39 protein-coding genes and 2 pseudogenes (1 of these 41 running past the window's edge) are annotated in these 57,671 nt (G+C 58.6%); 23 read left to right on the forward strand and 18 right to left on the reverse strand.

Annotated features, from left to right (window positions below; all coding sequences use genetic code 11):
• Nucleotides 1-345 precede the first annotated feature (345 nt).
• Genes recC through recD form a run of 3 tightly spaced genes read left to right on the forward strand, consistent with a single transcriptional unit; the run spans nt 346 to nt 9,616 of the window.
• Complete coding sequence (gene recC / locus AUC61_RS15210) at nt 346-3,822, forward strand: exodeoxyribonuclease V subunit gamma (protein WP_243247082.1); 3,477 nt, start codon at nt 346-348, stop codon at nt 3,820-3,822.
• A complete protein-coding gene (gene recB / locus AUC61_RS15215) occupies nt 3,819-7,523 on the forward strand; it encodes an exodeoxyribonuclease V subunit beta (RefSeq protein ID WP_243247083.1) in 3,705 nt (1,234 codons plus the stop codon). Before recC ends, recB begins: the two co-directional genes overlap by 4 nt.
• Complete coding sequence (recD, locus tag AUC61_RS15220; RefSeq protein WP_243247084.1) at nt 7,520-9,616, forward strand: exodeoxyribonuclease V subunit alpha; 2,097 nt, start codon at nt 7,520-7,522, stop codon at nt 9,614-9,616. Before recB ends, recD begins: the two co-directional genes overlap by 4 nt.
• A gap of 120 nt (nt 9,617-9,736) precedes the next feature.
• On the opposite strand, the gene AUC61_RS15225 is transcribed toward recD, so the two are convergent.
• From AUC61_RS15225 to AUC61_RS15240, 4 genes are all read right to left on the reverse strand, one after another.
• On the reverse strand, nt 9,737-11,248 hold the full coding sequence (locus AUC61_RS15225) for an amino acid ABC transporter permease/ATP-binding protein (protein WP_243247085.1): 1,512 nt from the start codon (nt 11,246-11,248) through the stop codon (nt 9,737-9,739).
• A 133-nt stretch (nt 11,249-11,381) separates the two neighbouring features.
• Complete coding sequence (locus tag AUC61_RS15230) at nt 11,382-12,185, reverse strand: ABC transporter substrate-binding protein (protein ID WP_243247086.1); 804 nt, start codon at nt 12,183-12,185, stop codon at nt 11,382-11,384.
• 66 nt (nt 12,186-12,251) lie between these two features.
• On the reverse strand, nt 12,252-13,307 hold the full coding sequence (locus AUC61_RS15235; RefSeq protein ID WP_243247087.1) for an isopenicillin N synthase family dioxygenase: 1,056 nt from the start codon (nt 13,305-13,307) through the stop codon (nt 12,252-12,254).
• A gap of 14 nt (nt 13,308-13,321) precedes the next feature.
• A complete protein-coding gene (locus AUC61_RS15240) occupies nt 13,322-14,173 on the reverse strand; it encodes a sugar phosphate isomerase/epimerase family protein (RefSeq protein ID WP_243247088.1) in 852 nt (283 codons plus the stop codon).
• A gap of 577 nt (nt 14,174-14,750) precedes the next feature.
• Between AUC61_RS15240 and AUC61_RS15245 the strand changes: the two genes are divergently transcribed.
• Genes AUC61_RS15245 through AUC61_RS15255 form a run of 3 tightly spaced genes read left to right on the forward strand, consistent with a single transcriptional unit; the run spans nt 14,751 to nt 18,633 of the window.
• Nucleotides 14,751-15,203 carry a (2Fe-2S)-binding protein gene (locus tag AUC61_RS15245; RefSeq protein WP_243247089.1) on the forward strand — a complete coding sequence of 151 codons (453 nt, stop codon included), beginning with the start codon at nt 14,751-14,753 and terminating at the stop codon, nt 15,201-15,203.
• A gap of 11 nt (nt 15,204-15,214) precedes the next feature.
• Complete coding sequence (locus AUC61_RS15250; RefSeq protein WP_243247090.1) at nt 15,215-17,407, forward strand: xanthine dehydrogenase family protein molybdopterin-binding subunit; 2,193 nt, start codon at nt 15,215-15,217, stop codon at nt 17,405-17,407.
• 11 nt (nt 17,408-17,418) lie between these two features.
• Nucleotides 17,419-18,633, forward strand: coding sequence for a cytochrome c (locus AUC61_RS15255; protein ID WP_243247091.1), 1,215 nt, complete (start codon nt 17,419-17,421; stop codon nt 18,631-18,633).
• 170 nt (nt 18,634-18,803) lie between these two features.
• Here AUC61_RS15255 and AUC61_RS15260 read toward each other — a convergent pair whose 3' ends face one another.
• Together AUC61_RS15260 and gmd are read right to left on the reverse strand one after the other, a co-directional pair.
• The gene (locus tag AUC61_RS15260; RefSeq protein WP_243247092.1) at nt 18,804-19,697 is read right to left on the reverse strand and encodes a GDP-mannose 4,6-dehydratase; all 894 of its coding nucleotides are present in this window, start codon (nt 19,695-19,697) and stop codon (nt 18,804-18,806) included.
• Complete coding sequence (gene gmd / locus AUC61_RS15265; protein ID WP_243247093.1) at nt 19,697-20,728, reverse strand: GDP-mannose 4,6-dehydratase; 1,032 nt, start codon at nt 20,726-20,728, stop codon at nt 19,697-19,699. Before gmd ends, AUC61_RS15260 begins: the two co-directional genes overlap by 1 nt.
• A 479-nt stretch (nt 20,729-21,207) precedes the next feature.
• Here gmd and AUC61_RS26625 point away from each other — a divergent pair.
• The 13 genes and pseudogenes from AUC61_RS26625 to AUC61_RS15325 all read left to right on the forward strand — a co-directional run.
• Nucleotides 21,208-21,888 (forward strand): annotated as a pseudogene (locus tag AUC61_RS26625) (PAS domain-containing protein); the annotation flags it as partial.
• A 108-nt stretch (nt 21,889-21,996) separates the two neighbouring features.
• Nucleotides 21,997-22,431: pseudogene (locus tag AUC61_RS26630) on the forward strand (methyl-accepting chemotaxis protein); the annotation flags it as partial.
• 196 nt (nt 22,432-22,627) lie between these two features.
• On the forward strand, nt 22,628-23,800 hold the full coding sequence (gene mltA / locus AUC61_RS15275) for a murein transglycosylase A (protein ID WP_243247095.1): 1,173 nt from the start codon (nt 22,628-22,630) through the stop codon (nt 23,798-23,800).
• A 399-nt stretch (nt 23,801-24,199) separates the two neighbouring features.
• On the forward strand, nt 24,200-25,345 hold the full coding sequence (gene bcsQ, locus AUC61_RS15280; protein WP_243247096.1) for a cellulose biosynthesis protein BcsQ: 1,146 nt from the start codon (nt 24,200-24,202) through the stop codon (nt 25,343-25,345).
• Complete coding sequence (gene bcsA, locus AUC61_RS15285; protein ID WP_243247097.1) at nt 25,342-27,576, forward strand: UDP-forming cellulose synthase catalytic subunit; 2,235 nt, start codon at nt 25,342-25,344, stop codon at nt 27,574-27,576. The genes bcsQ and bcsA overlap by 4 nt, the downstream gene beginning before the upstream one ends.
• Nucleotides 27,573-29,849: a cellulose biosynthesis cyclic di-GMP-binding regulatory protein BcsB gene (gene bcsB / locus AUC61_RS15290; RefSeq protein ID WP_243247098.1), complete on the forward strand. Its 2,277-nt coding sequence runs from the start codon at nt 27,573-27,575 to the stop codon at nt 29,847-29,849. Before bcsA ends, bcsB begins: the two co-directional genes overlap by 4 nt.
• Nucleotides 29,850-30,019: 170 nt before the next feature.
• Complete coding sequence (gene bcsZ / locus AUC61_RS15295; RefSeq protein WP_243247099.1) at nt 30,020-31,165, forward strand: cellulose synthase complex periplasmic endoglucanase BcsZ; 1,146 nt, start codon at nt 30,020-30,022, stop codon at nt 31,163-31,165.
• Nucleotides 31,141-35,175, forward strand: a complete 4,035-nt coding sequence (locus AUC61_RS15300) for a cellulose biosynthesis protein BcsC (RefSeq protein ID WP_243247100.1) — start codon at nt 31,141-31,143, stop codon at nt 35,173-35,175. The genes bcsZ and AUC61_RS15300 overlap by 25 nt, the downstream gene beginning before the upstream one ends.
• Nucleotides 35,176-35,228: 53 nt before the next feature.
• Nucleotides 35,229-35,852 carry an SGNH/GDSL hydrolase family protein gene (locus tag AUC61_RS15305; RefSeq protein ID WP_243247253.1) on the forward strand — a complete coding sequence of 208 codons (624 nt, stop codon included), beginning with the start codon at nt 35,229-35,231 and terminating at the stop codon, nt 35,850-35,852.
• Entirely contained in the window at nt 35,849-36,520 is a 672-nt protein-coding gene (locus AUC61_RS15310) for an alginate O-acetyltransferase AlgF (protein WP_243247101.1), read from the forward strand. Before AUC61_RS15305 ends, AUC61_RS15310 begins: the two co-directional genes overlap by 4 nt.
• Before the next feature lie 18 nt (nt 36,521-36,538).
• On the forward strand, nt 36,539-37,954 hold the full coding sequence (locus AUC61_RS15315; protein WP_243247102.1) for an MBOAT family O-acyltransferase: 1,416 nt from the start codon (nt 36,539-36,541) through the stop codon (nt 37,952-37,954).
• Nucleotides 37,954-39,114 carry an alginate O-acetyltransferase AlgX-related protein gene (locus AUC61_RS15320; protein ID WP_243247103.1) on the forward strand — a complete coding sequence of 387 codons (1,161 nt, stop codon included), beginning with the start codon at nt 37,954-37,956 and terminating at the stop codon, nt 39,112-39,114. Before AUC61_RS15315 ends, AUC61_RS15320 begins: the two co-directional genes overlap by 1 nt.
• A 345-nt stretch (nt 39,115-39,459) precedes the next feature.
• Nucleotides 39,460-39,831: a response regulator transcription factor gene (locus tag AUC61_RS15325; RefSeq protein ID WP_243247104.1), complete on the forward strand. Its 372-nt coding sequence runs from the start codon at nt 39,460-39,462 to the stop codon at nt 39,829-39,831.
• Between the two features lie 166 nt (nt 39,832-39,997).
• Here the strand turns inward: AUC61_RS15325 and AUC61_RS15330 are convergent, their stop codons facing one another.
• The 4 genes from AUC61_RS15330 to AUC61_RS15345 form a co-directional block, all read right to left on the reverse strand.
• Nucleotides 39,998-40,729, reverse strand: a complete 732-nt coding sequence (locus AUC61_RS15330; RefSeq protein WP_243247105.1) for a LysR substrate-binding domain-containing protein — start codon at nt 40,727-40,729, stop codon at nt 39,998-40,000.
• Nucleotides 40,730-40,929: 200 nt separating this feature from the next.
• On the reverse strand, nt 40,930-41,307 hold the full coding sequence (locus tag AUC61_RS15335; RefSeq protein ID WP_243247106.1) for a response regulator transcription factor: 378 nt from the start codon (nt 41,305-41,307) through the stop codon (nt 40,930-40,932).
• 406 nt (nt 41,308-41,713) lie between these two features.
• The gene (locus AUC61_RS15340; protein WP_243247107.1) at nt 41,714-42,367 is read right to left on the reverse strand and encodes a response regulator transcription factor; all 654 of its coding nucleotides are present in this window, start codon (nt 42,365-42,367) and stop codon (nt 41,714-41,716) included.
• Nucleotides 42,360-43,883, reverse strand: coding sequence for a sensor histidine kinase (locus AUC61_RS15345; protein WP_243247108.1), 1,524 nt, complete (start codon nt 43,881-43,883; stop codon nt 42,360-42,362). Before AUC61_RS15345 ends, AUC61_RS15340 begins: the two co-directional genes overlap by 8 nt.
• Before the next feature lie 473 nt (nt 43,884-44,356).
• On the opposite strand from AUC61_RS15345, the gene AUC61_RS15350 reads away from it, so the two are divergent.
• The 4 genes from AUC61_RS15350 (at nt 44,357) to AUC61_RS15365 (ending at nt 48,858) form a co-directional block, all read left to right on the forward strand.
• Complete coding sequence (locus tag AUC61_RS15350; protein ID WP_243247109.1) at nt 44,357-45,355, forward strand: response regulator; 999 nt, start codon at nt 44,357-44,359, stop codon at nt 45,353-45,355.
• Nucleotides 45,356-45,358: 3 nt separating this feature from the next.
• The gene (locus AUC61_RS15355) at nt 45,359-46,312 is read left to right on the forward strand and encodes a sensor domain-containing diguanylate cyclase (RefSeq protein ID WP_243247110.1); all 954 of its coding nucleotides are present in this window, start codon (nt 45,359-45,361) and stop codon (nt 46,310-46,312) included.
• 52 nt (nt 46,313-46,364) lie between these two features.
• On the forward strand, nt 46,365-47,627 hold the full coding sequence (gene aroA, locus AUC61_RS15360; RefSeq protein ID WP_243247111.1) for a 3-phosphoshikimate 1-carboxyvinyltransferase: 1,263 nt from the start codon (nt 46,365-46,367) through the stop codon (nt 47,625-47,627).
• Between the two features lie 304 nt (nt 47,628-47,931).
• Nucleotides 47,932-48,858 (forward strand): 2-hydroxyacid dehydrogenase, encoded by a 927-nt coding sequence (locus AUC61_RS15365; RefSeq protein WP_243247112.1) that lies wholly within the window; start codon nt 47,932-47,934, stop codon nt 48,856-48,858.
• 121 nt (nt 48,859-48,979) lie between these two features.
• On the opposite strand, the gene argE is transcribed toward AUC61_RS15365, so the two are convergent.
• The 8 genes in view from argE to AUC61_RS15405 are tightly spaced (at most 34 nt apart) and all read right to left on the reverse strand, a layout consistent with a single transcriptional unit that may run on beyond the window.
• A complete protein-coding gene (argE, locus tag AUC61_RS15370) occupies nt 48,980-50,137 on the reverse strand; it encodes an acetylornithine deacetylase (RefSeq protein ID WP_243247113.1) in 1,158 nt (385 codons plus the stop codon).
• Complete coding sequence (locus AUC61_RS15375) at nt 50,134-51,288, reverse strand: NAD(P)/FAD-dependent oxidoreductase (RefSeq protein WP_243247114.1); 1,155 nt, start codon at nt 51,286-51,288, stop codon at nt 50,134-50,136. The genes argE and AUC61_RS15375 overlap by 4 nt, the downstream gene beginning before the upstream one ends.
• On the reverse strand, nt 51,285-52,661 hold the full coding sequence (locus AUC61_RS15380) for an FAD/NAD(P)-dependent oxidoreductase (protein ID WP_243247115.1): 1,377 nt from the start codon (nt 52,659-52,661) through the stop codon (nt 51,285-51,287). Before AUC61_RS15380 ends, AUC61_RS15375 begins: the two co-directional genes overlap by 4 nt.
• Nucleotides 52,643-52,951: a (2Fe-2S)-binding protein gene (locus tag AUC61_RS15385; protein WP_122666842.1), complete on the reverse strand. Its 309-nt coding sequence runs from the start codon at nt 52,949-52,951 to the stop codon at nt 52,643-52,645. Before AUC61_RS15385 ends, AUC61_RS15380 begins: the two co-directional genes overlap by 19 nt.
• Entirely contained in the window at nt 52,948-54,792 is a 1,845-nt protein-coding gene (locus AUC61_RS15390) for an ABC transporter ATP-binding protein (RefSeq protein ID WP_243247116.1), read from the reverse strand. Before AUC61_RS15390 ends, AUC61_RS15385 begins: the two co-directional genes overlap by 4 nt.
• A gap of 1 nt (nt 54,793) precedes the next feature.
• Nucleotides 54,794-55,669, reverse strand: a complete 876-nt coding sequence (locus tag AUC61_RS15395) for an ABC transporter permease (protein WP_122666840.1) — start codon at nt 55,667-55,669, stop codon at nt 54,794-54,796.
• Nucleotides 55,666-56,622, reverse strand: coding sequence for an ABC transporter permease (locus AUC61_RS15400; RefSeq protein WP_122666839.1), 957 nt, complete (start codon nt 56,620-56,622; stop codon nt 55,666-55,668). Before AUC61_RS15400 ends, AUC61_RS15395 begins: the two co-directional genes overlap by 4 nt.
• A gap of 34 nt (nt 56,623-56,656) precedes the next feature.
• On the reverse strand, nt 56,657-57,671 hold the 3' portion of the coding sequence (locus AUC61_RS15405; protein ID WP_243247117.1) for an ABC transporter substrate-binding protein. It continues 623 nt past the right edge of the window; only the last 1,015 of its 1,638 coding nucleotides appear in the window; its start codon lies off the right edge, out of view — the gene reads right to left on this strand; it ends in the stop codon at nt 56,657-56,659.

Raw genomic sequence — 57,671 nt, forward strand, 5'->3', positions numbered from 1 at the left:
TTTATGCACGAAGAAAAAAGGCTCAGCTGTAGGAGCGCGCTTGCCCGCGATGGACGTTCACGCTTTTAGCCTGACACACCGCCTCGCAGCCTTCGGCAGCTCCTACCGGTTCACCGCTATCGGGTAGGACCGAATTCATTCGGGAGGAGGCCGGTACAGACGCTACATACCTATCGCCTGCAGGATGATCCGGCCCACCGGGTTCTTTGGCTGCTGCGATACTGTATGGCAGCAGTAATACCGCGTTTTTGTACAACCAAATTCCCTCCTACACCTCCTCCGTTTTGCTTTAAGGTTCGGCTACAGTTTTTCCCACACCGCATTACCCCAGCCAAGGAAGCAGCCATGCCCGTAACAACCTCTCTCAGTGCCGGTTTCATGGTGGTTCACGGCAACCGCCTTGATGATCTGCGCAGTCTGGTTGTGTCCTGGATGCGCCGTTATCCGCTCGCGCCTTTAGAAAATGAAATCGCTCTGGTACAGAGCAACGGCATTGCTCAATGGCTGAAGCTGGCCTTGGCTGAGGATGCAGAAGATGAGGACTTGGGTGGCTGTGGCATTGCCGCAGCAATCGATGTCCAGCTCCCAGGCAGCTTCATGTGGCAGCTGTATCGATCGGTATTGGGCAAAGATGAAATCCCGGCCGCGTCACTTTTGGACAAGGCTCCGTTGACCTGGCGCCTGATGCGTTTGCTACCCGCTTTGATTGATCAACCGCATTTCGAACCCCTGCGCCGGTTCCTCACCGCCGATACGGACCTACGCAAGCGCTACCAGTTGTCTGAGCGCCTGGCTGACCTGTTCGACCAATACCAGGTCTACCGCGCTGACTGGTTGGAGGACTGGGCAGCAGGTCGCCATCAATTGCGTAACGTCAGAGGCGAAGCCAAACCTCTGACCCCGGCAAATTGCTGGCAGGCTGAGTTGTGGCGTGCGTTGCTATTGGATGTTGGCACCGAAGGAATGGCCCAAAGCCGGGCAGGAGTGCATCAGCGCTTTATCGAACGTATCACGCAGATGAATGAAGCCCCGGCGGGTCTACCGGCTCGGGTCATCGTCTTCGGTATTTCGTCACTGCCCGCTCAGGCTCTGGAAGCATTGGCCGGGTTGGCACGATTCAGCCAGGTGCTGCTTTGTGTACACAACCCATGTCGTCACCACTGGGCGGACATCGTCGCCGACAAAGACTTGCTGCGGCACCAATACAAGCGACAGGCCCGCAAGGCGGGAATGCCAGTAGTGCTTGATCCACAAGCGTTGCATCAACATGCTCACCCTCTATTGGCTGCATGGGGAAAGCAGGGCCGCGATTACATCAATCTGCTGGACAGTCACGATGATCCTGGCAGCTACCGCTCTGCCTTCAAGGACGGGCGTATCGATCTGTTCAGCGAGTCTGATCCGCATACCATTCTCAACCAGTTGCAGGACGATATCCTGGAGTTGCGGCCTCTCGACGAAACCCGGAATCTATGGCCCGCTGTTGACCCGTTGCAAGACCGCTCGATTCGTTTCCATGTCGCGCACAGCGCTCAGCGTGAAGTCGAGATTTTGCACGACCAGCTACTCGCACGATTCAGTAAAGATCCTGACCTGCGACCGCGCGATATGATCGTCATGGTTCCGGATATCGACAGTTATGCGCCCCACATCCGCGCCGTGTTTGGTCAGATCGAGCGTGATGACCGTCGTTTCATCCCGTTCACCCTTGCGGACCAAGGGCAGCGCGGCCGCGAGCCTCTGCTGATTGCGGTCGAGCACTTGCTGAAGATTCCGGACAGCCGTTTCCCGGTCAGCGAGATCCTCGACCTACTGGACGTTCCCGCGTTACGTGCGCGTTTCAAGATCAAGGAACGTGACCTACCGACACTTCATCGCTGGATTGAAGGTGCAGGCGTACGTTGGGGCCTGAACGCCGAGCAGCGTGAAGGGCTCGGTTTGCCTGCTGCTCTGGAACAGAACAGCTGGCATTTCGGATTACGGCGCATGTTGCTCGGTTATGCCGTCGGTGCCGGTGCTGCCTGTGATGGTATCGAACCCTATGACGAAATTGGCGGCCTGGATGCAGCCTTGATCGGCCCGCTAGTGGCGTTGATCGACGCGCTTCAGGTTGCCCACAGCGAGCTTTCCTCGCCAGCGGTAGCGACGGAGTGGGGCTTACGCCTGCAAGCACTGATACAGCTGTTCTTCCAGGCTGACAGCGAGCACGACGATTACCTGCTCGCGCAACTGGAGCAATTGCGCGAGACCTGGCTGGAGACGTGTGAATCGGTTGGCTTGCAAGACGAACTGCCACTGACCGTCGTACGTGAGGCATGGCTGACAGGGCTTGATCAGGGCCGTCTGTCGCAGCGCTTTCTCGCAGGCTCGGTCAACTTCTGCACACTGATGCCGATGCGTGCGATTCCGTTCAAGCTGGTGTGTCTGCTCGGCATGAACGACGGTGACTACCCCCGCGCGCAGCCACCACTGGACTTCGACTTGATGGGCAGCGATTACCGTCCCGGTGACCGCTCACGTCGTGAAGACGATCGTTACTTATTACTCGAAGCACTGCTCTCAGCACGGGATCAGCTGTACATCAGTTGGGTGGGTCGCAGCATTCGTGACAACAGTGAGCGGCCGCCATCCGTGTTGATCGGCCAGTTGCGTGATCATCTGGCGGCTGGCTGGAGACTCCTGAACGCCCAGGAGCCGATGGAGGCTAAAAAGCGCGATCCCGGTCAGCAGCTTCTGCACGCGCTGACCCTCGAACACCCGCTGCAGCCTTTCAGTGCGCAGTACTTTCATGAGAACACAGGCTTCTTCAGCTTCGCCCGTGAATGGCAGGTCTTGCATGAGTCCAATGTCACCGTGCCGACAACCAAGCCACTCCCTGCCCACGAACAAGACGAGCCACTGAACCTCGCTCAACTGCAGGACTTCCTCAGAAACCCGGTCAAACATTTCTTCAGCCAGCGCCTGAAGATCTACTTCGAAGTCGCCGAAGCTCCGCTGGCTGATGAAGAACCGTTTGTGCTCGATGCTCTAGAGCGTTACAGCCTCAGCGACAGCCTGCTGAACGCCGCGCTGACCAGCTCGCAGGATAGCGATGAGGTATTGCAGGCTCAGGCGTTAAAACTTCAGGGCAGTGGCTTATTACCCATGGCAGGTTTCGGCAGCAGCTTGCGAGAAGAGTTGATCGAGCCTTTGCCTGACTTGCTGCAGCGTTATCAGAGCATCCTTCATAGATGGCCTGAACCGCTCAGCAGCGCGCTGCCGGTCAGTTATGCCCATCAAAACGTACGTCTGGAAGGCTGGTTGGGTGGCTTGCATGGCAATGCTCAGGGTGAGTACTTGTTGGTCACCGCGATCCCCAACTCCATCGGTTCGAAGAAAAACCGTAAATGGCATCGCCTGATTCGCCCCTGGGTTCTGCATCTGGTGGGTTGCGCGTGCGGGCTGCCGTTGAGCACTGCGCTGGTAGCCAGCGATGAAACGTTGCTGCTGGACCCGCTGGATAAATCTCTCGCCACAGCTGCGCTGAATGACTTGCTCACCGCCTGGCTGAGTGGCATGCAGCGACCTTTACCGGTCGCAGTCAAAACAGCGTTCGCCTGGCTTGGGCAGAATGACGAAAGCAAAGCTGAAGCGGCGGCACGCAAAGCCTATGAAGGCGACGGGCAAACCACCGACGGCGAGCGACGCGAAAGTACTGCGCTGGCCCGGCAGTTCCCGGACTTCGACGCGTTGATCGACAGCGAAGAATTCGCCGGTTGGTGCGATGCGCTCTACAAGCCGATTTTCGACGCGCCTTGGCAAAGTGAAGGAGCCAGCGCATGACCGACATTCAACACACCGCATCCTTGGCTCTGCGTTTCCCGCTGCGTGGCAGCCAACTGATCGAAGCCAGCGCCGGTACCGGCAAGACTTTCACCATTTCGGCGCTTTATGTGCGACTGGTTCTCGGCCATGGCGGTGACGCGTCCGGTTTTGGTCGCGAGCTGTTACCGCCGCAAATCCTCGTCGTGACCTTTACTGATGCTGCGACCAAAGAGCTGCGCGACCGGATTCGTATTCGCCTGGCTGAAGCTGCACGCTTTTTTCGTGAAGAAATCAGCGCGCCTGATGAGTTGATCAATGAACTGCGCGAGCAGTTCAGCCCCGAGCAATGGCCAGCCTGCGCCAGTCGTTTGGATATCGCTGCACAATGGATGGACGAAGCTGCGGTATCGACGATCCACAGTTGGTGCCAGCGCATGCTGCGCGAACATGCTTTCGACAGCGGCAGCCTGTTCACCCAGACCCTGGAAACCGATCACAGCGATTTGCTTGGCGAAGTGCTGCGCGATTACTGGCGATTGTTCTGCTACCCCATGAGCGGCGATGCGCTGAACTGGGTACGCGACAACTGGAGTGGCCCTGCCGCCTTGTTACCTCGGGTACGCAGCCTGTTTGGCAGCGACCGGGCGGTCCCGACGCAAGAACCTGCCGAGTTGATCGCTGCCTCTCTGCAACAACGTCGCGAAGCGCTCAAAGCACTTAAATCTCCATGGACTAACTGGGCGGCGGAGTTACACGCCATCTGCATCGACGGCGTGGCCTGCAAAGTGGTTGATGGGCGCAAGATGCAGGAGCGCTACTTTCGACCATGGTTTGAAAAGCTCACTGCCTGGGCGGCTGATGACGAGCTGGAAGAGCTTGATCTGGGCACCGGCTTTACCCGACTGACGCCCGATGGCATCGCCGAAGCGTGGAAGAGCAACCCGCCTTCCCATCCAGCCTTCGAGGCAATGGTCGAACTCAAAGTCGCGCTCGATACCTTACCGACACCCGATGCCGCAGTGCTCGAACACGCTGCCCACTGGGTCGGTATGCGCTTCGAAGCAGAAAAACGTCGTCGTGCGGAAATGGGCTTTGACGACATGCTGCTCAGGCTCGACGCTGCGCTGCAAAGCTCAGGCGGCGAGCGGTTGGCAACGCTGATTCGCGAGCAATTTCCGGTGGCCCTGATCGACGAATTTCAGGACACCGACCCCGTGCAATATCGGATCTTCGAGAGCATCTATCGCCTCGAAGAAAACGACACCGAAACCGGGCTGTTCCTGATCGGCGACCCCAAACAAGCGATCTACGCCTTCCGTGGTGCCGACATTTACACCTACCTGCGCGCACGGCAGGCCACGACCGGAAGATGGCACACGCTGGACACCAACTACCGCTCCAGCCACTCCATGGTCGAAGCGGTCAATCATGTGTTCCAGCGTGCCGAGCAGCGTCAGGAAGGGCGCGGTGCATTTCTGTTTCGCGAAGGCGACAAGAACGATGTGCCATTTTCGGATGCGCTTTCTCAAGGCCGCAAAGACGCTCTGCAAATAGACGGCACGCCGCTGGCTGCGCTGAATGTCTGGCAACTGGCAAGCGATCAGCCGGTCTCAGGCGTCAGCTATCGCCAGCAACTGGCTGCCAGTTGCGCCAGTGAAATCGTCCGGCTGCTTAACGCCGGGCAACAAGGCCGCGCCGGTTTCGCCACTGTGGATAAAGACCTTAAAGGCCTGCTGCCTGCCGACATCGCGATTCTGGTGCGTGACGGCAAAGAGGCTCAGGCGGTGCGCGGCGAATTGTCGGCCCGTGGCGTGCGCAGCGTTTACCTGTCCGACAAGGACTCAGTGTTCGCTGCCCAAGAGGCTCATGACGTACTGGCTTGGCTCAAGGCCTGCGCCGAGCCGGATTCCGAACGCACCCTGCGCGCCGCATTGGCATGCATCACCCTGGCGTTGCCGCTGGCAGAGCTGGAGCGCTTGAATCAGGACGAATTAGCGTGGGAAGCGCGTGTCATGCAGTTCCGCGGTTATCACCTGATCTGGCGTAACCAGGGCGTGCTGCCAATGCTGCGCCGCTTGCTGCACGACTTCCATTTGCCGCAGACCCTGATCACTCGTAGTGATGGCGAGCGTGTCCTGACCAACCTGTTGCACCTGTCCGAGTTACTGCAGCAAGCCGCTGCCGAACTGGATGGCGAGCAAGCCTTGATCCGCCATTTAGGCGAGCATCTGGCACTGTCCGGTCAGGCCGGAGAAGAACAGATTCTGCGTCTGGAAAGCGACGAGCAACTGGTCAAGGTCGTGACCATCCACAAGTCCAAAGGCTTGCAGTATCCGCTGGTGTTCCTGCCGTTCATATGTTCCAGCAAACCGGTGGATGGCACGCGTCTGCCGCTGCATTTCCACGATGAAAACGGCAAAGCACAGGTCAGCCTCAAACCTACTGCAGCACTGATCGAACAGTCCGACAACGAGCGTCTGGCCGAAGACCTGCGCTTGCTTTATGTCGCCCTGACTCGCGCCGAATACGCCTGCTGGCTGGGCGTGGCTGACCTCAAGCGCGGTAATTCCAGCAGCTCCATGTTGCACCGCTCGGCATTGGGTTACCTGCTGGGCGGCGGCATGCCGTTGGTCGAGTCAGCAGGCCTGGCGTCATGGCTGCGCGATCTTGGCGAAGGCTGTGACGGGATCAGCGTCGACGGCGTGCCAGCCGCGACCGCAGAAACCTTCAGTCCGCCACGCAACGAAGCAACCCTGCTCAAACCGCGCATGCCTAAACGCCGTGCTGCAGAAAACTGGTGGATCGCGTCCTATAGCGCGTTACGCATTGGCGACACGATCACCGCAGGCAGCGATGAGTCGCCCGACAGTCCACAAGCGCAAAAGCTGTTCGACGACGAACGCCTCGACCCCGAGGCACCGCGTGAAGTGCTGGTCAGCGGTGGTGATATCCATCGTTTTCCACGCGGACCGAATCCCGGCACGTTCCTCCACGGTTTGCTCGAATGGGCAGGTAACGAAGGTTTTGCCAAAGCGGTCAGCGAGCCTCAGGGGCTCAAGGATGCTGTTGCCCGCCGCTGTAACCGCCGTGGTTGGGAAGGCTGGATCGACACCCTGACTGGCTGGCTGACTCAGGTTTTGAATCTGCAATTGTCGCTGGCCAGCGACAGTGTGCCGATCTCTCTGGGGGCCATGGATCAGCCCAATCAGTACCGTATCGAAATGGAGTTCTGGTTCGCCTGCCGCAAAGTCGACGTCGCACAAATGGACGCTCTGGTACGTCGCTACACCCACGATAATGCGCCGCGAGCCGCAACAGAAACGGTTTCCCTGAACGGCATGTTCAAGGGCTTTATCGACCTTACCTTTGAGCATGAAGGCCGTTACTACGTGGCGGATTACAAATCCAACTGGCTCGGGCCTGATGATGAAAGCTACACCCAGGACGCCATGACCAGCGCGATTCTGGAAAACCGTTACGACCTGCAATACGTGCTGTACCTGTTGGCGTTGCATCGCCAGCTCAAGGCGCGTCTCGCCGATTACGATTACGACCAACACATGGGCGGCGCATTTTATGTGTTCCTGCGTGGCGCTTATTCAACCAGCCAGGGCGCTTGGTTTACCCGGCCACCACGGGAGCTGATCGAAGCCCTGGATCTCATGTTCCAGGGCAAGTCAGTGACTGAAGAGTTCGTCCTCACCGGAGAACCCGCATGAGCCGCTCATTCGCTGAACTGCTGCCTACGCCTCTTGATGCACAGAGCCTGGCTGACCTGGCGCCGCTGACCAACGTCCGTGATCTGCTGTTGTTGCTTGAGCGCTGGGTCGAGCGTGGCTGGTTGCGGGCGCTGGATAAAGCTTTCGTGGCGTTCCTCAGTGAGCTGGATCCTGCAGCGGACTCGCTGGTACTGCTCGCCGCTGCGTTGACCAGCCACCAACTCGGTCACGGCCATGTATGCCTTGACCTGTACGAGACCCTCAAAGAGCCGGACTTCGCCCTGTCTCTGCCCCCCGAAGGCGATGTGCAAAGCGGCCCTATGCTGCTGCCGTCGCAATTGCTGGTGGCGCTGGATGGCGGCGCATGGTGCCAGGCGTTGCTGGGCAGCACGCTGGTTGCTCGAGGTGATGACGCAAGCGAAGGCGCTGCCAGCAAACCTTTGGTGTTGTCCGACCGGCGTTTGTATTTACGCCGTTACTGGACGTATGAGCGGCGCATCGGCGCGATACTGCGTCAGCGGCTGGCACAACAGGAGGCCGTCACTGATGACCTCGGCCAGCGTTTGAATGTGCTGTTCCCGCCGGACACCACGCCGGATGCGCTGATCGACTGGCAGAAGCTGGCCTGTGCACTGGCAACTCGCGGCGCATTCAGCATCATTACCGGCGGCCCCGGCACCGGTAAAACCACCACCGTTGTTCGCTTGCTGGCATTGCTGCAAACCCCTGCCGTGCAGGCGGGTCAGCCGCTGCGTATTCGTCTGGCTGCACCCACCGGCAAGGCCGCGGCGCGTTTGACCGAGTCCATCAGCCAGCAAGTGCAAAGCCTGACGGTCAGCGAAGACGTGCGACAGAAAATTCCTGCCGAAGTGACCACCGTGCACCGACTACTGGGCAGTCGTCCGGGCACACGGCACTTCCGTCATCACGCCGGTAATCTGCTGCCACTGGACGTTCTGGTCGTCGATGAAGCCTCGATGATCGACCTGGAAATGATGGCTAATCTGCTGGAAGCCCTGCCGCCTCACGCACGGCTTGTGCTGCTGGGTGACAAGGACCAGTTGGCTTCCGTTGAAGCGGGCGCGGTGCTGGGCGATTTGTGCCGTGATGCCGAAGCCGGGCTGTACAGTCCGCAAACCCAGCGCTGGCTGGAAGTAATCAGCGGCGAAGACTTGAATCGCGCCGGTTTGCAGAAAGGCGATGAGCAGCAGCATCCATTGGCTCAGCAGGTTGCGATGCTGCGTTACTCGCGACGCTTTGGCGAAGGCAGTGGTATCGGCAAACTGGCGCGGCTGGTCAATCAGCAGCAGCCTGAACAGGCTCGTGATCTGCTGGCTGCACGAAACCATAAGGACCTGCACGCACTCGCGCTCAAGAGCGAACAGGACCGCTCACTGGAGCGGCTGCTACTCGACGGTCTCGACCAAGGCCCGGAAGGCCCGCAGGGCTATCGGCATTATCTGGGCGTGATGGCCGCGCAGCGGCCGCCACAGGATGCCATGCTGGAAGATGAGCGCTGGGGCCAATGGGCGCGAGCGGTACTGAACGCATTTGATGCGTTTCAGTTGCTGTGCGCTGTGCGTAAAGGGCCGTGGGGCGTTGAAGGTTTGAATCGGCGCATCACGACTGCGCTGTTCGAAGCCCGGCTGATTGAAAGTGATCAACACTGGTACGAAGGTCGCCCGGTATTGATGACCCGCAATGACTACGGGCTTGGTTTGATGAACGGCGACATCGGCATTGCCTTGCGCCTGCCCGAGCGCGATGGGCCGGAAGCGGGCAAGCAGGTGCTGCGTGTGGCGTTCCCGCGTAATGACGGCAGTGGCGGCGTGCGTTTTGTTTTGCCGAGCCGGCTTAACGATGTGGAGACGGTTTACGCCATGACGGTGCATAAATCCCAGGGCTCGGAGTTCGCCCATACCGCATTGATATTGCCTGAGGCGCTGAATCCGGTGCTCACCAAAGAGCTGATCTACACCGGCATCACCCGCGCCAAGCATTGGTTCAGCCTCATCGAACCTCGCAAAGGGGTGTTCGAAGAAGCGCTGCGCCGCAAGGTGAAGCGCTTGAGTGGGTTGATGCTGGAGCTGTAAAAACAACAACAACCTCTATCTGTAGGAGCGCACGAGCACCGCGAGGCCGCGATGGCGGTCTGCCTGATACACCGCCATCGCGGCCTCGCGGTGCTCGTGCGCTCCTACAGGGAGAGTGTGTCAGCGATCCAGCCCCATAAACTGCATCACCCTTTCGCCCGCCTGACCCGCACGAATGGTCTGCGGTCCGGCGTCGGCCTGCACCACGCCGTTTTCCATGAAAATCACTCGGTCTGAAATGGACATCGCGAAGTCCATTTCGTGGGTGACGATCAACATGGTCATGCCTTCCTTCGCCAGGTCGCTGATGACCTTCAGCACATCGCCAACCAGCTCCGGGTCCAGCGCCGAGGTTGGCTCGTCGAATAGCATGATCTGCGGATCCATCGCCAAGGCGCGGGCGATCGCCACACGTTGCTGCTGGCCACCTGACAGCTGATGCGGATACTTGTGGGCATGCGCGAGCAGGCCAACCTTGTCCAGCAGTGCATAACCGCGTTGCTCGCTGATCAGCCGGTCGCGTCCGTGATAGCGTGGGGCGAGGGTGACGTTGTCGAGGATCGTCCGGTGCGGGAACAGGTTGAAGTTCTGGAACACCATGCCGATGCGCTGCACCCCGCGCCGGATCTGCGCGTTGTTGGGCTTGTCGCCGGCATGAATAAAGCTCTCACCAAACAGAATGATCTCGCCGTCATCAATACTTTCCAGACCATTGACGGTACGGATCAGCGACGTTTTACCCGAGCCAGACGGACCGATGATGGAGATTACCTGACCGGCATTCACGTCCAGATTGATGCCCTTGAGCACCTCATGATTGCCGTAGCTTTTATGAATGGTGTGCAACTGCAGCGCTGGAGCAACGCCGTTTTCGACGGGAGCTGCGGCTTTCGAAACCGCTGCCGGAAGACTGCTGCGCAGCTGCAGCACGCTGGCGTCATCCAGTGTTTGCGGCTTGCGATTGTTCAGTTCCAGATGTTGCTCAAGCCAATGGAACAGCCAGCCAAACACCGTGACGATCATCACGTAATACACCGCCACGGCCGACAGGGTTTCCATGACCAGAAAGTTTTGCGCGTAGAGGCGTTGGCCCACTGTCAGCAATTCGGTCAGGGAAATCACCGAGATGATCGAGGTGAGTTTCACCACGGTGATGTATTCGTTGATCAACGTTGGCAGCGAGATACGAAACGCCTGCGGGATCACGATCAGCCGCTGCATACCCAGCACGCCAATACCTAGCGCACGTCCGGCTTCTTTCTGCCCCTTGGCGACTGAAATCAAACCGCCCCGGTGGATTTCCGCCATGTAGGCGGCTTCTGTCACCACCAGCGCAAACAGACCTGAATAGAACGGGTCGGAGAACACTTCACGGGTGAACGGCAGCATTTGCGGCAGGTTGTAGACGAAGATCACCAGCACCAGCAGCGGAATGCTGCGGAAGAACCAGATATAAAGCGACGCCGGAACACTCACCCAGCGCGAGGTTGACAGTTTGGCCGAGGCCAGCAGGAAGCCCAGCAGCATGCCGATGAACCAACCCAGCGCGCTGAGTTGAATCACCGTGATGCAGGACTTCCAGAAGTCCACCATCGAGAACAGAGAAAAAAAGTAGGACCATTCGAATTGCATGTACACCGCATCCTGATTAGCGCAGATCTCTGTGGGAGCGAGGCTTGCCCGCGATAAGGTTTAGGTGATTGACCTGAATACCGTATCGCCCTTATCGCGGGCAAGCCTCGCTCCCACAGGGTTATGCTGTGAATTAGTTACTCGGCGCTTCCAGGTTGTATTTCTTCAGCAGCGCATCGTATTCACCAGACTTCTTGGTCTCGTCGAAGGCCTTGAGCAGCGCTTGATACAGCTCCTCGTTGCCTTTCTTGACGTAGATGCCCAGCGTCTGCTGATAGATTGAGTGCTCGGTGCTGACCACTACGCGACCTTTGGTGCGTTCGGCGATCATGCCTGCGGCGCCGTCGATTTCCACTTGAGCCTGAACGTTGCCGGACAGCAGCGCTTGAGTCACTTCAGGTGCCGATGGGAATTCGCTGACCGAGATTGCGCCTTTGTTGTTCGGTACGCAGTAATCCACCGACAGCTTGTTGAACTGGGCAACCCAGGTGGTGCCTTTTTCCAGACCGATCTTCAGGCCGCAGAGGTCTTCCGGCACCTTGGGTTTAACCTTGCTGTCTTTGAGCACCATGATCGCTGCGCCGGTTTTGGCGTAAGGGATGGTCTGCGCCTGGGTCTGACGCTCCGGGGTGATGTACATGCCAGAGATGATCGCGTCGTAGTGACCCGAGTTCAGGCTGAGGATCAGGCTGGAGAATTTTGTGTCGACGAAGTCCGCTTTGAGGTTCATGTGTTTGGCGAGCATGTGTGCAAGCTCGGGGTCGGAGCCAACGACATTTTTCTTCTCGTCGTAGGATTCAAACGGTGGATAAGTGATCTCCATACCCACTTTGAACACGCCCGGTGTAACAGTAGGGGCGGCGTGCACCAGCGTCGCGCCGAACACGGCGGCGGCAAGCACGGTCAAGCGGACAGCAATGTTCTTTTTATTGCGCATCGTCGAGGACTCCAAAGTAGAGAAAAGTAAGGCACGTCAGGGTTGGAAAAAGGGTATTCAGACAAATCAGAGCGGTTCTGACGCCTGGTTTTTCAAGTGGCCAAAGCTCGAAGGCTTGCGGGCTTTTTCATAAAGCTTCAATTCGCCGTTCTCCACTTTTCTGCGCAGGTACTGATAGGTCTGCAGTGCCTGGCCGAACATGTGTTCGCCGATGGTGATCTCCTCGTAATCCTGTGCGCCTGCCTTGGCGAACTGCGGCAACGGTTTGATTTGCGTGTGGAAATCGCAGGCGTAGAACAGTGGAAACGAATAGCGTTCTTCGCTGACGGTTCTGACCCGATGGGCTGTTGCAACGAACGTACCAGCGGTCATCACTTCGAGCATGTCACCAATATTGACCACAAACGCGCCCTCCACAGGCGGTGCGTCGATCCATTGACCCAGATCGTTCATCACTTCCAGGCCCGGCTTGTCAGCCAGCAAGATCGTGAAGCACTCGTAATCGGTGTGCGCACCAATACCGGGCGCGTCCTGGGCGGCGTCATCGAATGGGTAATGAATCAAACGCAACTTGGAAGGTGGCCGCGTCACCATGGCATCGAAGTAACCCTCTTCCAGACCGAGTGCCAACGCGAAGCCATCAAACAGCCGCCGACCCAAGGCGAACACCGCCGCGTAATAGGCTTGCACCGCTGGCTTGAAGCCTGGCAGGTCCGGCCATTCGTTGGCGCCGATCAGCGGAGTTTTAGCGATCACCAGTGGGTCTTCATCACCCACTTCAAAGCCGATGTCGAAGGCTTCCTTGTGGTCCGGTTTGCCTTTGGCATACACCTCTTCGCCTTCCGGTACGAAGCCTTTATGGCTTCGGGACGTGCCGATGTAGTGCTGCATCTTGTAATCCAGCGACTGAGCGAAGAGGTCCTTGGCCGCCTGGCGCAGACCATCGATCAACTGCGTATCGATGCCGTGATTCTTGATGTACAGAAAGCCAACTTCCCGCGCCGCTTTGCCGAGTTCTTCGGCAACGGCCTGACGCTTGGTTATGTCGGTGCTGAACAGAGCGGCGATGTCCACCACCGGAATGCTGTTGAAGTTGGCGATGGCTTGAGAATGATCCGGCATGACAACAGGCTCCATTAGCGGTGGGTGGATTGAGTGAAGCGCTGGAAGTGTTCGCGTTCGGTCTTGCCCATCCAGGTGTTCAGCGACCATAGATCGGCCACCGGGACATTGGTGAAGGGCAGGTGGTGCAAGTAGCCATCGGCACCGAACTCTGGCGTCAGCGTGGTGACTTGATAGCCGCGCTCCTGTTGCGAGCGCCAGATCGCTTCCCAGTGTTGCTGATGGAAGGCCAGCTCTTTTGCGTATTCCGGTGCAGCAGGGTGGGGCACCTGTGGGCCCTGGTCGTAACCGACACGTGCCTGAATGTGATGAACGCGTTCGACGAAGGCGCTCAGGTCGTCTTCGGGGTCGTTGAGCAGACGCTCGCAGGTCACGATCCAGTGGCTGATGTCGCTGGTGAAACGCAGGTCCGGCAATTGCCGAATCAACTCAAGCGTGACCCATGGGTTGAACAGGGACCGTGAGCGGTGGGTTTCGAAGGTGCATAACTGACCGTGTTTGCGTGCCAGTTCCAGGGCCTGACCGAAGAACTCCACTTGTTGTGGTAATTGCCAACGATCATTGCCCGCCAGTACGTTGACGAAACGCGGCGACAGTTCGCTGGCCCAGCCCAGTTTCTTGTCCAGATCAGTGAGGTGTTCGGCGACCGTGGCTGATTGTTCTGGCAGCACGTCGTAAGCCGTGAATACGGTGCTGATATACCCCACCCGATTGGCTCGCAAGAATGCCGCAAACTCGGCCCGCTCGGCGGCAGCCAGCGGGAGGCGAGCTTCCATACCGTCGAACCCCGCTTCAAGCAGTTCTTCCAGGGCCTGAGTTTTACTCGCGGTATAACCCCAGAGGGTGCGGAATATTTCCAGCTTCATCGATCGACCTCAAAGATTGCACGGGCGTGTGGCGCGGCTTGATCTTAGGTGGGCGTGATGATCGGGAAGAATAGGAAAGCTCAAATCGATAGTTCAGAGATTTGTGAAGTATCAGCGGCTAGCGCATATCCACTGTGGGAGTGGTGCTTGCTCGCGAAGAACGATGACACCGTATCCGGGAAAACCCGAGGTGCCTGATTCGCCGGAATGCCGCCCAGACCAAGCCTCGCTCCAACGGTTGCTAACCGGTGCTTAAGGCACGAACCCCGGAGTTATAGGCATTTCGTCTCACGTCAGCACAAGCGTACTATTCGCGCACGACCGTTTTGCTGACGATCCTCGTCAAGGTATTGCGCAAGTCACGCCGTAGAGCGTCTGCCATGCCAACTGTCTTTCTTTTTTGCTTCTGCCGACCGGATTAATCCCTCCGGGGTTGTCATAGGCACGCTACTTTTAAATCACCCGGCAACGATCCGGGTGATCACAGAAAAACCGTACAGAACCGACACCGCTGTGGACCAGCGTCGCCAACCCGACGTATCAGCGGCTAACCGTGATGAATACCAGAGGTTTTACGATGCAAACACTACTGATCAATGGTCAGGAGCATGAGCTGGATGTCGCTGAAGACATGCCACTGCTCTGGGTCCTGCGCGACGTGCTGGGCCTGACGGGCACCAAATATGGCTGCGGTATTGCCCAGTGCGGCGTCTGCACGGTGCATCTCGATGGCCAGGCCGTGCGCTCTTGCGTGTTGCCGGTCAGTGCCGTGGCCGGACGCAAGGTCACCACCATTGAAGCGGTCGGCGAATTGCCGGTCGGTCAGGAAGTGCAAAAAGCCTGGCTCGCGCACGAAGTCGTGCAATGCGGTTACTGCCAGCCGGGGCAGATCATGTCTGCTGTGGCGTTGTTGCAGGCGCATCCTGACGCCAACGATGAACAGATCACCGAGGCCATGGCCGGGAATCTGTGCCGTTGCGCGACCTACACGCGGATTCGTGCCGCTATCAAAAGCGTCAGTCAGGCCTGAAGGAACACACCATGTCAGAAGTAAAAGGATCTGCAGCGACGGTGTCGCGCCGCGGGCTGCTCAAGGGTGGCGCGCTTTCTCTCGGCGGGCTGGTGATCAGCACCTGGCTCCCGCCAATGGCAACACGCAGCATGGCGGCAGAGGCGGTCAGCACTGCTCGTCTGGGTGACAAGGCCTCACCGGGTTTCGGTGCCTTTGTACGCGTAGCCCTCGACGGCCAGGTCACGGTGATCTCGCCGAAAATCGAAATGGGTCAGGGCGTGCAGACCGGCATCGCGATGATGGTCGCCGAAGAGCTGGAAGTGCCGCTCAGCTCGGTGAGGATTGAAGAGTCGCCGCCCGACGCTGCGCTGTATACCGACAACATTCTGCAGTTCCAGGCCACCGGCGGTTCTTCATCGACCCGCTACACGTGGGAGCCATTGCGCAAAGCCGGAGCAACCGCACGTGTTCTGCTAATCGAAGCCGCCGCCGTTCGCTGGAACGTCGCGCCAAGCCTGTGCCGTGCCGAAAACGGCAAGGTGCTGGGTCCGAATGGTAAGTCACTCGCCTATGGCGAACTGGTAGAAGCTGCCGCCGCGCTCCCGGTTCCCAAGGATGTGCCGCTCAAGGCTATCGCCGACTTCAAATTGCTGGGCACTTCCGCCCAACGTCTGGATACGCCGCACAAGGTCAACGGCTCGGCGCAGTTCACCATCGACGTGAAAATCCCCGACATGCTGATTGCTTCGTCGCTGACCTGTCCGGTCCACGGCGGCAAGCTGCGCAGCGTGAAAGACGAGGCGGCCCGTAAAGTCCCCGGCGTGCGCGATGTGGTCCGCCTGGAGAATGCTGTCGCCGTTACCGCGACCAATTTCTGGTCCTGCCAGCAAGCGCTCAAGGCGCTGGAAATCGAATGGGACCTCGGTCCGCACGCGTCGATTGATTCCGCACAGCTGGATAAAGAACTGCTGGATGCCAGTTCCAAAGATGGCGTGTTTGCCAAGCAGACCGGTGATATCGGCGCGGCGCTAAAGAACTCTTCAAGTCAGTTCGAAGCCGTGTACCAGCAGCCGTTCCTTTCTCATTCGCCGCTGGAACCGATGACCTGTGTTGCTCATGTTCGCCCTGACATGTGCGAGCTATGGGTCGGTTGCCAAGCGCCGGGCTTTGCGCAAATGGGCGCGGCGAAGGTGGCCGGTTTGCCTGTGGATAAAGTAGTTATCCACAACCAGCTCATCGGTGGCGGCTTCGGTCGTCGTCTGGAGTCGGACTTCATCTTTCAGGCAGTGGACATCGCCCGCCAGCTCAGCTATCCGATCAAACTGATCTGGAGCCGAGAAGAGGACATGACCCACGACAAGTACCGCCCGCATTACGTGGATCGCATGAATGCGGCGCTGGGCAAAGACGGTAAACCGGTCGGTTGGGAGCATCGCATCGCTGGCGCTTCAGTCATGGCCGCTTACGTGGGCAAGCTGCCGGAAAGCGGCGTGGATGCTGACGCTGTGGAGGTTGCGATTGATCCGGTCTACAAACTGGACAGCCTGCAAGTGCGCTACATCCGCCAGGACCCGGACGTCATTCCGGTTTCATGGTGGCGTGGCGTGGGTCCGTTGCGCAGCACCTACGCCGTCGAAAGCTTCATCGACGAGCTGGCGCACAACGCCAAGGTTGATCCGGTTGAATACCGCTTGAGCCTGATGCAGGAACAGCCGCGCGCTCAGGCTGTATTAAAGAAAGCCGCAGAACTTGCGGACTGGAAAACCCCTTTGCCAGCAGGCCACGGTCGTGGCGTAGCAGTCAGCGCGGTATTTGGCAGCTTTGTGGCGACTATCGTCGAGCTGGAAGTGCAGGCTAATAAAGGGCTGCGCATCAAGCGCCTGATTACCGTAGTGGATTGCGGCTTTGCCACCAACCCGAGGTCTGTCGAGTCGCAGATGGAGGGCGGCACGTTGTTCGGCCTGTCGGCTGCGCTGTTCAACGAAATCCTCATCGAGAAAGGCCAGGTCGTGCAGACCAACTTCCACGCCTATCGGCAAATCCGCATGAGTGATGCACCGCCGGTTGAGGTGCATGTGATCAAGAGTGAAGAAAGCCCCGGTGGTGTTGGTGAGACCGGTGCAGTGCCTGCCGCTGCCGCGTTGGTCAATGCCGTGTTCGCCGCGTCGAAAGTACGCGAGCGTCGTTTGCCACTGAGCCGTTTCGGCTATTTCACTCTTTAAGGAGCGCGATCATGAAAACGTTGAATTATGCGCTCGCCGTGCTGGGTGCAAGCTTTGCGCTCACGGCTCAGGCTGCGGATCAAAGCCTCATCAGCAAAGGTGAGTATCTAACCCGCGCGGCTGATTGCGTGGCCTGTCACGTGGTACCCGGCGGCAAGCCCTATGCCGGTGGGCTGGAATTCAAGCTGCCGTTTGGCACGCTGTATTCGCCCAACATCACCCCCGATAAAGAAACCGGTATTGGTAACTGGACCGACGACGAGTTCGTCAGCGCCCTGCAAAAAGGTGTCGGCAAAGACGGCAAGCATTACTACCCGGCTTTCCCTTACACCTCTTACACGCTGATGCCGCGCGAAGACATTCTGGCGATCAAGGCCTATCTGTTCAGCCTTGAGCCGATCAGCCAGAAGCCGAAGGAAAACGACCTGGCGTTCCCGTTCAACCAGCGCTGGGGCATGTTCTTCTGGAACGCAATTTTTGCCGGTAACGAGCGGTTCGTGCCCGACAGCAAGCAGTCGGCCGAATGGAATCGTGGCGCCTATCTGGTTCAAGGCCCAGGCCACTGCGGCGAATGCCATACCCCGCGCAATATCTTCCAGGCCATGAGCAGCGGCAAATCCCTGGCCGGTGGCGAAATTGGCAACTGGCGCGCTTACAACATCAGCTCTGACCCGAAACACGGGATTGGTGCCTGGCCGCAAGAGGCGCTGGTGAGCTATCTCTCCAAAGGTTACGCGCCGGGTTATGGCGGTGCGGGTGGGCCGATGGCGGATGCTGTCGAACACAGCCTGCGCTACCTGACGCCGGAAGATGTGAACGCGATCGCCGTGTACCTAAAGTCCACACCTGCACGTAGCGAAGGTGTGCCGCGGCCGACGGCTGCCGTTAACGACAAGTCGGAAAAAGGCCTTGGCAACAAAGTCTTCACCGACTCCTGCGTGGGCTGTCACCGCCTCGACGGTACGGGTAATCAGTCGGCTATTGCGACCTTGATCGGTCTGAAAACAGTCAACGATCCGGCAGGCACCAACCTGATGGCAACGTTGCTGGAAGGCCACACCCAAGGCATGCTCCGCGCCGATCAACGCATGCCCGACTTCGCCCGCGCTTACAACGATACCGAGCTGGCAGCGGTCAGCACATTCGTCCTGCGCCGGTTTGGGCAGAGCAATGGTGAAGTGAAGGCTGAAGACGTAGCGAAATCGAGAGAGGCTTCGTTGCACTGATTGGCGGTGCTTATCATTTAAATTGAAATGCTCTCCTCTGTGGGAGCCGGGCTTGCCCGCGATAAGGCTGGACGCGATCTAAAGAGAATCGCGCCAGCCTTATCGCGGGCAAGCCCAGCTCCCACAGAGGATTCCCATTCCAATTCAAGATGTGGGTCATTAGCCGTGCATCAGCCTTCCAACATCCACCGCAACGTCTCTTTCAGCGGCGGTGTCTGCCAGTTCGGCACCAGCTCGCGCAGGCGCGAGTTATCCCCGCACAACGTCTTCACTTCATTCTCCCGGACAAACGCCGGATTCACTTCAGTGATGATTTCATGGCCGGTGATTTCGCTGCACATGTCGATCACTTCGCGTAGCGAATGAGTGATCCCCGAGCTGACGTTGATGGTCTGGCCAATAGGCTGAACCTCCAGCAACCCCCGATAAGCACTGACCACCGCGCGCACGTCACTGAAGTCTCGCCACACATCAAGGTTGCCCAGCTCGATCTGCCCGGCTTTGCGCAAAAAGTGGGAAACGATCTTGGGCAGCAGGAAATTCTCGTCCTGGCCCACACCGGTGTAGTTGAACGGGCGGGTGATGACGATAGGCAGGCGGCTATGCCAAAGGTTGGCCATGTACTCCATGGCTATTTTGCTGACGGCATAATCATTGGCAGGCGAAGGCGCGGTGGCTTCATTCAGCAACCCTTCTGACGTGTTGCCGTAGACATTCGCGCTGCTCGCGATCAGCACGCACTCCGGGGTTTTACCGCAAGCGTCAATGGCCTCCAGCAGATTGCGGGTCCCTATCAGGTTGACTTGATAAAAAGCGTCGGCCACGCCGTGTCCAACAAAAGCTACCGCAGCAAGGTGCACCACGATGTCCGGCTGGAGTTCGGCCAACAATTTGTGCAGCGTTGGCGCATCGGCCAGGTCGGCCTGAAAGTAACCCGCCTGCTGCGAAGGCTGGCGACCTATGCCGATGACTTCGCAGCCCTGAGCCGCCAGCTCGGCGGCCATAAAGCGTCCAGTGAAACCCTGAATGCCGGTAATCAATGCGCGCTTGCCAGCAATACTCATCAGAAGCTGATGCCTCTTTCGTTACGCAGCAGGTCTGCTTCAACCATCATTCGGCAAAGCTCCTCAAGCGTGGTTTTAGACTCCCAGCTGAGGATTTTCTTTGCCTTGGCCGGATCACCGATGAGCAGTTCGACTTCATTCGGACGATAAAATTTCGGATTGACCGTCACCAGAACCTTGCCTGTTTCGCTATCCAGCGCGTGCTCGTCTTCTCCTCTGCCTTTCCACTCGATGTCCATGCCGACGGATTTGAACGTCATGGTGACGAAATCCCGCACGGTTTCCACGCGGTTGGTGGCAAGGATGAAGGTGTCCGGCTCGTCAGCCTGAAGCATGCGCCACATGCCTTCCACGTACTCTTTGGAGTAGCCCCAGTCGCGTTGGGCGTCCATGTTGCCCAGTGAAAACGACTCCAGTTGGCCCAGTTTGATCTTGGCCACCGAGTCCGTGATCTTGCGGGTCACGAACTCCAGCCCGCGCAGAGGCGATTCGTGGTTGAACAGAATCCCGCTGGTGCCAAAAATGCCATAGGACTCGCGGTAGTTGATCGTCATCCAGTGCGCATAAAGCTTGGCTACCCCGTAAGGACTGCGCGGGTAAAAAGGCGTGCTTTCAATTTGCGGGATGGCTTGCACCTTGCCGAACATCTCGGAGGTGGATGCCTGATAGAAGCGAATCTTCGGGTTAACAATGCGAATGGCTTCCAGCAGGTTAACGACGCCGACGCCGGTAATTTCTGCCGTCGTGAACGGCTGCTCAAACGAAACGCCGACGAAGCTCTGGGCGGCCAGGTTATAGATTTCCGTGGCTTCGGTTTTCTGCAGCAAACGGATGCTGGCTGACAAATCCGTCAGGTCGTACTCAACCAGATGCAGGTTGGGGTGGTTCTGAATGCCTAGCTCATTGATGCGCCAGAAATTGACTGAGCTGGTACGGCGGTAAGTGCCATAGACGGTGTAGCCTTTTTCGAGCAACAACTCGCTCAAGTAGGCTCCATCCTGTCCTGTAATACCGGTAACGATTGCTTTCATACGATGGCTTTCAACTCCATTCAAGAGGATAGAGCGGTCACCGGTTCATGGGTCTTCATGACCTGAACGGCATCGGGCGACCATCCTTGAGACTGCGGGGCAGACGTTACGCGAAACCCTAGCCATGCTAGACGACGTACCCACCAAGTAAAGCTGGTTGGCAACATCTCGCAAAAAAAACGCAACGTTGCGGAAAGTCTGCTTTATTCATTCATACGGGGGTAAGTGGTGAGCCCGATGTGGTCCAGCCTCAGGCATACGGCGGTGTGTAGCGCTTTTGCAGGTCGCGCTTGAAATCTGACCAAGGGTCATTCAGCCGTTCTCATCACTTGCCGATAACCGAAACACACTTACACACTTACACACTTAATAGATTGATCGGTGGCCTAATGTTTAACACTCGCTTGAAAAGGGAATTACAGGCGCAACAAGCCGAGTTGGATGTTTATAGGCAGATGGAAGCCGGCATGAACGCGCAGATGCTCTCCATCACCCTCGATCCCAGCTATCGCGTTACTGATATCAATGCCAACTTCCTCACATCCCTGGGGTACAGCGCCGAGCACGTGCGTGGGCGCTCCATGGATGAACTGGTGCCTTCCTACGTTAAACAGCTCGATTGCTATCGCAACCTGAGGGCTGCGGTGGATGCTGGCACATCGGTCATCGATAACTACCGCTTCCTCAAAGTGGATGGCAGCCTGGCCTGGGTGCGGGCTATCTGGTATCCGATCATGGGCGCAGACGGCAAGTTGTCGCAGATCCGTTGCTTCGGTTCAGACATCACCGAGGCGATTGAACTGGCGACGGAAAACGCCGGGTTCATCCAGGCGCTGCTGCGCTCTACTGCGGTCATCGAGTTTGATCTTGGCGGGCATGTCATTACCGCCAACGATCAGTTTCTGCGCGGTATGGGTTACAGCCTTTCGCAGATCAAGGGCAAGCATCACAGTATGTTTTGCGAGCCTGAAGAAACCTCTTCATCGAAGTACAAAGAATTCTGGGCGACGTTGAACCGTGGTGAGTTCGTCGCCAGCCGATTCAAGCGTATCGACGCTCACGGCCGCGTGGTCTGGCTGGAGGCGACGTATAACCCGGTGCACGACGCTCAGGGCAAGCTCTATAAGGTCGTGAAGTTCGCCACCGTAGTGACGGATCAGGTCGAGCGCGAGGTGGAGGTCAGCGAGGCGGCGGGCATTGCTTTCGAAATATCCCAGCGTACAGATTTGAGCGCTCAGCGTGGCGCGACGGTGGTGCAGGATACCGTGGATACCATGCGCAAGATTTCTGACGAGATGCAGTCGGCCTCCGAGGGCATTGAGGCGCTGGGCAAGCAATCGTTGCTGATCAGCTCTATCGTGCAGACCATCGGTGGGATTGCCCAGCAAACCAACCTGCTGGCACTCAACGCGGCCATCGAAGCGGCTCGCGCCGGTGAGCAGGGACGAGGCTTCGCGGTGGTCGCCGATGAGGTCAGGCAACTGGCCGGGCGTACCAGCACCGCCACCGAGGAAATTGTCAGCGTGGTGCAGCAAAACCAGAATCTGGTCGATGCTGCTGTACGCGGCATGGCCAACAGTCGAGGTCAGGCTGAACAGGGATTGGGGCTGGCAAACGACGCGGGTTCGGTGATTGTCGAAATTCAGGAAGGCGCCCGACAGGTGGTGGGGGCCGTGAGCCGGTTTGCCAATCAGCTGAAGTGAATCCTTACTGCAATACGTCCCTGTAGGAGCTGCCGGAGGCTGCGATTGCTGTGTGTCATGCAGAGCGCAATCGGCGCCGTCGTAACCTCCGACAACTCCTACAGGTTCGTTGTTAACTGCACGATGCCGGGTTTCGCCCGGCGTAAGCATTGAGTACCCTTGCCAGCCAAACCGCTCCAGGGGAGCCTCGGTGCTCATGAACCTCTCTTTCAAGCAATGGCGCAAGGGTTTTGCCTTGGCCATGCCTTTTGCCATCCTGCTCGCTGGCTGTGATAGCGGTGATAAACAGCCCGCGCCGCCGCCAGAACCACCGGCACCGCCGCACACCACTTATACCCAGGCGAACTGGGATGCTTTGCCTGCTGTCTCGGATTCGGATCTGCAAGCCGGTTTCGCCTCATGGCGTAGCGCCTGTCTGCGCCTCAAGGCCGATGCGGTCTGGGGCGCGACCTGTGCTGCCGCTGCTGCAGTGCCCCTGGATGCAGGTGCTGCGCAGATTCGCAGCTTTCTGCAGGAAAACCTTCAGGTCTACGGCATGCGCTCAGCAACCGGCAGCGCCGATGGTTTGATCACTGGCTATTACGAGCCGGTCTATCCCGGCAGCCTGACCAAAACGGCCAAGGCCTCGGTACCGATCTACGGCGTACCTGACGATTTGATTATTGTGAACCTGGAAAGCATCTACCCGGAACTCAAGGGTAAACGTCTGCGCGGGCGTCTCGAAGGCCGTGTACTCAAGCCTTACGATGATGCCGCCACCATCAATGCCCAAGGCCTGAATGCGCCCGTAGTTGCCTGGTTGACTGACCCGATGGATCTGCAGTTTCTGCAAATTCAGGGTTCTGGCAGGGTACGCCTGGATAACGGCAAGCAGATTCGCATCGCTTACGCGGACCAGAACGGCAGGCCTTACCGGGCCATTGGTCGCTGGCTGGTAGAGCAGGGCGCGATTCCCAAGGAAGACGTCACCATGGGCAGCATCGCCGCATGGGCCAAAGCCAACCCGTTACGCATCCCCGAGCTATTGGGCAGCAACCCCAGCTATGTGTTTTTCACCCGCAACCCTGACAGCAACGAAGGGCCTCGCGGCTCATTGAATGTGCCGTTGACGGCGGGTTATAGCGTTGCGATCGACCGTAAAGTGATCCCGCTGGGCAGCCTGCTCTGGCTATCAACGACCCGACCAGACGGTACCGCTCTGGTTCGCCCGGTTGCTGCTCAAGATACAGGCGGTGCGATTGCCGGAGAGGTTCGTGCCGATTTGTTCTGGGGCACGGGTGATGAGGCAGGCCACTTGGCCGGTGATATGAAACAGAAGGGCAATATCTGGTTGCTGTGGCCCAAGGGTATGCCTGTGCCTCAGGGATAGTGGCCAACATACTACCTTGGTCATCGAATAATACTTTAGTGAGCACCGGACGGTGTCCAAGCACCGTGTCGGGGCTTCTTTTTGAGCAAAATCTGATTGTGCCCAACAACGTTGCGCTTTCGGCCATAGCGTATTAGTGATGCATCAAACAAGTGCAAAAGTGGTTAGCTGACGAGCTGCAGGCCTTGCTCTCTATGGTTTTGAGGGTATCAATCGCTTTGCATGACGTCTTTCCGTCGCCAAAGATATGACGTTTTTCTGTCGCTGACACCGCTCATCTGGAAAGTTCATTCAGGCTGTTACAAAATATTGACACCATCATATTGATATCACACAGTTGGTACTAATATTTTCGTATGAGCTGATGCTCAGCTAGCTGGTAGTCAGAGGTCGGCTTCAATGAAACGCGCAGATGACGTTGGAAATTTATTCCGAAGTTTCGGGGCAAGTACGGACAGCTACCTGGAAATTGAAGGCGACTTCGACTACAAGGAAAAGCCTTCTGCAGTGCGGCCGTCAGATATACGAGCGGTGTCGCCTGATCTAACGCCAGGCGAACCCCAGTCCTCGACTCTCCCGTCTTTGCAGGCACAGAGTCTCGCAAGTGAGCCCGATCACGCTGAGACAATCCAGCCGCGTCCTGCTTCGACCCCGCTGCAGAATCTATTGCGGGAAGTGGCTCGCGCACGTGAAGCGGAAGCAGCCGCGCGTAACCAGCAAGCACTGCTGCAATCCCTCGGTAAAGAACCGCTCAAGCCCTTGAAGGCTCAGGTTGTCGCCGTCGTCTCCCCCAAAGGCGGCGTGGGCAAGACCACCCTCAGTGCCGGCCTTGCAACGGTGTTGCGGCTGCAAGGCGGGCAAACCCTGGCCATCGACCTCGATCCGCAAAGTGCCTTGCAGTACCACCTGCAAGTCAGCCCGGATGTTGCGGGTATGGGCAATGCCAGCCTGCTGGGCGAGAACTGGCGCTCCTTGTTGCTGCCAGGTTCGGCGGGCACGCAATTGCTGCCGTACGGCATATTGAATGAAGAAGAACGCCGCACTCTGGAGCGCTTTCTGGACAGTGATCCGCAGTGGCTCGCCCGTCAGTTGGCGCGCATGGATCTGGGAGAGCGTGACGTCGTGGTGATCGACACGCCTCCAGGCCGCACGGCTTATCTGGAACAAGTGCTGACCGTGGCGGACCATATTCTGGTCGTCGCCACCGCAGACGCCGCCTCCTACCAGACGCTCGATCAAATGGAACGTCTGCTCTCTACAAGCAGGCCGCGCTCAACTCCGTTCACGTGCAGTTATGTCATCAACCAGTTCGATGCTTCGCGAGCGTTCTCGCGCGACATGCTGGTGGTGCTCGAACGCCGCTTGGGCAGGCAATTGCTGGGTGTTGTGAATGTCGATCATGACATCAGCGAGGCCCTGGCTTATGGTCGCAACCCGCTCGAAGGCGCCTGCGCCTCTGAAGGTTGCAAGGACATGCTGGCCCTGGGCCGAGCCATGACCGCTCAACTAATGACGCAGAAAGCCAAAGAGTCCTACATCTCATGACCTCGGTAGTACCTGAAGTGTCCCGACCGCGGACACGCGCAGAACTGTGCCTGAATGCCCTTGTGAAGACTGTCGACGGCTTGCCCGTTGGCCTCGCCCGGGCGCTTAAATTCGCCGCTTTCGCGGTTGGCCTGGTACTGATGCTATTTGTCGTCACCGCCCCTCTGGAGTTGTACGCCCAGTGCGCCTTCGGCCTGCTGTGCTTCGCCGCCATGATGGTCCTTCGCAAGTTCCCGGGGCGAGTCTCGGTGCTGGCGTTGATCATGCTGTCGCTGACGGCATCGCTGCGCTACATGTACTGGCGCCTGACCTCGACCCTGGACTTCGACAACTGGCTGGACAGCTTGCTGGGCTACGGCCTGATCGTGGCTGAGTTCTACACCCTGGTGGTTATCGTGCTGGGTTACGTGCAGACCGCCTGGCCGCTGCGTCGCAAGCCGATGATCATGACTGACCCGCCCAGCGAGTGGCCGACCGTCGACGTATTTATTCCGTCTTACAACGAAGCCTTGAGCATCGTGAAGCTGACCATTTTTGCTGCCCAAGCCATCGACTGGCCTCGGGACAAGCTCAATGTCTATGTGCTTGATGATGGGCGTCGTGAGGATTTTCGTGAGTTCTGCGAGCAAATCGGCGTGGGCTACATCGTGCGCGACAACAACCGTCATGCGAAAGCCGGCAACCTTAACGAAGCCCTCAAGGTTACCCATGGCGAATACATCGCCATGTTCGACGCGGACCACGTGCCGACCCGCTCTTTTCTGCAAGTGACGATGGGCTGGTTCCTCAAGGACCCTAAGCTCGCCATGCTGCAGACGCCGCACTTTTTCTTCTCGCCAGACCCGTTCGAGAAGAATCTGGACACATACCGGTCGGTGCCCAACGAAGGTGAGCTGTTCTACGGTCTGCTGCAAGACGGCAACGACCTGTGGAACGCGACTTTCTTCTGTGGCTCCTGTGCCGTATTGCGTCGTACCAGCTTGCTGGAAGTCGGCGGCGTTGCAGTCGAAACCGTCACCGAAGATGCCCACACCGCGCTCAAACTGAACCGCAAGGGCTACAACACCGCCTACCTGGCGATCCCGCAAGCGGCAGGTCTGGCAACTGAAAGCCTCTCGCGACATATCGCGCAGCGGATCCGCTGGGCGAGGGGCATGGCGCAAATTTTCCGTACTGATAACCCTTTGCTCGGCAAAGGACTGAAGCTGGGCCAGCGCCTGTGTTATGCCAACGCCATGCTGCACTTCTTCTACGGTTTGCCGCGACTGGTGTTCCTCACTGCTCCCCTGGCGTACCTGTTGTTCGGTGCGGAGGTCATGCACGCATCGGCTCTGATGATTACCGCCTACGTGCTGCCGCATATTTTCCACGCCAGTCTGACCAACTCCGCCGTTCAGGGCCGGTTCCGGCATTCGTTCTGGAACGAGGTCTACGAGGCTGTTCTGGCCTGGTACATCATGGGGCCGGTATTGATGGCCATGATCAATCCCAAGTTCGGCGGCTTCAACGTGACCGACAAGGGCGGGATCGTTGACGAGAAATACTTCGACTGGACGCTGGCTCGCCCCTACATCATCTTGCTGGGGCTGAATGCCACAGTGTTCTGCATCGGCATCTACACCCTGTTCCACAGTGGGTGGAGCAACGATGCGGCCACGTTGACCCTGGTGATCAACATGGCGTGGACCATCTACAACATCATGATCACCAGCGCTGCGATCGCAGTGGCCAGTGAGACACGTCAGGTCCGTACCGAACCTCGTGTGCAAGTGCAATTGCCGGTGCGTGTCACCCGGGCCGACGGCAGTCAGATCGACGGCGTAACACAGGACTTTTCCCAGACGGGTCTGGGCATGAAGTTGCCTGCCGATGCCGGTATCCAGAATGGCGAAGTCATCCAGATTGCGCTGTTCCGCAAAAACTACAGCAGCGAGTTCCCGGCCAACGTGGTGTTTACCCGTAATGGCGATATCGGCGCTCGCTTCATCGACCTGTCGCTGCGTCAGCAAAGCGAACTGGTACGTCTGACGTTCGCCCGTGCCGACACCTGGGCCGCGAGTTGGGGGCAGGGCAAGCCCGACTCCCCGTTGGTGGCCTTGCGCGAAGTGGGCCAGATCGGCTGGCGCGGTGTCTGCGAGCTGTTCAGCGCCACACGAAACGATATCGGTCGACTTCTCTGGTGGCGTCGCCGCTCTTCCAAAACTTCTGAAAACTCTCTGGAAATGCCATGACTTCTTCGTATTTCGTACGCGGGAACCGGCCCGTTAATGGCAATACGCTGAAACGGCTTTCTTCCGTGCTGGCTTTACTGGTCAGCACTTCGGTATTGGCGGACACCGCTGCAGTGACAAGCGAAACGCCTGCCGCCAGCAGCGACTACAGCCTGACGTTCAAGCAGCTTGGTCGTGTTTACCCGATGGTGTTACGCGGTGTTGAATCCGCCGACGGGGTCAACTTCGATATCCGTGCCGACCAGATTGTCACCGGCGCGCGACTCAAGCTTGAGTACAGCTACTCACCGGCCCTGCTTGAAGACATGTCGCAGCTCAATGTGATGGTCAACGATGAAGTGGCCGCCAGCCTGCCACTGAGCAAAGAAGGCGCAGGCAAGCCGCAGACCCAGATTGTCGAGATCCCTTCGCACCTGATCACCGAGTTCAACCGCCTGAGCCTGCAGTTTATCGGGCACTACTCGATGAGCTGTGAAGACCCGCTGCACTCCAGCCTGTGGGCGAGGGTGGGCAATACTTCGCAACTGGAGATTCAAGTCACGCCGCTGACGACGGCAAACGATCTGGCGGCATTGCCTCAGCCGTTTTTTGATCGTCGCGATGCCCGTCTTTTGAATCTGCCTATCGTGTTCGGCGCTGCGCCGGATAACGGAACCGTGGAAGCCGCCGGTGTGGTGTCGTCCTGGTTCGGCTCGCTGGCAAGCTACCGTGGTTCGGTGTTTCCTGCCCAGATCAACAGCTTGCCAGCCACCGGCAATGCCGTGGTACTGGTCAATGGCAGCACCGCGCAAGACATCGGCGGGCTGAATATCCCTGCGGCCAAAGGCCCGACGTTGTCGGTCGTGACCAACCCCAACGATGCCAACGGCAAGATCCTGGTCGTCAGTGGGCGCGACACGGCAGAGCTCAAGCGCGCAGCCACCGCTCTGGTGCTGGGGCGCCAGACACTGTCCGGTGAAAGTGTCGTCATCGACAGCCTTCAAGCCTTGCCGCCGCGCAAGCCCTACGACGCGCCGTACTGGGTGCCAAGTGATCGTCCGGTAAAGCTGGGTGAATTGCTCGAAGCCAAAAAATTCAATGTCGCGGGCTACAACCCCGGGGACATCGTCGTGCCGCTCAACTTCCCGCCGGATCTGTCCAGCTGGCAAGAAGACGGCGCGCCGCTGAATCTTAAATATCGCTACACGCCTCAGCAGACTTCGACCAACTCGTCGCTCACCGTCAGCCTCAATGATCGCCTGATTGAAGCCAAACAGTTGCCGTCCCTGGAAAAGCTCGACAAGAGCCTGCTGGCGAAGATCAAGAAAGAAGATGACAGCCTGTCCCGTGAGACGCGCATGTTGCTGCCGCTCAACTCGGTGGCCCTGCAGTCGCGCCTGCAACTGCGCTATATGTTCGACTACATCCGTCAGGGTGAATGTCAGGACATCATCATCGACAACATGCGCGCCGGTATCGACCCGGATTCGACGCTGGACCTGAGCGGCTACAAACACTTCATCGCAATGCCTAACCTGGGCGTGTTCAAGGACTCGGGTTTCCCGTTCACGCGCATGGCTGACCTTTCGGAAACCGCCGTTGTGTTGCCTGACAATGCCGGTGCCGCCGAGCTGAGTGCCTACCTGACAATCCTCGGTCGTTTCGGTCAGTCGACGGGTTATCCGGCGACTGCGGTCACCGTCACTCAGGCCGCGCAAGTGGCTTCAGTGGCTGGCAAAGATTTGCTGGTTCTGGCTTCTGGCGATAATCAGCCGCTGCTCAAGCAGTGGGCCAATCAATTGCCCATCGTTGCCAATGATGCTCAGCAGAGTTTCAAGCTTTCCAACCTGTCGTTCCGCCTGCGTGACTGGGTGAGCCCGGATCTGGAAGTCAATCAGCGTAATGCGCGCATGGCTCTGGCGTTCTCCGGCGAAAAACGCAGCTCTTACCTGACCGGCTTTGAATCGCCCCTGCAGAGTGGTCGCAGCGTCGTGGTGATTTCCAGCGGCACGCCGGAAACCCTTCAGGACGTGACCAACGCCGTCACCGGCAATGAAGATTACACCCAGGCGATTCAGGGCAGCCTCGTGGTCGTGCACGGCAAGACCGTTGAGCCATTGCTGGCCGAAGAGCTGTATCACGTCGGCTCGCTGGGGTTCTTCAAGAACCTGCAATGGCAGCTGTCGCGCAACGTGCTGTTGATGATGATTGTGTCTGCTTTCGGTATAGCGTTGCTGACGTTGTTGTCCTACGTCGCCCTACGTGCGCGGGCCCGTGAAAGGGTCGAAGGCTGATGTCTTTCACCTCGAACACTGCACAGTCGTGCAGCCAACACGACCCCTGTAGGAGCGCACGAGCACCGCGAGGCCGCGATGGCGGTGTCTCAGGCAGAACGCTATCGCTGCCTCGCGGTGCTCGTGAGCTCCTACAGAAAAGCATTTGTGCTCTCGCCCTGGGACTGTCGATGCTGCTACCAACGCTAGCCCAGGCTCGGACCTGTGAAGTCACGACCTGGCCGTTGTGGCAGACCTTCGATAAACATTTCGTGCAGGCCGATGGCCGTGTGCTGGACGCCAGCACCCCACAGCTAAACAGCTCTTCTGAAGGGATGTCCTACAGCATGTTCTTTGCCTTGGTCGCTAATGATCGGGCAAGTTTTGATCAGCTGTGGCACTGGGCGCAGAACAATCTGGCGGCTGGCGATATCAGCACGCATCTGCCTGCATGGCTCTGGGGCAGGGACGATGCCGGAACGTGGCGTGTGCTGGACGACAATTCGGCATCCGACGCGGATTTGTGGTTTGCCTACGCACTGCTCGAAGCCGGGCGGTTGTGGGAAAACGACGAATACACAGATGCCGCCCGCAAGATCCTGCACAACGTGGTCACTCAGGAAGTCGCCGACTTACCCGGTCTGGGCAAAATGCTCCTGCCGGGTTTTCGCGGTTTCGTGAAGCCTGATCAATGGATGCTCAACCCCAGCTACATGCCGATTCCGTTGCTGAGGCGTTTTGCCGAGTTCGACCGCAGCGGTCCGTGGGCTGAAATTGCCGTCAACACCGCCACCCTGATCAAGGCCGTCAGCCACAAGGGTTTTGTGGCTGACTGGGTCAGCTATCGCGCCACCGGGCCGGGCAAGGGCGAGTTCATTGTTGACCCGATCAAGGGCGAGCAGGGCAGCTACGATGCCATTCGCGTTTACTTGTGGGCGGGCATTACGCCGAGCAAGGATCCACTGGCAGCGCCCATTCTGAAGCACCTCCGCGGCATGCAGCGCGCCATCGCAGCCAATGGCGTACCTCCCGAAAAAGTCCAGGTCAGCAGTGCAAAACTCAGTGGCGACGGCCCTTGGGGTTTCTCCGCAGCGCTGCTGCCGTATCTCGATGCACTGGATGAGGACGTTGAACGCAACCGTCAAGCCAGGCGCGTCCAGACATTCATGGCGCAAAGCCTCACGCCTGAGGCCGTCAAGATCGCGCAACCGCCGTATTACCACTTCGTGCTGGGTCTGTTTGCCCTCGGTCACATGGATCAGCGCTACCACTTTCTCGACGACGGAAAGTTACAGACTTTCTGGGAGAAGACATGCTCTCGCACCGCCACGCAGTAATCTCAGGGGTGTTCGCCGCCCTGCTCAGCAGCAACAGTTTTGCCGCACTCGACAGTGCCGGGCAGGCCTTGCTGCAGCAGGGACGTTACTGGCAGGAGCATAACGACACGGCCCGGGCGACCGAGGTATGGAACAAGCTATTGCTGATCGATCCTCAGCAGGCTGATGCGTTGCATGGTCTGGGCATGCTTGGGGTTACCACCAAGCGCCCGGCTCAGGCCGAGCAGTATTTACAGCTCATGCGCAAGTTTCATCCTGATGCACCGTTGACCCTGCAACTGGAGCAGGCGATTAACCTGCAAGGCGATGCCAACGAGCAACTGCTGGACCAAATCCAGATGGCCATGGCCTCTGACGAGCAGGACAAAGCGATCAGCTTGTACCGTCAGTTGTTCGCGGGCAAACCGCCGCAAGGTGAACTGGGCCTGAGGTATTACTCGTACCTGGGCTATTCGAAAGACGGTCAGAAAGAAGCGCGTCAGGGCCTTGAGCGTCTACTGCAACAAACGCCCAACAACCCGCGTATCAAACTGGCTCTGGCCAGAATCCTGACGCTGGACGAGTCGACCCGCATCGAAGGCATTCGGCGTTTGGCACAGTTGTCCACCGTGCAGGAGCTTGGCGGCGAAGCAACCGAGAGCTGGCGCCAGGCGTTGCTTTGGATGGGCTCGGCGGGTGCTGTTGAAGGGCCGCTATACGAGAGTTATCTCAAGGCTTACCCGGATGACAGTGAAGTTCGCGAGCACTTGAACACGCTGCGCAGCGAAGGCGTAGCCGCAGAAAACTCCAACCTGAGCAGAGCTTTCAAAGCGCTGCAGGACAACCAGTTGGGTGTGGCAGAGCAGGCATTTCTGACTCGTCTCAAAGACCAGCCTCAAGACAGCGATGCGCTAGGTGGCCTGGGTCTGGTGCGTCAAAAACAAGGGCGTACCAGCGACGCCAATGAACTGCTCAAACGCGCTGCGGCCGGTGGCAAGAATACCCGCTGGCAAGCCGCGCTGGACAGCAATCGCTACTGGGATCTGCTGACTCAGGCCAGCCGTGCGCGAGCCGAACAGGATTTGCAGGGCGCACGTCGTTTGCTGCAACAGGCCATCGCCAGCAAGCCGCGTCAGGTTGAAGGTTATGTGGCGCTGGGCGGTGTGCAGGCCGATCTGGATCAACTAGATAGCGCCGAAGCCAGTTACCGTCAGGCCCTGACGCTGGACGCGGATAATCCTGATGCGCTGGCTGGCCTGGTTACTGTTCTGTCGCAGGGCGGCAAGGCCAGCCAGGGGCTGCGATTGATCGAAGGGCTAAACGCTGATCAGCAAAAGCGCATTGGCGATTTGCGTCCGCTGCGTGCCGCCGTTGCTGTGGGCCAGGCGAAAAACGCCGAGCGCTCGGGCGACCTCAAGGGCGCAGTTATTGCCCAGCAGGACGCGGTGCGCAATGACCCGCAAGACCCATGGGTGAGCTTCGATCTGGCACGTCTGTATGTGTTGACTGATGCGCCGGACAAGGCGCGTCAGACCGTTGCTGAACTGGTCAAAGCCAACCCGCAAAAGCCCGAAGCGTTGTACGTCAGTGCGCTGATTTCGAGCCAGCTTGGCGAATGGTCAGCCGCGCAAACTACGTTGGATCGTATACCGGCCGGGCAACGCTCGTCGGCCATGCAGCAACTGGCCAGGGACGTGCAAGTGCAGGCGCTGATCAGTCAGGCTTCGACGCTGACTAAACAGGGTAATCGTGCCCAGGCATTGAGTGTGCTCCGCCAGGCGGAACTCAACGTCGGCGGTAAGCCCGATCTGCTCGGCGCGGTCGCTGCCGGTTTCGCCGATGCGGGTGATACCGATCACGGTTTGTCGATCCTGCGTAGCGCAATTGCGCAGAGCAGTTCTCCATCCCCGGCGCTGCAACTGGCCTATGCCGGGATCTTGCTGAAGACCGGTGATGATGTGCAGGTGAACCAGATCCTGCGTGACCTGCGTAACCAGAAACTGCAGGCATCCGAACAGCGTAGCTACGACGATCTGCTGTTCCTGTACACCGTGCGTCAAGCCGATCTGCTGCGCGAGAAGGGTGATCTGGTCGCCGCTTATGACACGCTGGCTCCTGCCCTTGCGCAACGGCCTGATGACTCGTTGGCCGTTGCTTCGTTGGCGCGTATGTTCCTCGCCAACAACGATGCCAAAAAAGCTATCGAGCTTTACAAACCGCTGCTGGCGAAAAAGCCTCAGGACCCGGAACTGCAAATCGGTATGGCGCAGGCCCTGAACAAGTCCGGTGACTATCGCGGTGCAGAAGCCGCCATCGATAAAGCGTTGGCGCTGGCCCCGAATAACCCGCAGATACTGGCCACAGCAGCGAGCTTGTACCGCGCGCAAGGCAAGAACGCCAAGGCGTCTGAGCTGTATAGCCGTGCGCTGGCGTTGCAGGAACCGGTGAAGAAGGCGGATGCCAACCCGTTCGCGGGCGTAGTAGCCGCCAACCCCTTTGTGGGCGCTCGCGGTCAACGTAGCGAATCGCGCCTGAGCGAAAGCAGCATCAATCAGATTCCCGAGCCTGCTGAAGTACAGGTCGCCTCGGCTGAAGAAACGGCTGCTGCGCCGGTGGCATCCAATGGCCGTACGTTCAATCAGACGGCTGCCTATTCGCAGCTATCGCCTCGCACTGATGGCAATGGTCGAGTCTTGCCGGGTAAAAGCACGGCAGACTCGCCCGACCCGCGTCAGTCGATGCAGCGTGCGCTGGATCAGATCCAGCAAGAACGTAGCCCACGCGTAACGCAGGGCGTCACGTATCGCGGCAACGACAGCGAGTCCGGTCTGAGCAAAATGACCGAAGTACAAGCGCCACTGGAAATCAGCTGGCCGCTGGACGACAACCGCATTGCCTTGCGTGTCACGCCGGTCTGGCTGAATGCCGGGAGTGTGGGTTCGGATTCGGAAAACCGCTTCGGCAGTGGTCCGGCGATTCCCGGCGCTCAGCTGACTTCAGGTCTTAGCGCTACCGATGCCGCCAACTTGCAAACGGCTCTGAATGCCAGCCCTGGCAGCGCAGTGCTGAACTCGCTGGCGGGCTCCACAGGTGGCTCGATTGGTCGTCAGCAAGACAACGGTATCGGCCTGGCCCTGGCCTATGAAAACCCGTCGCTGGGCTTGAAAACCGATCTGGGCACCAGCCCGATGGGCTTCCTCTACAGCACCGTAGTTGGTGGCATCAGCCTGGATCGTTCGTTTACCGATGGCAGTGATTTCCGTTATGGCATCAGCCTGTCGCGGCGTTCGGTCACCGACAGTCTGGCATCTTTTGCAGGTGCTGAGGATCGTCGCAGTGGCTTGAAATGGGGCGGCGTAACCGCCAATGGCGGGCGTCTGCAGCTGGGTTATGACGACGGTGATGTCGGTGCATATGGTTACGGCTCGGTGCACAAACTGGTGGGCAACAACGTTGAGTCCAACAGCAGGCTGGAAGGCGGTACCGGGGTTTACTGGTATCTGCAGAACAACGACAGCAAGCAGTTGACCGCAGGCCTGAGCCTGACTGGCATCAGCTACGACAAGAACCAGAGCAACTTCACCTACGGCAACGGCGGCTACTTCAGCCCGCAGAACTTCTTCGCTATTGGTGTGCCGGTGAGCTGGTCGCAACGTACGGATCGTTTGAGCTATTCCCTGCGCGGGTCGGTCGGCCTGCAACACATCGAGCAGGACGCTGCACCGTACTTCCCGAACGACAACGCTTTGCAGGCCGCGCTGGAGCAGGTCTCGCAGGTCTACGCCGCGTCCGGTATCAGCGTGCCGACTCAATACAGCGGACAGAACAAAACCGGGGTTGGCTACAACTTCGGCGCCAATGCCGAATACCGCTTCGGCAGTAACTTCTTTATGGGCGGTAACTTCGGCATCGATAACGCACGTGACTACAAACAGTTCACCGGTGGTTTGTACCTGCGCTACATGTTCGATGACTTCAACGGCCAGATGGCCTTGCCGGTCAGCCCTTACCGTTCCCCTTATTCCAATTAAGCGACAGGAGATTCACCGTGGCAGCATCGATTCTGGCAGGCATGACGATCTTGATGATCGGCGACAGTCATCTGGCAACGCCTGATTACCTGATTTCCACTTTGCATGACGACCTGGTCCAGCAGGGCGCAAAAGTCCACACCCTGGGCGTCTGTGGTTCCAACGCCGGTGACTGGCTTAAAGTCACTCCGGGCACCTGTGGCGGCGCCGAGCGTCGTGGCACTGAAAAAGCCGTGGTGCTGGGCGGCAAGGCTGCGACCCAACCGATCAGCGAATTGCTGGCCAGCGACAAACCGGATCTGGTGCTGATCGTCTTGGGCGACACCATGGCCAGCTACCCGAAACCGGCTTTTCCGAAGGCCTGGTTGTGGCAGCAAACCACCGCGTTCACCAAAGCTATCGCAGCCACCGGCACCCAGTGCGTGTGGGTCGGCCCTAACTGGGGGACTGAAGGCGGCAAGTACGGCAAGACCTTTGCTCGCGTTGAAATGATGTCCAAGTTCCTCGCCAGCAACGTTGCGCCGTGCAGCTACATCGATTCGCTCGCCTTCTCCAAACCAGGCCAGTGGGCCACAGTCGATGGTCAGCATTTGACCTCGCAAGGTTACAAGACCTGGAGCGAAGACATCAGCAAAGCCCTGCTTGCAGCGCCAGCCTTGAAGGACGCTAAAAAATGATAAAGCCACTGACTGCATTTCTGGCTGTCCCTGCGCTTGCTCTGAGCAGTCTGGCCAGCGCTGAAATCGCGCTGTACCCGAGCGGACCTGCCGAGGACTCGGCCTTCATCCGCTTCATCAATGCCGCGCCTGCGCCGCTGCAAGTCACTGCGCAGGAAGGGGCTGCGCCTTTGCAACTGGACGCCGCAAAACCGGCATCGGCGTTTTTCCCGGTTCAGGCCAGTAGTCCAATCAAAGGCACCCTGGCCAGTGGTGCGCAAAAAATACCGTTGACACTGAGTGTTGAACCGGGCGAATTCGCCACTGTGGTTGCGATTGCTGACGGCGCCAAAGGCGTGAAGCAAGTTGCGGTGCGTGAGCAGCCCGATGACTTCAACGGCCTCAAGGCGTCGCTGGCTTTTTTCAGCCTTGATGCCAGTTGTGCCGATGCGAGCCTGCGTCCTGCCGGGCGTACCGCCGATCTGTTCAAAGCTGTGCCGGAAGGCACCCTGCAACGACGTTCGATCAACCCGGTGAGCCTCTCGGTGCAACTGGTGTGTGCCAACGCCAATGTCGGTTCACCGCTGGCGCTGGGTGAGCTCAAAGCAGGCGAGCGTTACAGCGTGTTGTTGGTGCCTTCGGCCAACGGCCCACAACTATTGTCGGCCACGGATGCTTTGGCCCACTGATCGGATTGCGCATTCGCCATGGTTTTCGCCTCACTCGAGTTCCTGACGTTATTCCTGCCAGCCTTCTTGCTGGTGTATTCGCTGGCCAGACCGGCCTGGCGTAACGTCATCCTGCTGATTGGCAGTTGGTTGTTCTACGGCTGGTTGAGCCCGTTGTTCCTGTCTTTGCACATCGTGCTGACCATCGTCGCCTTCGTTGGCGGTTTACTGGTTGACCGTGCGCAAGAAGGATCACGCGGGCGCATGCGTCTGTTGATCGGCTTTATCGTCCTCAACACGGCGGTGCTCTGCTGGTACAAGTACGCCAATATTGTGGCCGGAACCTGGAGTGAACTGATCACCTACTATGGCGCCATGCCCCTTGAGTGGCAGCGCGTGGCTTTACCCGCCGGGCTGTCGTTCATCGTGTTGCAGGCGATTTCCTATCTGGTGGATGTGCATCGGCATACCGTGCCGGTAGAGCGCAGCTTCATTAACTACGCGACCTACATTTCCATGTTCGGTCACTCCATCGCCGGGCCGATCATTCGCTATGACTGGGTACGTCGTGAGCTGAGCGAGCGTTATTTCGACTGGCAGAATTTCTCCCTCGGTGCGCGCCGTTTCATGATCGGCATGTGCATGAAGGTGCTGGTGGCCGATACGTTGTCGCCGCTGGTAGACGTGGCGTTCCATCTGGAAAATCCGTCGTTTGTCGACGCCTGGATCGGTTGCCTGGCCTATTCGCTGCAGCTGTTTTTCGACTTCGCCGGTTACAGCGCCATGGCCATCGGTCTGGGCCTGATGCTGGGCTTCCACTTTCCGGAAAACTTCAACCGGCCGTATCTGGCCAGCAGTATTCAGGACTTCTGGCGGCGCTGGCATTTGTCGTTGTCCAGCTGGCTGCGTGATTACCTGTACATCGGCCTGGGCGGTAACCGTAACGGCGTGTGGAAAACCTATCGCAACCTGTTCCTGACCATGGCCATCGCAGGTTTGTGGCACGGCGGCGACAGCTGGAACTACTTGCTGTGGGGTTCTGCACACGGCATTGCCTTGTGTGTCGACCGGGCCTGGTCGCGCTCCAGTCTGCCGAGCATTCCGCCGTTGTTGTCGCACACCTTGACGCTGCTGTTCGTGTGCCTGGCCTGGACGCTGTTCCGCGCACCGGACTTCCACTCGGCAATGAACATGTACGCCGGTCAATTCGGTCTGCATGGCATGGCGCTGGGTGATGCGCTGGCCGTGACTCTGCGTCCCGTACACGGTCTGGCGGCTTTGCTGGGCGTGTTCTGCATCGTCGCGCCATTGCTGCAAAAACGTTGTGAACAACGATTCGGAGGCAGCGCGCTCTTTGCCCTGACTGCCGCCCTTTGGCCCGTGGCCGGTTTCATGCTGTCGTTCGCTCTGATCGCCAGCCGCGAAGCCGTACCCTTTCTGTACTTCCAATTCTGATGACTACGCCAAAGATCGTTTCGCCCAAGATCCCGGTAACACCCGTACCGCCTAGCGAGCTCGCCACCCGGATCAGCCCGGTGGCGGGTTTTACGCTCGCAGCTTTCATGGCCGTCGGGCTGTTGTCCTGCGCATGGCTTTTCTGGAATGGCAAAGTCGAATTGTTGCCACCCAACGTCACGACTGATGAAGTGCTGCACGGCGATGTCACTCACAAAATCGCCAAGCAGCTCTCCGGTGCCACGTTGGCGCAACAAGCTGCCAACCTGGAACGCGCTGCCAGCTGGCTAGTGTTCAACGATACGGGGCCGCGTGTACGTCAGGGTTGTCCAGGCTGGTTGTTCATTGCCGATGAGCTGAAAATCAACCGCCACGCCCAGGCGAATGCCGATGCCAAAGCTCAGGCCGTCATCGACCTGCAGCAGCGGTTGGCCAAGCGTGGTGTGAAACTGCTGGTGGCGGTTGTACCGGATAAAAGCCGGATTGCTAGCGAGCAACTGTGCGGAGTGAGCCGTCCTGCGCAACTGCGTGACCGGGTTTCCAACTGGACCGCTACGTTGCACAGCAATGGCGTCAATGCGCTGGATCTCACGTCGACCTTGGAACCGATCGGTGCCAAAGCCTATCTGCGTACCGACACCCACTGGAGCGAGACCGGTGCCGACGCTGCTGCCGAGGCGGTCGCGGCGCAGGTTCGGGCTTCAGGCATGCAAGCCACGCCGCAGAAAAGCTTCGACGTACGCAGCGCGCCATCGGCCCCGCGCCCTGGCGACCTGGTGCGTCTGGCCGGGATCGACTGGCTGCCTCTTTCGTTGCAGCCGACTCCGGAAAGCGTCGCCGCCAGTGAAATCACCGAGCGAGCTCAAGCCGTGCAGAGCGGCGGTGACAACCTCGACGACCTGTTCGGGGATGACAACCTGCCTAACGTCGCCCTGATTGGCACTTCGTTCTCGCGCAACTCCAATTTCGCAGGCTTTCTACAGTTGGCCCTGGGAGCACCGATTGGTAACTTCGGTAAGGACGGTGGGGAGTTCTCCGGTGCCGCCAATGTCTATTTCGACAGCCCTGCCTTCAAGCAGACTCCGCCTCAATTGCTGATCTGGGAAATCCCGGAGCGTGATTTGCAGACGCCGTATGAGGTCATCAAGAGCGGGTTGTAGGCGTCTCGCGATAAACGATGAGCGCATGCAAATTACCGGTTTGAAGTCCATTTTCTGTAGGAGCTGCCGAAGGCTGCGAAGCATTTTGCCTGATACACCGCGATCGCAGCCTTCGGCAGCTCCTACGGGACCTGTGTTGGGCGCGATGTCGTGGGACTGGATGAAAGCGGGCGGTTTTTACAGCCATGGATTCTGTCCAAATGGTCAATATTTAGCCCGTCGGTCGTTTTAATCCGTGCTTTATACGTGGGTATGATTTCAGGAACGTGCCGGGCTGGTTACCGTGCAGGCCATGAGTGCGCAGATCATCGGCACTTCTACTCATTGGTATTGAAGGTAACTGGTTTGGCTAAATCCCCGGTGATCGCGGTCGTCGACGACGACACTGCTGTCCGCACTGGCCTCGATAGTCTTGTTCGCTCCCTGGGTTTCGTCGCCTGCCTGTTTGCCTCGGCCGAGGAGTTCCTGATTTCCCCTTGCCTGACAAAAGCAGATTGCCTCATTACAGATGTGCAAATGCCTGGCATGAGTGGCGTTGAACTGCACGAGCAACTGAACCGTCAGGGTGTGCAGATCCCGACCATCTTCATCACTGCCTTCCCTGAAGAGTCTGTACGAAAACGTGCCATGACCGGCAGTGCTGTCGGTTTCTTTGGCAAACCCTTCAATGCCACCGTGCTGATTGACTGCATCGAATCGGTCCTACCGGTGGTTTGATTCTCCAGACAAAATGACGTGCAGCAGCGCCCTCGGTGTCCATGGCACCGCGCCGTTTGTGGGAGCAGGGCTTGCCCGCGATGCATGAGACGCAGCTAGAAGCCATACCGCGTTATCGTCGATGCCAACAGCGTGGATCGCCACCCGGTCGTTCCTACAGAGGACTTCACTCCCCCAAGAACATCTTGCACCGCGAGCGCAACCAGCGTCCGGCCGGGTCATTGTTTGCCTGGACGCCCCAGCTCATGACCAGATCGAAATCCATCGCGGGCAAAGGCAGGGGATCGCTGCGCAGCCCACCCTGAGCAACCATCGTCTGCGCCACATAATCGGGCACCAGCGCGAGCATGTCTGTTTGAGCCAGCAACGCAGGCAGAACATTGAATTGCGAGACGGATAGCAGCACTTTGCGCTGTAACCCGGCATCTCTCAGTGTCTGATCGATATCCCGGTCCATATTCGATGCAAAAGACACCCGTGCGTGCGGGCGGCGGCACAGTTCGCTGAGGCAGACCTGATCAGGCATTGTGTCGGTGCGCAATACGACCGGGCGTACCCGTCGTAGTGATGCGCGATGATGAGTGGCATCAGATGCGGCGCTGAGGCCAATACCCAAGCTGACTTCACCGGACGCTAGCAGCGCTGGCATCTGCTCGGGATCGGCCCGCACTATGGTCAACGAAACACCCGGCGCTTCAACCCGCAGGCGACGCAACAGCATCGGCAGCAGCGCATACTCGACGTCGCTGGACACGGCCAGTCGAATGGACGCCTCGCTGGTGGCGGCGATAAACGCGGCAGGTTTACTGAGCGACGAGAATACCCCGTGCATTTGCTCAAAAGCACCCAGACCCAGCAGCGGATTGTGGTCATTGCCCGGCACTTCATATCTGTTCATCGCATTTGCTACCTGGGCCGAAGCCGTTGTGCATGGACTGATCGATAGAGCCGGTTCCATGAACACTCAGAAGCTGAATCCGGCATGCAATTACTTTAAGTAAAGTAAGCAATAAATACGCTTGTACATGAGGAGCAACGTCTAATGCATGAGTTCAGGTTTTTATACGTGTGTTTAATCACGGCTTAACTACGTAACGATTAGTGCACCCTGGAATTCACGGCGTTTTCTATATGTTCAAGCATGGTTTTACCGCAGAACGGTTTGGTCAGGAAGGCCTTGGCCCCTGCATCCAGTGCGCGTTTTTCGATGGGCTTTTCCGGGAAGGCAGTGATGAAAATGATCGGGATCTGACTACCCTGTTCATTAAGTCTGTCCTGCAGCTCCAGGCCGCTCATGTCAGGCATCTGCACGTCAGTAATCAAGCAGGCGCTGCTGGCCCGCGAGGCCGAACCGAGGAAGTCCAGAGGGGATGAAAACAAGGCCGAGTGGTAGCCGACAGAGCGCACAAGACTGTCGATCGCGATTCGAACGGATTCGTCATCGTCGACGATTGAAATGGTCAGTGGAATAGACATGCCGCAGTACCTGATGGAAATCGAGAATAAAGTTAACGAATGTCTCGATTTAATAACTTAACGATACGCGGTATTGCGGCAATTCAACATCATACGGGTGTATAAAACTCGGAATTATAGGTATCAAAAAAGATACATAAGTAATAAGCGTGTTCGCATCGTCCTGTAGGCGCTGCCGAAGCCTGCGAATGTTGGTGTATCAGAAACACCGCTTTCGCGACCCTCGGGGGTGTCTGTCAAACAACAAGCAATCCCGGATTGAAACCTGTCCTGTAGGAGCTCACCGAGGTTACGAGGCCAGCGATAGCGGCCTGTCTGACACTCCGCCATCGCTGGCTTCGTAACGTCGGTGAGCGCCTACAAATCCAATGTTTGCTGCACGACTGATGCGCTCAAGAGATGCAGGTTATTTCCCCAGCTCCAGCGCTTCGGCCATTCGCACCAGCTCAGCAAACGACTTGGCGTTCATCTTCTTCATGGCGTGGCCGCGATGGATCTTGACGGTGATTTCGCTCAGGCCGATTTCTCCAGCGATCTGCTTGTTCATCAGGCCTGAAGCCGCCAAGGCCATGATCTCTTTCTCTCTGGGCGTCAGGGTCTCAAAGCGCGCGCGGATTTCATTGGCGTTCTTGTTGGCCTGGCGGCCGTTCTTGTCTTTCTCCAGCGCAGAGGTCACCGCGTCCAGCAAGTCCTGCTCGCGGAAGGGTTTCGCCAGAAAGTCCACCGCCCCGGCCTTCATCGCCCGGACAGTCATGGCGATATCGCCGTGGCCAGTCATGAACACGATGGGCAGGTTGACGTTGGCGCGTACCAGTTCGTTCTGGAAGTCGAGGCCGCTGGTGCCTTGCAGCCGAACGTCAAGCACCAGGCAACTGGGCACGTCGGGTCGCTGAAACTGAGTGAAGTCTGCCACCGAAGGAAACGTCTCCACCCGCAGGCCTATAGAGCGCAGGAGGCTGCTCAAGGCATCACGCAGGGCAGCGTCGTCATCGACAATGAACACGATCGGATCGTGGCTGACTTTGACCGCACTTCTGTTCATCGGGTGATCGTCATTCATCGTCTGTTTCTTCTTGTTGGGGGAGGGCGAAGAGCAGCGCGGCCCCTTCGCCAGGTTGGCTCTGGGCCCAGATCCGACCGCCGTGCGCCTCGATAATCGAGCGACAGATCGACAACCCCATACCCATGCCTTCAGGTTTTGTGGTGAAAAAAGCGTTGAACAAACGACCCATGTCATCCGGCTGAATTCCCGGGCCGCTGTCACGCACTTCTATGACGACTTCGTTTTGCGACTCATGGCTTAAACGCAGGTTCATCTTGCGCGACGAACCATGATGACCACTCATGGCCTGCATGCCATTGATCAGCAAGTTGATCAGCACTTGCTGCAACTGAATACGGTCGCCCATCACACAGGGCACGTCACTGGCGATCTCTTGCACCAGCTCAACCCGGGCTCGCTGGATTTCACGGGCAACCAGGCTCACAGATTCTTCTATTACTTCTCGCAAGTCCACCGGTGCCCGTTGCGGATCGGCTTTGCGGGACAGGGCGCGAATACGGCGGATCACTTCGCTGGCCCTGAAGGTTTCGCTGAGGATGCGCTCCAGCGCCTGAGCTGCTTCATTGATATCCGGCTCTCGGCGATTGAGCCAGCGTAGCGAAGCCTCAGCGTTGGTCGTGACCGCGGCCAATGGCTGATTCACTTCATGCGCAATCGACGCCGCCAGCTCGCCAAGGGTTGTAACGCGGGTCACGTGCGCCAGCTCGGTTTGCGAGCGGTGCAGCGCCTCCTCGGCCTGCTTGGCGGCCGTTACGTCCATCAACGCTCCGACGTATTCGCAATGACCGTCCTGATCGTGGGTAAGGTGCGCAAGCATGTGCAGGTATTTAATGCGCCCGTCAGGCATGAGCAGACGGTGTTCGACGCTCAGGTCCGGCGTCAGGTCCCGGGCCTTGGCAATGGCGTCCACCACCAGTAGCAAGTCATCGGGATGAGTTCTTTGCAGGACCCGATCAATCGACGCGTGAGAACCCGCTTCGTACTCGAAGATCCGCTGGGTCTCTTCCGACCAGTGCATCTCCAGGTCCGGAACACGGAAACCAACACTGCCCGTGCGGCTCAAGCGCTGAGCATCAATCAGAAACGCTTCACTGCGACGCAACGCCTGATGCGCTTCGGCGAGCAGACAGACCTGCTCCTGCAACCGGTCATTGACCGCTTTGTTGCTGCGCGCCAGCACCGTAGTGATACCGATAGCAGCAATGCTCACCAGACAGCGGGCAACGGCAGGCAACTCGGCGTCCTGGCCGTGAGTCAGCAGAAAGGAAATGATCGTCAGCGACAGGCAACTCAGGGCAACGATCGTCAAACCGTGCCGACTGAAGATATTCACCGACAACAAAATAACCGCGACATAGAGCACCGCCACCGCCACGTCCAGCGACGTCACCGTATCGATGATAAACACCACCGTGGTAATGGCGACCGCGACCAGACGAAGCAAAAACGATGAGGATCGGGCGTTGAGCCCTGAGCCGGTGTGCCCGGCAGACAACGTAACGGGTGTATTCATACTGAACGCATCATGCCCTTGAACGCTGCCCGACATCGCACTGAACAGCATCTGATCCTTGAATGGGCGCAGCGGTACAAACGACAACGACCGCGTGCCAGTGTGGCAAGGATTCTAAGGGCGGGCTGGGAAAGAGCCTATAGCCAGAATGGTTATTTTTGGTACGTTTGTGCTTTTGGTTGCGATGGGGCGGGGGGTAACGACGCATGAAGGTCCCGATAGAACTCAACTAATCTCACGAATGCTGTTTCGTTGGCGAGTTAATTGCAGAATTATCAGGCACTGCCGATGTATGAATAGATGAGCACGGATATTGATTGTTTGTAAGCGTGTGAAAGCGAGTGAACGTAATTATTTGACGCCAGTTAAATGCTCTAAACGGTTGTTTAATAAGACATGTGTTCACCACTCGCTTATGAAATGAAACCCGCTGATACTTGCGCCAGAACTCTTTTGCAGTGAGAAGCAATGCAATGCCGATGATTCCCTTGGTGATTTGCGATGACTCCAACATGGCCCGCAAGCAGTTGCTGAGGGCTTTGCCTGCGGAGTGGGGCGTGTCGGTTACGCAGGCGACCAATGGGCTCGAAGGTCTCGATGCCGTGCGTCGTGGGTTGGGTGAGGTCATGTTGCTGGACCTGACCATGCCGGTCATGGATGGCTATCAGACGCTTGCTGCCATTCGCGCTGAAAACCTCGACGCCAAGATTATTGTTGTTTCCGGTGACGTTCAGGACGAAGCCGTCCGCCGTGTCATGGAGTTGGGCGCACTGGCGTTCATCAAAAAGCCGGCTGATCCCGATGAGTTGAAGCAGACGCTGACCCGGCTGGGTCTGCTGGGCGAACCTGCCCCCGTCCCGACTATTGCCCCCGCCATGACCGGCGCGATTATCAGTTTCCAGGACGCGTTTCGCGAAACCATCAACGTCGCCATGGGCCGCGCCGCAGCCCTGCTGGCCAAGGTGTTGGGTGTGTTCGTGCAGTTGCCGGTGCCTACCGTCAACATGTTCGAGGTCGGTGAGTTGCACATGGCGTTGGCGGACGCGCACAGCAGTGAGCGGCTGACGGCCATCTGTCAGGGCTACATTGGCGGGGGCATTGCGGGCGAAGCGTTGCTGATCTTCCATGACTCGGACATCGCCGACATGGGCTCGCTGATGCACCGCGATTCGGCGGACTACACCGACGAGGAAATGCTCCTCGACCTGTCCACCATCTTGATTGGCGCCTGTCTGAGCGGGATTGCCGAGCAGATCGACGTGGAGTTCTCCCAGGGGCACCCGCAGATGCTGGGTTCACAGGTGGGCATTGACCAACTGATCAGTATCAATCAGACACGCTGGCAGAAAACCCTGGCCGTTGAGCTCAGCTACAGCGTTGAGGGGCATAGCATCAACTTCGACTTGCTGATGTTGTTCACCGAAGATTCGGTCGACCGCCTGACGAAAAAACTCGCGTACTTGATGAGCTGACCCATGAGTAATCAGATCGATATCAAAGAGCTTCATTGGCTGCTGACCGTCACCCAGAACATCGACGTCGGTATTGTGGTACTCGACCGTGATTATCGTGTGCAGGTCTGGAACACCTTCATGGAGAACCGCTCTGGCGTGGTGCCGTATGACGCTGCCGGGCAGTCGATCTTCAAGTTGTTCCCGGAGCTCAATCCTAAGTGGTTCAGCAAAAAAGTCGACAACGTGATTACCCTGGGTACGCCTGCGTTCACCATATGGGAGCAGCGGCCTTATCTGGTGCGGTTCAAGAACTACCAGCCGATCACTGGCCGCGAAGACTTCATGTACCAGAACACCACGATGTTCCCGCTGCGCTCGACCAACAGCGAGATCACCCACATCTGCCTGGTGATCTACGACGTGACGGATGTGGCCACTAACCGCCATCTGCTGCAGACGGCGAACCACGAGTTGGCAAAGCTTTCCAGTACCGATCACCTTACCGGCCTGTTCAATCGTGGGCATTGGGAAGAGTTGCTCAAGCTGGAATACGCTCGGCACACGCGATACAGCGGCGTGTCCTCCCTGGTGATGTGCGATATCGATCACTTCAAACGGGTTAACGATACGTTTGGTCATCAAGCGGGTGACAAGGTGATTCAGCGCGTCGCTCAGGTCATGCGCAAGCATGTGCGTGATGCCGACATTGCCGGACGTTATGGTGGCGAAGAATTCGCGGTGCTGCTGCCTGACACCAATAAAGCCGGTGCCAAAGTGTTCTGCGAGCGTTTACGCCTGGCGGTGGAAGCTGAGACCGTGCAGCACGAGGGTCATGCGATCAAGTGCACGATCAGCCTTGGCGTTGCCGACCTGTCCAAGCCGACCAGCGAATATAAAACCCTGATTGAATGGGCTGACCAGGCGCTTTATCTGTCGAAGAAAAACGGTCGCAATCAGGTGTCGGTGGACGAATAAGCCGCCGATTGCTGGTAGGATCGACGTTTTTCCGGCGACGATCACGGACATCATGCGACCACAATCCACACTCACAGTAACCCCTGTCGACCAGCCATTGATCGGGCGCGTGAGCCCGCCAGGCTCGAAATCCATCACCAACCGTGCGCTGTTGCTCGCAGGCCTGGCCCAAGGCACCAGTCGCCTGAGCGGTGCGCTTAAAAGTGACGACACGCGTGTGATGTCCGAAGCCTTGCGCCTGATGGGCGTGCAGGTTGACGAGCCGGATGACAGCACCTTCGTGGTCACCAGCAACGGCCAGTGGCTTGCACCTTCGCAAGCGCTGTTCCTGGGGAACGCCGGCACGGCTACGCGTTTTCTGACGGCAGCGCTGGCTAATTTCCAGGGTGACTTTGTCGTTGATGGCGATGAGTACATGCGCAAGCGTCCCATCGGTCCGCTGGTTGATGCACTGCAGCGCATGGGCGTCGACGTCAGTTCGCCGACCGGCTGTCCGCCTGTGGCAATCAAGGGGCAGGGTGGTCTGGCTGCGGGACGTATCGAAATCGATGGCAACCTGTCCAGTCAGTACGTCTCTGCGCTGTTGATGGCTGGAGCCTGCGGCAAAGGCCCGATTGAAGTCGCGCTGACCGGCAGTGACATTGGCGCGCGCGGTTATGTCGACCTGACACTGGCGGCGATGAAAGCCTTTGGTGCTGAAGTCGAAGTTATCAGTGATACGGCGTGGAAAGTCTCGGCCACCGGCTACAAAGCCACTGATTTCCACATCGAGCCGGATGCGTCGGCAGCCACTTACTTGTGGGCCGCGCAGGCTATCACCGGCGGTAATATCGATCTGGGTGTCGCGACCGAAGATTTCACTCAGCCTGATGCTTTGGCCAGCCAGTTGATCGAGCGCTTCCCGAACATGCCGCCAGTGATCGATGGTTCGCAAATGCAGGATGCGATTCCAACCCTGGCCGTGCTCGCTGCGTTCAACAATCAGCCGGTGCGTTTCGTCGGCATCGCGAATCTACGGGTCAAGGAATGCGACCGTATTTCCGCGTTGTCCCATGGGCTGTGTGCGATTGCACCGGGGCTGGCGGTGGAAGAGGGTGACGACCTGATCGTTCACGCGAACCCGCAGTTGGCAGGCAGCACCGTGGACGCGTTGATCGACACCCACGCTGATCACCGCATAGCCATGTGCTTCGCGCTGGCCGGGCTGAAAATCGCAGGCATCCGGATTCAGGACCCTGATTGCGTCGGCAAGACTTATCCCGGCTACTGGGATGCGTTGCAGTCGCTGGGGGTCAAGGTTCAGCGGCAGGATTGAGCTGGAATTTCTCTTCCTGTGGGTGATTTATGTTTGCCTGCAAGCCAAATTATCGAGGATCTCATCACCCCTGTGGGAGCGGTGCTTGCCCGCGATAAAGGCGACGCGGTCTAAAGTGAGTCGCGTCCAGCCTTATCGCGGGCAAGCACCGCTCCCACAGGACCTGCAGCAGACTCAAACTCCATTGAATCTTTCGCGCCGCCTCCCATAAACAGCACGCTACGCCGTTGCCACGGTGCTTTCAGCCAATGCTGCTTTGCATCTCAGGCATCATGAATGCCTTCCTCATGTTCAGGACTCATTCATGGCGCTCCTCTATAAAGCTGATCCCGCACGGGGTGAACAGTGGAAAGCACTGTTTGCCGAACACGCTCCGGATATCGAGTGGCGCGCCTGGCCGGACATCGGCGATCCTCGGGACATCACTTACCTTGCCGCCTGGCTTGCCCCGGATGATCTGCAAACCCTGCTGCCAAACTTGCAGGTGGTGTTTGCCTTGTCGGCAGGTGTTGACCAACTGGATTTGAGTCGCCTGCCCGAGGCGTTGCCGGTGGTACGTTTGCTGGATCCCGGGATTGGCCGGGGCATGTGCGAGTACGCGTGCTTCGCCGTATTGAGCTTGCACCGGGACATGCTGCGTTATCGACAGCAACAGCTTGAGGGCCACTGGCAGGCGCATCGTCTTTTGCCAGCGAACAGGCGTCGCGTGGGCGTTATGGGGCTTGGGTTACAGGCGCAGCAGATTCTCGCCAGCTTGCAGAACTTCGGCTTCGAGCTATCGGGCTGGGCGCGCAGCGAGCACCAGATCGAGGGCGTCGTGTGCTATGCGGGCAGCGCACAGTTGCCGACGTTTCTGAATCAGTGCGACATTTTGGTGTGCGTGCTGCCATTGACCGAGCAGACCACGGGCATTCTGAATCGTGAATTGTTCGAGCAACTGCCCAAAGGGGCGGCCTTGGTGAACATGGGCCGGGGCGGGCATTTGATTGAACAGGATCTGCTGCAAGCCCTGGACAGCGGTCATGTCAGCGCCGCAGTGCTTGATGTGTTGCAACAGGAGCCTGCTGACCCTGCGCACCCGTTCTGGCGTCACCCACAGATAATGCTCACACCGCACATCGCGGCAATGACCCAACCGGATAGCGCATTTCCCGGCCTGCTGGAAAACATCCGACGCTTCGAGCGCGGCGAGCCGATGCTCGGGCAAGTGGATCGCGGGCAGGGGTACTAGTGCCCACAGATATCTGTGGAGCTCACGAGCAGCGCGAGGCAGCGATAGCGTTCTATCTGACACTCCGCCATCGCTGGCCTCGTAAACGCGGTGAGCTCCTACAGGTCCCAGGTTGATCAGTTCAGCGCACCAACGACCCCAGCAAACCGCCGAGAAACTTCTGCCCGGCAATCATCTGACTCACCTCGATGAACTCGTCCGGCTTGTGTGCCTGCTCGATGGAGCCAGGGCCGCAGACCACCACGGGTACGTTCAGGCGCTGAGCGAACAGGCCGCCTTCTGTGCCGTAGGACACTTTGACGCTGCCAGTGCCCGCAGGTGCAAACGCCTGCAGCATGCGCACGGCTTCGACGCTGGGATGAGTGTCCAGGCCGGGATATTCGTTCAGGGTTTCGATCTCGATGGCTGCTACGGCCGAAACCTTACGTGCTTCTCGAACGATTGCCTCCGCCTGTTCGCGCAACTGATCGAGAAACAGTTCCGGATCATCCGCATTGAGATTGCGCAGCTCGAAATCCAGCGTGCATAGATTCGGCACGATATTCAGCGCCTTGCCGCCATCGATCCTGCCGACGTGTACCGTGCTGTACGGAATGTCGTAGTCGGCATCCTGAGCGCCGTGTTGTTGCAGTTGTTTTTGGCTGAGACGCAGTGAAGCAATGAAATCGCTGGCCAGATGAATCGCATTGACCGCCAGCGGCGCGAGAGAGGAGTGCGCTTCCTGACCACGACAGAACGTCCGGAACGAGCTTTTACCTTTGTGGCCCAGCGCGAACTGCATGTTGGTGGGTTCACCGACGATGCACAGAAAAGGGCGCTGCGGCGCGAGGTGCAGCACGTCGAGCAGACGTCGCACACCGACGCAGCCGATCTCTTCGTCGTGCGACAACGCCAGTTGCAGCGGACGGGTCAGATTCAGGTCGGCTGCATCCAGCATGCTATCGATAGCCAATGCGATGAAGCCTTTCATGTCGCAACTGCCGCGACCGTAAATCCGCCCATCCATCTCGGTAGCCTTGAACGGTGGCAGGGTCCATGCCTGCCCTGCGACCGGCACCACATCGGTGTGGCCTGAAAGCAAGATCCCTGGCTGATCGGTTGGTCCGGTGCTGGCGAACAGATTGGCCTTGTGCCCGGTTTCATCCTTGACGATCAGCGCCTCGATGCCCTTGGTCGCCAGCAAATCCCGAACGTATTCAATCAGTCCCATGTTCGATTCAGAAGACACCGTATCGAATGCCAGCAGGCGGCTGAGTATCTCTCGTACACGCGGCTTCATGAGGCTTTGCTCTGCTGAGTATTGGCACTGGCGAAGCGGCGGATGTCGAAGGGCGCAATCGAGGTACTGGTGCTGCCGGTGCTGAGCAGTTCGGCCATCACATCACCCACGCCGGGACCCAGCTGAAAGCCATGGCCGCAGAAGCCGAAGGCGTAAAACAAACCGTCGACAGTGCCGCTACGGCCTATGACTGGTAATGAATCCGGCAGATAGCCTTCGATGCCGCTCCACACCCGAATGATGTTGAGGTTGGCGACGCCCGGCAGTAAACGCCGCATCTGCTGCAATTGATTGATGGTGCTGCGGAGCTCTACTGCGACCCGTTTGTTGACCATGTCCGGTTTGCTGCGAAAGCCGCCGCCAATGATGATGTTGCCACGGGGGATCTGCCGGAAATAAATGACCTCTTCGGCGATTTTGGTATAGACGCCGATGACGGTCGGCAGCGCGTAGGGCACCGGTTCGGTGACGGCCATTTGCGGGCCGAAGGTGTCCAGCGGCACCGGCTCACCGAACTGCGCTGAAAGCTTTTGCCCCCAGGCTCCAGCGGTAATCAGCAATTGGTCGGCGCTGAACACGCGGCCGTCACTGGTCGTGACTTCAAACTGATTACCGACTTTCTGTACCTCGGTGACTTCAGTGCGTTCCTCAATCCGCGCACCGGCGCGGATCGCTGCGCGGGCAAAAGCGGGCGCAGCCAGACGCGGATTGGCGTGCCCGTCGTGAGGGGCGTAAGACCCCCCTTTGACCACCGGGCCGAGAAATGGAAAACGCTGATGCAGTTCTCGGCCACTGTAGATACGCAGATCCAGTTCGCGGGCCTCGGGTGCTGCGGCATAAGCCTCCAGCTCGGCGATTTCATCCTCGCGATAGCAGACGCGCATGTGGCCGCTCGGCAGAAACTCCAGATCCTCGCCAATCAGTTCCGGCAGCCTGCCCCACAAGGCGCGGGAGCGGTTAGCCAGTTCCAGTTGACCGAGGAAGCGACCCTGACGGCGCACGTTGCCGAAGTTAACGCCACTGGCGTACTGGCCGATCATGTCGCGCTCAAGAAGGGTCACTGACTGGCCGCGCTGGCGCAGAAAAAAAGCGGTGGCCGAACCCATGAATCCGCCGCCGACAATCAATACATCGGATTTTTGCTGTTTCATGACACGACCTCATCAGTGAGCATCGACAACGGCTTGATCGGTGCCTGACCGCGTTGACGACCGACCAGCTCCACGGAGACGCCCGCCTCGGCGGCGATCACTTCTGCCCCGGCCTGCGAACAATAGCGCCCCTGGCAACGGCCCATGCCGACCCGGCTGAAGGCTTTGGCGCGGTTGACTTCACAGGCACCTTTTTCCCGGACTACGCCACGTAGTTCGCCTGCGCTGATCATTTCGCAGCGGCAGATGATTGTTTCGTCTGGCAGCGATTTGGCTTGCGCCGACGGCCAGGGGAAGGCTTCGGCCAGTCCGACCCGGAAGCGGTCCATGACTGCCAACTGCCTTATTTGCGTTTGCATCACGCTGGCATCCACCGGCAACTTCAGATCTTGTAGAACGGCCAGCGCCGCGAGGCGACCGGCTTGCTCCGCGGCATCTGCGCCACGGATTTTCGCACCGTCGCCTGCGGCGTAAACACCACTGACTGAAGTACGTCCGACCTCATCGACATCCAGCAGCCACTGGCTGGAGACCTCGTCAAAACGCAGACGACAACCCGCCAGATCAGCAAGTTGAGTTTCCGGTCGCAGGTGATACCCCAGTGCCACGGCATCGCAATCGACCTGTTGTGTGTTGCCTTTGCCGTCTTTGAAATGCACGCCGCTGACGCCGGTTTGAGCGTCGCCTATTACCTGCAAAGGCTCGACACCCAGATGCACCGGCACCTTGGCGCTGCGCAGGCGAGCGAGTAGCTTCATGCCTTCGAGCAGCACACCGGGGCGCGCCAGCAGCTTGGGCGTAGCCATGATCCGCTTGCTCAGCGGCGAGGTGTCCAGCACGGCAGCCACTTCTGCCCCGGCTTTCACGTATTGGCTGGCGACCAGGTACAGCAAGGGACCGCTGCCCATGAACACGACTTTGTGACCGATGGAAACGGATTGCGCCTTGAGGGCTATCTGCGCACCGCCAAGGCTGTAAGTCCCTGCCAGTTGCCAGCCCTTGATGGGCATCAGCCGGTCTGTGGCACCGGTGCAGAGAATCAGCGCGTCGTAGTTCAGTACGGAGTGCTGCCCCTGATGGACGCAGCACAACTGGCCTTCACTCAGGTTCCAGACCAGTGTGTCGGGGCGGTAATCGATGTGCTCGCGCAGGCGGTCAAAGGTCTGGTGCAGATCCCGGGCCTTGTCGGCTTCGGTGCCATACAGCGCCGCGTAATCGCGTTTGAAACCTTCGGGCTGACGGCGATAGATTTGCCCGCCGTCGCGACGGTTTTCATCGATCAGAATCGGTTTGATCCCCGCCGCAATCAACGTCTGAGCACAGCGCGTACCGGCTGGCCCGGCGCCTACAATCACTACCCGTGGAGTGGCCATGTCGCCTCCGGTTGTGTGGTGACGATATCCAGCCCTTCACGGGCTTCACTGGAGCAGGCGCGCAAACGCTCGCCGGAGCGGGTCCAGACCCAGCAGTCCTGGCAGGCGCCCATCAGGCAGAAACCGGCACGTCGGCCGGGATCGAATTCTGACTGGCGCAGCGATACGCCTTGAGTCAGCAGTGCGACCATCAAAGTGTCGCCCTGCAGCGCTTCAATCGGTGCGCCGTCCACCACCAGGCTCACCGTGGCCCGGTCGCGCTCGCCCAGCCTTACAAAACGCCCTTTCATGCGTAGGCTCCCACGGTTATGTCTTCCAGATCCTGTTGGTTTTTGCGCAGCGCGTTGCTGTCCAGATGGCAGAGTACTTCACTGCCTCCGGCTATTTCACGACGGCCAGGCGCGGTGCGATTGCACAAGCCTTCGACGCGTTGCGGGCAGCGATTCAAAAAGGTACACAGCTGCGGCATGTTGATCGGCGGGCTGATCGGCGGCAGCGTGCCGCACGTGGTCGTGCCACAGGTTTCCAGCCAGCCCTGACGCAGCTCAGGGACCGAATGCACCAGCAAGTCGGTGTAGGGGTGAAACGGCGTATGGCCGAAGGACTCACGGCTGCCTTCTTCCACCTTGTGGCCGCTGTACATCACCACAATGTCGTCGCACAGCGCACGCACGGTGGAAATGTCGTGGCTGATGAACAGGTACGACACACCCAGCTCCCGGCGCAAATCGCCGAGCAGTTCGAGAATCGCTGCGCCGACCACTGTATCCAGCGCTGAAGTCACTTCATCGCAGAGGATCAGGTCCGGTTTTGCAGCCAGTGCGCGGGCCAGATTGACCCGCTGTTTTTGCCCACCGGACAGTTCGCTGGGGCGCCGCTCCGCTATGTCGCGGGGCAGGCGCACCAGATCGAGTAATTCGTCGATGCGCTGACGCAAGGCGGCCCCTTTGAGGTTGAAGTACATCTTTAACGGACGGCTGAGAATGGTGCTGATGCTGTGCATCGGGTTCAGCGCGGTGTCGGCATTCTGGAACACCATTTGAATGCGTCGGAATTGATCGTCAGTACGCCCAGCCAGGTCGCCGGACAGCGGCTGCCCGTCGAATTTCAAACTGCCGCGCGCCGGATCAAGCAGCCCCGCCACGACCCGGGCCAGAGTGGACTTGCCCGAGCCCGACTCGCCAATCACGCCAATCGCCTGACCTCGATTAATAGTCAGGTCTATGTCTTCAAGCACGCGAATCATCGGCATGCCTTGCATGTCTTTATTGCCATAACCGGCTGACATTTCAGTGATGGTCAGCAACGGCACATTCTGCGCGACCTCACTGGCCGGACGGAGTGTCGCGTCGGGGCGGGCAGCGGCCAGCAGGCTGCGGGTGTAGGGATGCTCCGGATCTTTAAGCAACGCTGCGGTATTACTCTGCTCGACGATCTGGCCGCCCTTGAGCACCACAATCTGATCGGCCATTTGCGCCACGACTGCCAGGTCATGCGAGACGTAGACAGCTGTAGCGCCACGTTCCCGCACGACGCGCTTGAACGCCCGCAGCACATCGATTTGCGTCGTAACGTCCAGCGCCGTCGTGGGCTCATCAAGGATCACCAATACCGGGTCGCTGATCAGCGCCATCGCCGCCATGACCCGTTGCAACTGGCCACCGGAAACCTGGTGCGGGAAGCGCTGGCCGATGTGTTCCGGGTTGGGCAATGACAGGTCACGAAACAGCTCGACGGCCTTGGCTTCAAGCTCTGCGCGCTTGCCGAGCCCATGAATCAGCGCGCCTTCGATGACTTGATCGATGAGCCGTTTTGCAGGGTTGAACGCTGCGGCTGCGCTTTGTGCGATGTACGACACCCGGTTCCCGCGCAACCCTTGCAGGACGCCTTCCGGCAAATCGAGCATGTCGTGCTCGCCGATCTGCACCGAGCCACCGGCCAGACGGCAGCCGCGTCGGGCATAACCGAGCAAGGCCAGGGCAATTGTGGTTTTGCCTGACCCGGACTCACCGATCAGCGCCAGCACTTCCCCTTTCTCCAGGGCAAAGCTCACGCCTTTGACGATTTCGATGTCACCGCTGTCTGCGCTGGCGACGACTCGCAGGTCCTGGACCTTGATCAATTGGCTCATCTCAGTGTCCTCCTGAACGTCGGCTACGCCGTGATGAAAGCCTGTCGATGAATAGGTTTACGCCGATAGTCAGTGTGCCGATAGCCAACGCCGGAATCACGATGGCGGGCGCGCCCTGATTCAGCCCGCCGATGTTCTCACGCACCAGTGAGCCGAGGTCGGCGTCGGGTGGCTGGACGCCGAGACCGAGGAAGCTCATGCCGCTGAGCAGCAGCACGATGAAGCCGAAGCGGAGGCCCAGATCGGTCAGAACCGGGTTGAGCATGTTGGGCAGGATTTCCACGCAGGCGATGTACAAGCGGCGTTCGCCCCGGGTACGTGCCACCTGCACGTATTCCAGTGCTTCGATGTTGACCGCCAGGCTGCGGGCGATACGAAATGCGCCGGGGGAAAAACTCAGCACCGCAGTGGTGATCAGCAGCGTCACCGACGAGCCAAACGCGGAGACCATGATCAGCGCCAGCATCTTGCTAGGGATCGAGATAAATGCATCCATCAAGCGGCTGATGACTTCATCCAGCCATTTCGGCACCACGACTGCGAGCAAAGCAAGACTGGTCCCCAGACCGCTCGCCAGCACGGCTGAAATCAGCGCCAGCCCGACGGTAAAGCGCGATCCGGCCAGCACCCGGCTGAGCATGTCACGGCCCAGATAATCTGTGCCGAAAGGGTAAGCGCCGCTCATGCTGTCAAAGACATTGTTGGACACGACTTCACCGACCGGATGGGGCGCGAGCCATGGCCCGAACAGCGCCACCAACAACCAGAAGATGCACACGAATGCGCCTGCCAGCCCCAGCCAGGACGTGCTGTGCGCGACCTTGCCCAATGACAGGTCGGGAGAGGATGGCGTCGATTTTACAATGAGGTTATTCATTGGGTTCTCAGCCTCGGGTTGGAGAGGATGGCGCACAGGTCGGCAATCAGTACCAGCCCCAGATACGCGGAGCAGAAGAGCATGGTGCAGGCTTGCACCAGCGCCATGTCGCGGTTGGTTACGGCGTCGACCATCAGGCTGGCGACACCCGGATAGTTGAAGATGGTCTCGACGATGACGACACCGCCGAGCAGGTAAGAAAGGCTCAGCGCGATGGCATTGGCGATCGGGCCGATAGCGTTGGGCAGCGCATGGCGCAACACGATGCGTACGGGGCTGACGCCTTTGAGGCGGGCCATTTCCACATAAGGGCTGTCCAGTTGATCAATGACTGCCGCGCGAGTCATGCGGGCCATTTGCGCGACGATGACGCAGCAAAGCGTCATCACCGGCAGCGCATAGGTACGGATGAATTCCAGAGGGGAGTGGGTATCGCTGGCATAGGACAACGCCGACAGCCAGCCCAGATTGACCGCGAAAATCAGCACCGCAAGGGTTGCCACCAGAAACTCCGGAACGGCAACCAGCGCCAGCGTGATGAAACTCAGCGCACTGTCCAGGCGGCCGCCACGGCCCATGGCCGAACCAATGCCCAGCACCAGCGCGACCGGCACGGAAACCAGTGCGGTCGCTCCGGCCAGCATCAGGGTATTGGGGAAGCGCCCGCCGACCAGTTCGGCAACCGACATGGCGTTGGAAGCTGACTCGCCAAAATTGCCACTGAGCAGGTTCATCAACCAGCTCAGGTAGCGCACCACACCCGGTTGATCCAGGCCCATTTTTATCCGCAATGCCGCGACCTGTTCAGGCGTCGCGAATTGCCCGAGGGCAGCTTGAGCCGCGTCGCCGGGTAGCACCGCCGTAATGGCGAAGACCACCATGGAAACGATCAGCAGAGTCAGGATCGCAGCGCCGAAGCGCTTGCCGATCAACCAGAGTGTGTTGCTATTCATGGCATTGCTCCGGCAAAGGAAAAACCAGCTGCTATCAAGCGTCCAGCCAGATTTGCTCGCTGAACATGTAGCCCATGAAGCCGCCGAGCGGATTACTGCCATAGCCTTTGATGCGCTTGTCGACTCCGTCAATGTTACTGATGAAAACCGGAATACCGATCCCGCAGTGATCGTGAACAAGAGTCTGCATGTCGCCATACATCTTGGCGCGTTTGGCTTCGTCGGTTTCGCCGCGTGCCAGCATCAGCAACTGGTCGAACTGCTCGTTCTTCCAGGCGGATTCGTTCCACGGTGCAGCAGACTGGAAGAACTGCGAAAAAATGACGTCGGCGTTAGGGCGCGGGTTGATGTTGCCGAAACTCAGCGGGTGCTTCATCCAGTGGTTGGACCAGTAGCCGTCACTGGGCAGACGGTTGACGTTGAGCGTCAGGCCGGCTTCTTTGGCGGACTGTTGCAGCAGCACTGCAATGTCCACTGAACCGGTGGCCGCAGGTGAGGCGGCCACGGCCATCGTAATTTTTTCCATGCCGGCTTTTTTCAGGTGGAAGCGGGCTTTTTCCGGGTCGTATACGCGCTGCGGCAAATCAGCGTTGAAGTAGCGTGAGCCTGGAGAAATCGGCGTGTCATTACCGACGCGGGCGTAGCCACGGAACACTGCCGATTTCACTTGTTCGCGATCCAGCAGGTACTTCATGGCCAGGGTGAAGTCCGGGCTTTGCCCCGGCATCTGGTCCTGACGGATGATCAGGTCGGTGTAGTTACCTGACGGTGCATCGAACACGCTGTGCTTGGCGCTGGCGGTAATGCGCGCGGTGGAGCGCGGGTTGACCTCGTTGATCAGGTGCACGTCGCCAGACAGCAGCGCGTTGACCCGTGAAGGCTCGTCGCCAATAGCGATGAATTCGATTTCGTCCAGATACGGCAGGCCCGGCTTCCAGTAGTTCGGGTTGCGCACGCTGATCGAGCGCACGCCCGGTTTGAACTCTTTGACCTTGAATGGCCCGGTGCCGATGCCTTGATTGAAATCAGTGGTGCCTTCCGGAACGATC

Origin of the sequence: Pseudomonas maioricensis (genome assembly GCF_022790535.1) — a bacterium.
Taxonomy (GTDB): Bacteria; Pseudomonadota; Gammaproteobacteria; order Pseudomonadales; family Pseudomonadaceae; genus Aquipseudomonas; species Aquipseudomonas maioricensis.

Excerpts from the sequence above, each read along its gene's own strand:
- recB (WP_243247083.1), top strand. The coding sequence starts at position 3,819 with ATGACCGACATTCAACACACCGCATCCTTGGCTCTGCGTTTCCCGCTG.
- AUC61_RS15335 (WP_243247106.1), bottom strand. The coding sequence starts at position 41,307 with ATGTCTATTCCACTGACCATTTCAATCGTCGACGATGACGAATCCGTT.
- AUC61_RS15355 (WP_243247110.1), top strand. The coding sequence starts at position 45,359 with ATGAGTAATCAGATCGATATCAAAGAGCTTCATTGGCTGCTGACCGTC.
- AUC61_RS15320 (WP_243247103.1), top strand. The coding sequence starts at position 37,954 with ATGACTACGCCAAAGATCGTTTCGCCCAAGATCCCGGTAACACCCGTA.
- bcsZ (WP_243247099.1), top strand. The coding sequence starts at position 30,020 with ATGCTGCTACCAACGCTAGCCCAGGCTCGGACCTGTGAAGTCACGACC.
- AUC61_RS15385 (WP_122666842.1), bottom strand. The coding sequence starts at position 52,951 with ATGAAAGGGCGTTTTGTAAGGCTGGGCGAGCGCGACCGGGCCACGGTG.
- AUC61_RS15340 (WP_243247107.1), bottom strand. The coding sequence starts at position 42,367 with ATGAATGACGATCACCCGATGAACAGAAGTGCGGTCAAAGTCAGCCAC.
- AUC61_RS15380 (WP_243247115.1), bottom strand. The coding sequence starts at position 52,661 with ATGGCCACTCCACGGGTAGTGATTGTAGGCGCCGGGCCAGCCGGTACG.
- AUC61_RS15350 (WP_243247109.1), top strand. The coding sequence starts at position 44,357 with ATGCCGATGATTCCCTTGGTGATTTGCGATGACTCCAACATGGCCCGC.
- AUC61_RS15330 (WP_243247105.1), bottom strand. The coding sequence starts at position 40,729 with ATGAACAGATATGAAGTGCCGGGCAATGACCACAATCCGCTGCTGGGT.
- AUC61_RS15245 (WP_243247089.1), top strand. The coding sequence starts at position 14,751 with ATGCAAACACTACTGATCAATGGTCAGGAGCATGAGCTGGATGTCGCT.
- AUC61_RS15250 (WP_243247090.1), top strand. The coding sequence starts at position 15,215 with ATGTCAGAAGTAAAAGGATCTGCAGCGACGGTGTCGCGCCGCGGGCTG.
- recC (WP_243247082.1), top strand. The coding sequence starts at position 346 with ATGCCCGTAACAACCTCTCTCAGTGCCGGTTTCATGGTGGTTCACGGC.
- AUC61_RS15310 (WP_243247101.1), top strand. The coding sequence starts at position 35,849 with ATGATAAAGCCACTGACTGCATTTCTGGCTGTCCCTGCGCTTGCTCTG.
- aroA (WP_243247111.1), top strand. The coding sequence starts at position 46,365 with ATGCGACCACAATCCACACTCACAGTAACCCCTGTCGACCAGCCATTG.
- AUC61_RS15390 (WP_243247116.1), bottom strand. The coding sequence starts at position 54,792 with ATGAGCCAATTGATCAAGGTCCAGGACCTGCGAGTCGTCGCCAGCGCA.
- AUC61_RS15365 (WP_243247112.1), top strand. The coding sequence starts at position 47,932 with ATGGCGCTCCTCTATAAAGCTGATCCCGCACGGGGTGAACAGTGGAAA.
- AUC61_RS15260 (WP_243247092.1), bottom strand. The coding sequence starts at position 19,697 with ATGAGTATTGCTGGCAAGCGCGCATTGATTACCGGCATTCAGGGTTTC.
- AUC61_RS15400 (WP_122666839.1), bottom strand. The coding sequence starts at position 56,622 with ATGAATAGCAACACACTCTGGTTGATCGGCAAGCGCTTCGGCGCTGCG.
- AUC61_RS15225 (WP_243247085.1), bottom strand. The coding sequence starts at position 11,248 with ATGCAATTCGAATGGTCCTACTTTTTTTCTCTGTTCTCGATGGTGGAC.
- bcsB (WP_243247098.1), top strand. The coding sequence starts at position 27,573 with ATGACTTCTTCGTATTTCGTACGCGGGAACCGGCCCGTTAATGGCAAT.
- AUC61_RS15305 (WP_243247253.1), top strand. The coding sequence starts at position 35,229 with ATGATCGGCGACAGTCATCTGGCAACGCCTGATTACCTGATTTCCACT.
- AUC61_RS15315 (WP_243247102.1), top strand. The coding sequence starts at position 36,539 with ATGGTTTTCGCCTCACTCGAGTTCCTGACGTTATTCCTGCCAGCCTTC.
- AUC61_RS15395 (WP_122666840.1), bottom strand. The coding sequence starts at position 55,669 with ATGAATAACCTCATTGTAAAATCGACGCCATCCTCTCCCGACCTGTCA.
- mltA (WP_243247095.1), top strand. The coding sequence starts at position 22,628 with ATGAACCTCTCTTTCAAGCAATGGCGCAAGGGTTTTGCCTTGGCCATG.
- bcsA (WP_243247097.1), top strand. The coding sequence starts at position 25,342 with ATGACCTCGGTAGTACCTGAAGTGTCCCGACCGCGGACACGCGCAGAA.
- AUC61_RS15375 (WP_243247114.1), bottom strand. The coding sequence starts at position 51,288 with ATGAAACAGCAAAAATCCGATGTATTGATTGTCGGCGGCGGATTCATG.
- gmd (WP_243247093.1), bottom strand. The coding sequence starts at position 20,728 with ATGAAAGCAATCGTTACCGGTATTACAGGACAGGATGGAGCCTACTTG.
- AUC61_RS15300 (WP_243247100.1), top strand. The coding sequence starts at position 31,141 with ATGCTCTCGCACCGCCACGCAGTAATCTCAGGGGTGTTCGCCGCCCTG.
- AUC61_RS15230 (WP_243247086.1), bottom strand. The coding sequence starts at position 12,185 with ATGCGCAATAAAAAGAACATTGCTGTCCGCTTGACCGTGCTTGCCGCC.
- AUC61_RS15255 (WP_243247091.1), top strand. The coding sequence starts at position 17,419 with ATGAAAACGTTGAATTATGCGCTCGCCGTGCTGGGTGCAAGCTTTGCG.
- argE (WP_243247113.1), bottom strand. The coding sequence starts at position 50,137 with ATGAAGCCGCGTGTACGAGAGATACTCAGCCGCCTGCTGGCATTCGAT.
- recD (WP_243247084.1), top strand. The coding sequence starts at position 7,520 with ATGAGCCGCTCATTCGCTGAACTGCTGCCTACGCCTCTTGATGCACAG.
- AUC61_RS15345 (WP_243247108.1), bottom strand. The coding sequence starts at position 43,883 with ATGAATACACCCGTTACGTTGTCTGCCGGGCACACCGGCTCAGGGCTC.
- AUC61_RS15235 (WP_243247087.1), bottom strand. The coding sequence starts at position 13,307 with ATGCCGGATCATTCTCAAGCCATCGCCAACTTCAACAGCATTCCGGTG.
- bcsQ (WP_243247096.1), top strand. The coding sequence starts at position 24,200 with ATGAAACGCGCAGATGACGTTGGAAATTTATTCCGAAGTTTCGGGGCA.
- AUC61_RS15240 (WP_243247088.1), bottom strand. The coding sequence starts at position 14,173 with ATGAAGCTGGAAATATTCCGCACCCTCTGGGGTTATACCGCGAGTAAA.